Genomic DNA, 57,671 nt, shown 5'->3' with positions numbered 1-57,671 from the left:
TTTCCTGAAAAGACGGCAGTATTGATTGCCCTTGGCTTGCCGGAACCTCCCGATTCCCTCTTCTCCCTCGGGGAGAAGAAGACATGCCGCACCGTCTCCCTTGCCCGCCATGACGGCTAACGCAAATCCCCTCCGTTTCCGCGCACTGCCCTACACCTTCGCATAGGCCGACAGCGACTGAGGGAGAATGGTTCAAAGCCGCGATCCGGCGCATCCTCCTGCCGATCGGTTCCGGCCGATGAGGCCGCTTCACGCGGTTTTTGCACTTCGAGCAGTTTCTGCTCGCCCTCGTTCAGCAATGGCAAGTCAACAGAGGAAATCCTCGCAAGGAGAAGGAGACCACCCATGAAGATCGTCATTATCGGCGGCACCGGCCTCATCGGCTCGAAGACCGTGGAAAGATTGCGCAAGAAGGGCCACGACGTCCTGCCGGCCTCGCCGAATACGGGCGTCGACACGATCACCGGCAAGGGCGTGGCGGAAGCGCTCGCCGGCGCTGAGGTGGTGATCGACCTCGCCAACTCGCCTTCCTTCGAGGACAAGGCCGTCCTCGAATTCTTCCAGACCTCGGGCCGCAACCTGCTCAAGGCAGCGGCTGCCGCCGGCGTGAAGCATCACATCGCGCTCTCGATCGTCGGCATGGAGCGCCTACAGGGCAGCGGCTATATGCGCGCCAAGATGGCCCAGGAACAGCTGATCAAGGCCTCCGGCATTCCCTACACCATCGTGCACTCCACCCAGTTTCACGAATTCATGGCCGGCATCGCCCAGGCGGGCACATCAGGCCAGACCACGCATCTGTCGCCGGCCTATATTCAGCCGATCGCTTCGGACGACGTCGCCGACGTCATGGCCGAGGTGGCGCTCGCGGCCCCCGTCAACGGCACGATCGAAATCGGCGGGCCGGAGAAGATCCGCCTTACCGACATTGCTACGCGCCTCTTCAAGGCGACCAACGATCCGCGTCAGGTGGTTTCAGATCCGCACGCCCAGTATTTCGGCGTCGAGCTCGAGGACAATTCGCTCGTCACCGGAGCCAATGCGCGGCTCGGCCGAATTCGCTTCGACGACTGGCTGACCCTCCAGCCGCCCCAGAAAAAGACCGCCTGATAGCAGGCGCCTGACGACCCGTTCCCATCAATTGAGGAGACAGACATGCTCAGAAAAATGATCTCGGCGGCCGCGCTCGCCATTACCCTTGCCGCCGGCACGCAGGCCGACGCCGCAGGCGGCGACGCGAAGGTTCGCGTCGTTTTCGACCAGAAGCTTCCCAATGTTCCCGGCAAGAGCATGAAGGGCGTGCTCGTCGAATATGCGCCGGGCGGCTCGTCGCCCGGCCATACCCACCCGGCCTCGGCCTTCATCTATGCCACCGTCCTCGAAGGGGCGATCACCAGCAAGGTGAATGACGGGCCGGAGAAGGTCTATAAGGCAGGCGAAAGCTTCCCGGAATTCCCTGGCGATCATCACGCCGTCAGCAAGAACGCCAGCAAGACAAAGCCGGCGCGCCTGCTCGCCGTCTTCGTGCTCGATACCGACGAGAAGGAACTGACGATCGACGATAAGTGAGGTCACACCCGATGCCCGGCGCCGCCGGGCATCGTTTCCTCCTCCGCCTCAGGCCGCCTGCAGCGCCATCTCCAGGTCGGCGATCAGATCGTCCGGATGCTCGATACCGATCGACAGGCGGATCGTCGATTCCAGCACGCCGATGCGCTGTCTGATATCGGCAGGCACACCGGAATGCGTCATCGCGGCCGGATGGCTCGCCAGCGATTCCGTGCCCCCGAGGCTGACCGCCAGTTTGAAGACCTGCAGCGCGTTCAGGAATTTGAAGGAGGCGGGCTGGCCGCCGCGGATGTCGAAGGAGAAGGTGGAGCCGGCGCCGCTGCATTGTGCGGCGAAAGTCCGGCCCGCCGGCGAATCCGGATCGTGATAGGGCAGGTAGTGAACCTTCTCGACCTTCGGGTGATCGCGCAGAAAATCGGCGACGGCCCGCGCATTGCTGTTGGCCCGCTCCATGCGCAGCTGCAGCGTTTCCAGCGAGCGGCCGAGCATCCAGCAGGAATGCGGATCGAGCTGCGTGCCGATCGCACCACGCAGCGCCTTGACCTGCTTGATGACAGCCTTGCGGCCGAGAACGGCGCCGGCGATCAGATCGGAATGGCCGCCGACATATTTGGTCAGCGAATAGAGCGAGATATCGGCGCCGTGCTCGATCGGCCGCTGGAAAACCGGGCCGAGCAGGGTGTTGTCGCAGACGATGATCGGCACATGTCCCTGCTTTGCGCCGATCGCGTCGGCCACGCGCCGGATCATCGCGACATCGACCAGGCTATTGGTCGGATTGGCCGGCGTCTCGATCAGAATGACGGAAACGCGGCCCTTGGCCATCGCCTCTTCCGCCGCCTTCTGCACCGAACCCTCGCTGACGCCGTCGGCAAAACCGATGGCGGCGACGCCGAGATTGAGGAAGGTCTTGGCGAGCAACGTCTCCGTACCCCCGTAGAGCGGCTGCGAATGCAGCACCGCATCGCCCGGTCGGACGAAGGCGAGCAGCGTGGTGGCGATCGCCGCCATGCCGGAGGAAAACAGCGCGCCGCTTTCCGTCCGCTCATAGACGGCGAGCCTGTCCTCGACGATCTCGCTATTGGGATGGTTGAAGCGCGAATAGACGAGGCCCGCGCCTTTGCCCGCCGGCGGCTCGCGCCGGCCCGAGACGTAATCGAAGAAGTCGCGGCCATCCTCGGCGGAATTGAAGACGAAAGTCGAGGTGAGGAATACCGGCGGCTTGACCGCCCCTTCCGAGAGTTCGGGATCGTAGCCGTAATTCAGCATCTGCGTTTCGGGATGCAGTGCATGATTGCCGATATGAGTTTTGGAAGGATGCGGGGCCGTCATGATCGTCTCCTCTGTCGGGATTGCCCAAGGACAACGTAACATCAAAATCGCGCTGGCGGAGCGATGATCGATGCCGCTCGTTAACGGTCAGCTGACGGTCTCGCCCAGAGTGTCGGCAATATAGGCGCCGCGCGCGCCCATCGGCAGCGGCGGTCCCGTCGTCGTATCCTTGGCGGTCTGATGTTCCAGTTCGGCGTTGAGTTCCGCGCCGATGATGAGAATGACGACGGAAAGCCAGATCCAGACGAGGAAGCCGATCAGTGCCCCGAGCGTGCCGTAGGTCGCGTTGTAATTGGCGAAATGATCGAGGTAGAAGGAGAAGCCGAGGGACATGGCGGCCCATGCGACCGTCGTCAGAACCGCGCCCCAGGTCATCCACCGAAACTTGGCAGGCGCCCGGCTGGGACCGAAGCGATAGACCGACGTCACCGCCACCGCGACGACGAGCAGAAGCAGCGGCCAGCGCAGGAGAAGCGCCATGTGCTCCTTGAATTGATCGAGCCAGAGATAGGAAAGCACCACCGGCATCACCCCGACGAGCACCACCATGACAATCGTCAACAGCACGGCGCACAGTGTGAAACAGAGGGCGGTCAGGTTGAGCCGGACCAATCCCCGCTTCTCGGTCTCTTCATAGGCGACGTTCATCGCGTCGAAGATCGCCAGCGTGCCGCTATGGGTGCTCCACAGCGCAATGCCGAGACCGACGAAGAAAGTGATGCCGAGCGTGCTGTTGCGCCGATTGACAAGTTCCTTGATCTGGTCGGCCAGCAGATCGAAGGCTCCGGGCGGCATGAGCACCGCCAGTTCGCGAAGGTGTTCGGATATGGTGACCGGATCGGCAATCAGCCCATAGAGGGCGACTAAGGCGGCCATGGCCGGAAACAGCGCCAGCAGCAGATAAAAGGTCACGCCCGCGGCAATCAGCGTGACCCGGTCGTCCAGCACTTCATGGTAAAGGCGCCAGAACACATCGCGAAGGCCGCGGTAGGGGATCGCCTCGGGCACCGCCGCGTTGCGCCCATGACCGTCCTCCGCGCTGCCGCTCTCCGCCGACAACGCCGGCGAACCGGCCTGCCTTGCCTGCATCAGCACATATGCCCCGACCGCTGCGGCCATCATCGCGGCGGCGATGGAGAACCTCTTGAGCCGGAGCACATCTGCCATTACCCTATCCTCTGATTTGCCATCCTCTGATTTGCTGGTGGATAACGCGGCGTGCCGCAGAAGGATGCAAGCCGTTGCTTTCTCGTATGCTTTCGAGCGCAGGGAAGGGCGATTGCAGCCAACAGCGCCGCGGAAAGCCAAGAGCGCCGCAGATGGCAATCCTCTGATTTTATTGATCTTCCCACGCAATACGGAACAGAATTCGCAGTTTAGTTTCGTTACTGCCGCATGAGGGAAATTTCGACACCCGTCGGCGCTGCCGCGAAGTGACGGCTCCGGAACCGCAAAATGGCGGCTCGGTCGCCTTTCTGACGCCGAAAACGACCGGCCCATCCGACTTTCGCGCCCGCCAGAAACCGGCGTCAGGCATCGAAAGCACGACAAGCGAACCAAACGCCGCCGCCTTCAACAATAGCGCCGGCGGCAACGGCCGGCAATGGCGGCTCTGTTTATCCCCGCCAAATATTGATCGCCGAGCACCGCCGCCCGACCCTCCAATGGTCCGATTGTCCGCGGACAACCGACCGGCCCCGACCCGCCAACAGGGGCGAAGCAATGCCGCACACCCCAAGAGAGCCTTCATCCTGAAGCGCCCCGCCGGGGCCTCGAAGGACGAGACGGGCGCGCCCTCGTCGATGAATGCAAGAAGCAACGCCGGAGCGCGTCCTTCGAGGCTCCGGCCTTCGGCCTACGCACCTCAGGATGAGGAGCCTTGGAGAATGCCGCCCCCAATAAGGAACTTCGGTGGGCGCCGCTCCAACGGAGGATCAGGAATCGGCGCCTCCCTGCGCAGCGCTGCAGACTGCGGCCCGGCCACAGAGGCCGGCGCCAGCCCCCAAGAGAGCCTCATCCTGAGGTGCCCCGCAGGGGCCTCGAAGAACGAGGCAGGCACGCCCTCTCCGAATGAATGTAGGAGCAGCGCTGGAGAATGTCGCCCGCAACGGGGGAACCTCGGAGAGTGCAGCACCCACAGAGGATTGGGAATCTGCACATCGATGCGCAGCGCTGCAGATCATGACTCGGCCGCAGAGGCCGGTGCCCGCGTCCAAGAGAGCCTCATCCTGAGGCGCCCCGCAGGGGCCTCGAAGGGCGAGGCGGGCGCACAAGAGGTTGATCATCCGATTGTCCGCGGACAACTGGCGAAGCCCCTGCCACTCCCAGAGAGAGAGTCTCATTTTGAATGCCCCGCAAGAGGCCGAGGAAGGTGTACCCACGCCCAATTAATGCAAGGAGCAACGCTGGAGCACGTCCTTCGAGGCTCCGGCCTTCGGCCTACACCCCTCAGGACGAGGAGCGCTGGAGAATGCCGCCTTCAACAAGAAGCCTTGGAGAAGACCGCCCCTCGATAGGAGCATCCGGAACCTACGCCTCAATGCGCAGCGCTGCAGATTATGGCCTTGCCACAGAGGCCGAGACCATCCCTCAAGAGAGCCTCATCCTGCGGTGCCCCGCAGAGCCTCGAAGGACGAGGCAAGTGCACCCACACCGAACGAATGCAGGGAGCAGCGCTGCGGCGCGTCCTTGGTGGCTGCGGCCTGCGCACCTCAGCAACTGTTTTGCTTTTTGCGAGCATGCGCAGGCGGAGGGCGGAGGACCATCTCTGTTCGGTTTGCGCACCAAGAAAGACCCCTCCCCAACCCCTCCCCACAAGGGGGAGGGGCTTAACCTGCCGCACCCGTTTTCCATGTCTTCGACGTTTCGAGTGGAACGAGGCGGACGCTCCGGGTTAGTCCCTCCCCCTTGTGGGGAGGGGTTGGGGAGGGGTCTTTCGCAAAAGTGGAGGGGGAACGGAGAGGTCGTGGCATGGCCCCCTCGCCCCGGTTACGGGGAGGTGCCGGCAGGCGGATGAGGGGCCGGTATCGGCAATCTGCCGGGCGAGACGAAAGCCAAGCCGCGGCACCCCCAACCTCCCTCATCCTTGCTGAGGCGTGGAGGCCAAAGGCCGGAGCCTCGAAGGACACGCCGCAAGGCTGCTCCTTGCATACATCGTCGGGGCACCTCAGGATGAGGAGCGCTGCAGATTATGGCTCAATCACAGACGCCGGAACCAGCCCTCAAGAGAGCCTCATCCTGAGGCGCCCCGCAGGGGCCTCGAAGGACGAGGCAGACGCACAAGAGGCCGAACACACCCAGATTGGGCGGCCGCCCAGCGTCAGTTGTCCGCGGACAACGCCACGCCGAATCCGGCCCGCACCATAATCAGCGGCGCGCCCAATTCCACCTTCCGCAAGCGTCGCCCGTCACGCCGCCCAACCACCAAGCTTGAATTTGCCGCAATGCGGCACTACCTCATGGCGGTCCGAGGCGCTTACCCCCCTCCGAGCTCCTCGGTCCGACGGACAGCATCCCTCCTCCCAGGCTGTCGGTCACTCTCGAAGCCCGGCGCCGCTCTCCCGCGCCGGGCTTTCCTTATTCTGCGAGCCGCCGTCATCGCGAAACAGGCGCGGCCCAGTTTCTCCATTCCTGTCGACCAGGCCTTCACATGAAATGACCGGACAGCCGGCGATCCGACAAATTACCCGCATCGCCAATCTGCGCCGCCGTCAGCCCGTCGGCTGTGAATGCTCAGGCGCCGTCATAGCAGAGCGCCCATTGGTCGCCGACATACCAGCAGCGTCCGATCGGCGGCTCCGTCTTCCAGAGCAGGCTTTTGATGAACTCGATGCCGCCGCGCTTGAACGCGGCCGTCAGCTTGTCCACCTCGTTCTCGTCGGTCGTCAATCCACCTTCGGCGCAGACGAAATACGCATTGCCGATCCAGCGCGCCGCAAATCCGGTCGCGCCGCGCTCGATACGAAGTGCGGCACCATGGGCCGCATGACGGCCGCCAGGTGCTGGACGGCCCTGGCGCGGCACGCCGAGCGGCAATACCAGGCGACCTCCGGGCCGCAGCCGTTCGATCCAGGGCGCGGCGGGACGCCCGACGCCGAAGTTGACGTAGATCGCATCCACCTCCTGTTGCGGCCATTGATTGCCGTCGGCGGCGATGACGCTGACATTGGCCCGATCGACAAGCGCCGCTTGAGCCTGGCCGGCCAGATTGGGATCCATCTCGACGGCATGGACATGACCGGTGGCGCCGACCAACTCCGCGAGAATGGCGCTGTAGTAACCGGTGCCGGCACCGATATGGGCGACACGATCGCCGATCTGCACGTCCAGTTCCGTCAGCAGACGGGCATGCAGCGACGGACTGCCATTGTTGACCCCCCTGTCGGGCTGCAGGGCGAACAGCGCATCCTGGTAGGCCAGCACCGGATCGGAGGAGAGCAGAGGGCGATAGCCGCCGCCGAGGTTGGCGATCTGCCATGGTGGCGCGCCGAGGAATTTTTCGCGGGGGACGACCGCAAAGGCCGCTTCGATCCGCGGGCTCGCCGTTGCCGCGGTTGCCACCACCTGGTGAGCGTAAGCACGGCGGATCAACGCAAGTTCTTCGGCGGTGAACATCGCAGTCGGCATGACCAATCTCCTGATATGGCTTTGGGCATTGATCCGTTCCGTTTCTTGCGCGTCCGTGCCTGCAGATCGATCCATCGATGCCAGATCATCATCGATAGCGTGGACAGCAGCCGCAAACACCGGGCTATTCGTGACGGAAGTTAAATATGATTTTGCTTCCATTGTAGAAAACTACGCTGCGACGTCATACGCTTAATATAGCGGAGGCTTTAGAATTCGAACCCGTCGACTGAGTAAAAGGGGCTGATTTGGGGGCAGGGTCGCTTTGACGGGCAACCGCGTCGTGGATACAGCCGTCACAGCGAATAATTCGAATAAATCATATTAAGATTTGGATCGTTGGCGATGCTAACCGGAGTCACCAGACTCTGGTTGAGGATGTATTGAGAGCATTGATCGAAGTCGTAACCGCGCTCAGTGCACTCGCTGTCGCGCTGCCATCGCGACTGAATGAGCTTCCTGACGGTCATGTTGTCGATATTTAGCGCCGATATTTTCTGCGTCTGACCGATATCGAGGCCCACAGCCTTGTAAGCGAGATAGGGCAGCTCGCTGCAGTAAATTGCATCGTTGTTGAAGGAGAAAAAGAGATCGTAGGGTTTGCCGTAAAGCGTGCGCGAATAGGATAAGAGCTGCCGCGCTTTTTCAGGCGTAAGGCGTGGATCGCGATAAATCGCTACCCGCCTCAATAAGCCGCGATTGACCCATTCTTTCAACGGCGTTTCCTTAACCTTTGCTGCGGCCTCTACGACCGTGATTGCACCGTTGTCGTTCTTGATGATGCCCATATGCGAAAAGGCGGAGCCGGTGGCAAAAATAATGGCGCTCGATTGGCTGCTGGTCGATGTTTGAAAAATCAGATCGCCATCTTTGAGCGGTGGATAATCGCCGCCTGCCGTGGCGAAGACCGTTCCAACGATAAGACAACCAAACAGCGCCGCTATGACCATCAACTTCTTCATGCCATCTCCAGAACCACTTAGAGCCTTCGATCACGTCGTCTTGATCTAGCGTCTCTTGCTCTGAAAAATGGCACACAGAAGGCCGATCATAAAACTCTAGGTAAGGATCGCTATTCCCCTGCGACGACGGTCGACCTTTGTGAGTTGACCATTCCTTCGCTGGACGGGTCGAATTTGTGCTGCCGCCTATTTTTCCCTACTTACGTCGCCTGACATCACTGGCCTGCGAGCAGGCCGCGCCGGCCCACCGCGTCGACATCGTCCTATAACGCCGCCGCCTCAGGCGTGAGGCACCGTATGATGCCCGCCGCCCAAGCTGAAACGTTTCTTGATCCGGTCGACCGGCGTTCCATCCTGCAGCGGAACCTGGAGCAGCCTGTCATAGGTCTCGAAGCCCATCTTGGCGTAATAGCCAAGTCCGCTGACATTGTCGGCGCGGATGGTCGCATTGATGAATTCGAGCCCGAGCTCTTTCGCCGCCGCCCTTGTCGCGGGAAAAAGCGCGCTGCCGACGCCCGCCGTCTTCGGGTGCATGCGAGCAAAAGTCGCAATGTCGGCGACGCCTTTGGGCGGATCGCCGTATAGGCTCAGCGATTGAAAGCCGACCAGCGACCGGCCGTGCTCGGCAACATGGCAGACAAGCGCAAACTCGCCGTCGATAAACCAATCGGCGAATTCGGCGGCCGAAAGCGGGGTCTCGAGAGCGGTCGTGCCGCCGGCTCGGATGATCTCGTTCAAGAGAGCGCTCAATTCCTCGGCGTCGGAGGAGACGGCTTTTCGAATATGCATGTCGTGGCTACCCCTTGGTCAATTGACAACCTATCGGCGAGATTCGGGGATGACAAGCCGCTATTGCGCCGGCCGGGATAAGGCAGCGTCAAGCCCGCCGGACACCATCAATCCCGAATTGGCGGGCGCCGACCTACCCGCCACGATGTCGCGCTACGGCATTGAATTCTCCGCTGCTCCATGTCATACGCACGGGCACTCCGTATTGCCGCGGCTGCTGAACCCAGGCACCCACGGAGAACAACATGAACGCGCCATCATCTATCGGTCGTACCAGCGACATTGCTGGGCATGTCATCAGGTCAGTCGTAGCACGCGACGAGCCGGAACAAAGTTTTACGCATTCACTTACGGATCTGGCTCGCGCTTTGCCGACGCCGGAGGCAATGGCCGAGAAGAACGCGTTGCTTCGGGCTGTCGTTACGACTCCCGACTTTCACCCCGGCAAACCCGTTCCCGTCGGCGTCGTGGCGGATGTGGAAGGCGCAGTGCTTCCGCACATGATCGGGTCTGACATCGGCTGCGGGATGCGCATGGTCGTTCTCGACAATGTCGCCGCAGAGCAGTTGGCGACGCCGCTGCTCGACCGTCATCTTCGCCATATTTTCTTCCAGGGCGGCCGTGACATTGCGCTGACAGGAATGGACCGGCATGCGATTCTGCGCGAGGGGCTGCCTGGTCTCCTTGGCAGTCTACAGCAGAAGAGCATTGGCCTGCTTTCCAAACTGGATCTTTCACGGGCATGGGCCGATCTCGAACGTCATTCGGACAATGGCGTTTTCGCCTGTGAAAACGTCGACGCCGATTTTGCAGATTACGCGGGGATCGACGACGCCCACCGTCGCGACGCGATCCTCGGTACGATCGGTGGCGGAAATCATTTCGTCGAACTCGGCTTTATCGATCACATCGCAGATGGCACCTTCGCGAGAGCCGCGGGCCTGAAGCCGGGCTCCGTCGTCCTTGTCGTCCACTCGGGTTCCCTCGACTTCGGACAGCGGGTGGGCACGGTAACCGGAGACAGGCTGAAGTCCGATTGCAAACCGGGTGAGGATTGGCGGGTGCTCTCCAGGGAAACCCAACCGGATCTCTATAAGAGATACATGAACGGTCATGCGAATGCGGTGAATGCGGCATTTGCCAACCGTTTCTTTATCGGGCTGGCGGCGATCGAGGCTGTCGCAAGAGCACTCGGACAGGAGGTCGAACATCATCTCGTCTATGACGCTCCGCACAACACGGTTTGGGAGAGCGGAAACGTCGTTCGCCACAGAAAAGGCGCCTGTCCGGCGAGAGGTGTCGGAACTCTGGCTGCCAGCCCCTACGAATGGTTCGGCGAACCGGTCATCCTGCCCGGATCGATGGGTGACGGCACATGGCTGCTCGCCGGATGCGGATCGACCGACTTTCTGGAGTCGGCCGCGCACGGGGCGGGGCGTAAGCTCTCGCGGCAGGAGGCACGCTCGCAAAGGGATATCGCCAATGCCCTGCGCGTCATCGGCCCAGTCGATCCGCAAAGTCCCTCATTGCAAGGCCGGCAGGATATCCTGGCCGAGATCCATGCGCGCCTCAAGGAGGAAGCACCGGCGGCCTATAAACCCATCGACAGCGTCGCCGAGCCCATGGTCGACGCGGGCATGGTCACGAAGGTTGCGAAGATCACGCCGCTGGTGACGGTAAAGGGGTGACGGATGCCGCACTACCAGAAAAACCGCAGCCGCTTGGCCCGTCCCTCATACCACCAACATCCCCTGCCGCTCGGCCAGCGTCACCACCGCGCGCGTGCCGGCATTGAACTCCAGAAAATCCGCCTCGATGCCGTCGCTGAAGATCACGCCGTGCTCCGGCATTTCGGAGACGATGGTGAGCGGCTGGTCCTGCGAGACGAGACCGGCGACGATGCTGGCGCCGGTGGTGCGGCTCGGGAAGGGTTCGCGCACGAAGTAGCGGAGATAGTCCGCATCCCAGGCGAAGGACATGTCGATCGCCCGGTCGGCGGGTTCGAGGCCGAGAGCGCTCGCGGCTCCGAGCCAGCCGGAATAGAGGCTCTTCAGCCAGCCGGTCGAGCCCATGCCCGTCGAGACGATGATGCCGCTGGAGGATTGGCGTTCCTCGCGTTCTTCGGCCTGCAGGATATAGCGCGCCGAGACGTGGCTTTGCGGGCCGATGAAGAGGTCGTTGACCGCGTGGATGACGGCGCCGGTGTTCAGCGTCGCCTTGGCCATGCTGACGCGTTTGATCGGCCGCCTGTTTTTCAGCGCCTCGCCGATCACTTTCGGAAGGCTCTTCGGGTTGAAGGGAAGCAGCAGTCCGTCCCAGCGCTTGGGATCGGGGTTGACGCCGAGAACCGGCTGCCCGTCGAGATATTTGAGCGTGTTGGCGACCAGGCCGTCCTGGCCGAGCACGACGACGACATCGTCGGGGCCGAAGACGAAGCTTGCGAGGTAGCGGCGGTCGAGGCGCTGGACGCGGGCGACGGCGCGCAGGCTCGCTTCCACCTCTGATATGGCCGTTTCGTATCGCTTCTTCTCGGCAAGGTAGTCGCTGAAGTCGGCGCCGAGATGCTCGACATAGAACTGCGCCTGCTGCACCGTGTTGTAGCGGGCAATGAGTTCGTCGAGCCGGGTCGGCCTGACGACCAGGATGATCTTGCGTTCGTCAGTGGCCGGCACGATCCTTGCCCTCCTGCGGCTGCAAGATCTCCCTGAGAAGATCGGGCGAGACGTTCAGCTGGCCGATCTTCGTCGCATTGTCGGCAAGGTCGCGGAAGGCGAGCGCCATCAGTTGGCCCGGCTGCATGCCGACCGAGGCAAGCGCCTGCAGCACTTTCGGATCGGCCTCTTCGAAAGATTTCATCATCGCCGTCATCGCATAGGCCTGGGCATCGGCCTCGGCCCGGGCATTGGTCGAGGCCAGGGTCACCAGGTCGCGGTTCTGCTCTTCGAGCGCGATCTTGCCGGCCATTTCTTCGCGGCGGATCTGCAACTGCCGTTCCTGCACAGCGCGCTCGGCCTCCATCTGCGCTTCGCGCACCTGCCGTCTCTTATTCTCCAGCGTGATCTCGGTGGCGATCTCGTTTTCCTTGATCGTCCGCTCCTGTTCGATCGCGGCATTGCGCCTGCTATAGATGGCTTCGTCGGCCTGCCGCAGCAGCGCTTCGCGGGCATGCGCTTCCAGCGCCTTCGCCGTCTCGGCCTTCGGCATCACGGCAAGCAGCGACAGGCCGAGAATTTCGAGGCCGAGCGCTTCAATCGTCGGATGGACCTTGAGCGCCTCCGCGACACCGGCGACGAGCGCCTCGCCTGAGGCCAGAACCTGTTTCAGCGACAGCGTCTGCACCTCGGCCCGCATCGCCACCTGGACGCGGTCGATCACCCGGGTCGAAAGCTTCTGCGGATCTTCCGAGACATAGTGCCCCCTGCGGTCGAGGGTGAAATTCAAGAGTGCCGCCGTGCGGCGCGGCTCGGCGATACGGTAGGTGATCTGCCCCTGCACGGTCACTTCCTGAAAGTCCGATGTCACCAGGGGAAAGATGAAAGGGTCGTTGACGCTGGCCGTCGGAACGAGCACGAGAGAGCTCGACGGCGAAAAATGCCAGAAGGCAAGTCCCGCGCCTTCGCGGACGGCTTTGCCGTTCTGATATTGGATGACGTATTGCGTGGGTTCCGTCTTGATGAAGCGCAGTCCGAACATGTCCGTTTCCCTATCCCTGACGCGAGCCCCTCGCTCGTGTCGAAAGGGAGAAAACACGACTTAGTGATAAATGTCAACTAACTTAGTTGAATATTTACACTAACACTGCTGCGTGTTATCTTCCCACCATGACAACACACGACAACGATGCCTTCAAACCGATCGCGACCGTCGATCTCGCCATTTTCTCGCTGTCGCCGGCGGGGCTTTCCGTGCTTCTCGTGCGGCGGGCCAATGCGCCCTTTGCCGGCGACCGGGCCCTGCCCGGCGGCTGGGTCCACATCGACGAGGATGCGGATCTGGAGGCTGCGGCGCGGCGTGTGCTGAAGGAAAAGACCGGCGTCGAAACACCCTACCTCGAACAGCTGCAGACGACGGGAAGCCGCAGCCGCGACCCGAGGGGCTGGAGCATCAGCATCGTCTATATCGCACTGCTTTCGGCCGACGCTGTCGCCAAACGGCAGGATCTTATGGCCGAGGAGGCCGAATGGCGGCCGATCGAGGGCGAGGGCGTTGGCTTGTCCCTTGCCTTCGACCATGCCTCCCTCCTCAAGGAGGCGCTTGCCCGCATCCGAGGCAAGGTCGAATATTCGAGCCTGCCCGGCCATCTGCTGCCTGTCCGTTTCACATTGAGCGAGCTGCAATCGGTCTATGAGACGCTTCTCGGCCGCAAGCTCGATAAATCGGCTTTTCGCAAGCGCATGGCGGAAGCCGATTTCCTGGAGCCGGTCGAGGGCGAGATGCGCCGGGCGAGCAACCGGCCAGCCCAGATGTTTCGCTTGAAGGACGCCCAGTCGCTAGTGCTTTTCGACCGGAGGATCTAGAGCCTTTCCTGGTCAGATTGAAGCATTCTGCCGGAGCAGGTTTTCGTCAGGGCAGAGGCGATTGGCGACGGGCATACCCCACGGTACGTCCGAGCCGATCGCCTTTGATCCTGGCGGAAAGATGCCCGGCCCTTCGGGTTGGCTGAAACGGGCCGGCTGATCGACCGGCCGGCTTGGCCGTAGAACCGGGCTACGACGCGCGCCGGTCGGTCGATTATCCAACTCCGTTTGAGCCAACAGAATGCTTCAATCTGACCAGGAAAGGCTCTAATCAGGCGCTGAGACGCTGCTGTGTCTGATGATCGAAGAAATGGACCTTCGACGTTTCGAACGACAGCTTCACTCGCTGGTCCGGAACCAGTTCGACACGTTCGCGCACCACCCATGTCAGTTCCCGGCCATCGAGTTCCACCGCGACATGGGTTTCCGATCCGGTGGGTTCGACCACCTTGACCACCGCATCGACGCCGTTCTCGCCGCCGAAGGCGATGTCTTCGGGACGGATTCCGAGCGTCAGCGGCCGGTTGGCGGAATTGGCTGGCGCCCGCGAGAGCGCCACGCGCGAACCGCCCGATAGCGCCAATGCGGGGCTGCCGGCCTCGGCGATCGTGCCTTCGAGAAAATTCATCGCAGGCGAGCCGAGGAAGCCGGCAACGAAGATGTTGCGCGGCTTGTCGTAAAGTTCGAGCGGGCTGCCGATCTGCTCGACGCGGCCGCCATGCAGCACGACGATCTTGTCGGCCATGGTCATGGCTTCGATCTGGTCGTGGGTGACGTAGACGATCGTCGTCTTCAGCCGCTGGTGCAGGGCCTTGATCTCGGCGCGCATCTTCACCCGCAGCTTCGCATCCAGATTGGAGAGCGGCTCGTCGAAGAGAAAGACTTTCGGGTCGCGCACGATGGCGCGGCCCATGGCGACGCGCTGGCGCTGGCCGCCGGAAAGCTGGGCCGGCTTGCGGTCGAGCAGCGGCTGCAGGCCGAGAATGGCCGCGGCCTCGCCCACCTTCCTGTCGATTTCAGGCCGCTTGGCGCCGGCAAGCTCCAGCGCGAAACCCATATTCTGCGAGACCGTCATCTGCGGATAGAGGGCGTAGTTCTGGAAGACCATCGCAATGTCGCGGTCCTTGGGCTGCAGATTGTTCACCACCCGCCCGTCGATGCTGATCTCGCCGCCGCTGATATCTTCGAGCCCGGCGATCATGCGCAGCAAGGTCGACTTGCCGCAGCCGGAAGGGCCGACGAGGATGGTGAATTCGCCATCGGCGATCTCGACGTCGACGCCGTGAATGATATCGACCGGGCCGAAGGATTTCTTGACGTTTCTGATGCTCAAGCCAGACATGACCTTCTCCTTCAGCGCTTCCTGCGGACACGCAGCGCCTGGTGCGGCTTGCGCGGGATCTTGACCCCGAAGGCCGCGTCCGGCTTGCCGCCGCGCACCACCGAGCCGTGGCGCGTCGGATGCGGAACGGGTGCCGCCACCTTCTCGGCCGGCAAAATCGTCATCTCCCAAGTGTCGATGATGTCGACATCGTAATCGTCGCCATCGAGCGGCAGGCCGGTGGACCAGATCACCGGCTGATGCTCGCCGAAATAGATGAGGCGGAAATCGCCGTCGCCGTCCCGCGCGCCTGAGACGCGCGACCAGGGCCATTCGCCGATGATGCCGAGCGGCTCGAGCCCGTGCCTGACGTCGGCCTCCAGGAGATCGCGGAGGAAGCCGATGCGCTTCCAGGCCTCGCCGCGCAGCTCCCCGCCCTTGGCCCACCAGATCAGATCCTCGGGATGGGAATAGGTCTCGCCATGGCCGGCATAACCGCCGCGCGCCATGGTGATCCAGAAACGGTGCACCAGTTCGCGCGCATCGAGATTGCCCCAGGACTGCAGGATGTCGCCCTCATATTCCGGCTCGTCGTTGACGACCGGCTTGCCATAGGCATCGCGCCATTCCTGAGTGCGCTTGACGTCGGGGTTCTGAATGCAGGTGTGGGTGACCCACGGCTTGCGGTGATCGAAATTCGCGGTCACGTCGCCATTATGGATCGAGCGCAGATGCTGGTAGGGGTCGTTTTCCTCCAGGATGTGGAAGTAGCGATCCCACTGCTCCATCGGCTTGGTGTCGATGAGGAAATCATACTCGTTGGCGAGCGACCACCAGACGTTCCGATAGGCGGCAAGGCGAGCGGCGAGATATTCGACATAGCGGAAATCCTGCTCGGCCGACATGTCGGCATAGCCCCAGCGGTCATAGGGATGGAAGATGATGATATCGGCTTCGACGCCGAGATCGCAGAGCGCCGCCACCTGCTTTTCGAAGTGCTGGAATGCGGCGGGGTTCGGCCGGTTGAAATCTTGCTTGCCGTCGGTGCCGCGTTCGAAGCAGGCATGCAGCGGCTCGTTGACATTATAGGGATAATCCTTCGGAAACACGCCCATGCGCATCTTGTTGAAGCGCGCCTTCTCAAGCGTCTCCAGCGTCTGCTTCTGCATTTCGAGCGGCTGGTGCGTCCAGGCGTAGCAGGTCGTTCCGAAGGAGAGGAATGGGGTGCCGTCGGCATAGGCGAAGTGGAATTTGTTGCGCACGCGCACCGGGCCGTGATTGCCGGCCGAAGGTGCGGCCGCCGTCAAGGCGCCGGTCCTGCCGTCGAGGGCTGGCGTCCTGGAGCGCGTCCTGAACGACCACTCGCCTTCGGTATCGGGCATGAAGCGGATGCGGTAGATGCCGTTGCCGTCATAGAAACCCGGCACGCGGACGTCGCGGCTCTTCTGGGTGAAGACGGCATCGAATGCCACGTCGAGATAGGGATTGCCGCCGGCAGGCCCTTCGAAGGCGGCCTCGAACACACCCCATTTTTCGACTGTTGCATCGGACATTCTGTCTCTCCTCGTAGAATGATTTCGCGATCAGCCCTTGACGGCGCCGGAGGTGAGGCCGGAGACGAAGTAGCGCTGGAACATGAGATAGACGAGCGTCGCCGGCAGCACGGTCATGACGATCGCGGCATTGAGCTGGCCGTAATTGCTGGAAAACTGCCCCTGGAAGGACATGAGGCCAAGCGGCAGCGTCCACATGTGCTGATCCTGCAGCAGCACCAGCGCCATGGCGAATTCGTTCCAGGTGGAGACGAAATCGAGGATGAGCAGTGCGGCGAGCACGGGCAGGCACACCGGCAGGAAGATCCGCCGGAAGATGGTGAAGTGGGTGGCGCCGTCGATCAGCGCCGCCTCCGACAGCTCCTTCGGAATGCCCTTGAAGAAGCCGTGCAGGATGAAGACCTGATAGGGAACGCCGAAGGCGATATAGGGCAGGATGACGCCGGGATAGGTATCGATCAGGCCGAAGGAATTGACCAGCGTGAAGAGCGGCGCCAGCATCACCTGAAAGGGGATCATCGTGCCGAAGACGACGAGCAGCAGCAGCGCCTTGGTGACCCTCAGCCTGATCTTGGCAAGCGCATAGGCGGCCATCGCCGACAGGAACAGGCCGAGCGGCACCTTGATGACGGTGATGATGACGCTGTTGAAGAAGGAATTGGCGAAATTGCCGCGGCTCCAGGCAGCGCTGTAATTGTCGTAGGCAAGCTCGGTCGGCGGCATGAAGGCGCCGGTGCTCGTCACCGCCGCCGGCGTCTTCAGCGAGGTGAAGACGATGAAGACGAAGGGTGCTACCCAGATGAGCGCCACAAGGACGAGGGCGATCCAGAGACCGATCAGGACGGGATCGCGCTTCATCGCCGACGGCTGGACTTCGAGATGCACGGCGGTGTGGTCGCTCGATACGGCTGTCACGATTCCACCTCCTCGTGCTTCTGGGTCCATCGGAGATAGGGAATGACGACGGCCATGGTGATCAGCAGCAGCACGACAGAGATGGCAGCACCCCGACCGAAATCGAAGATCTGCATGGCCTGGGTGAAGGCCCAGAGCGCCAGCATCTGGGTGGACTGGGCCGGGCCGCCGCCGGTCAGGCCATAGACGATGTCGAAGGCCTTCAGCGACGAGATGATGGAAAGGACGAGCACGATGGTGATGGTCGGGCGCAGCGCCGGCAGCGTCACGTGCTTGAACACCGCCCAGCGGCTGGCGCCATCGATGCGCGCCGCTTCGACCAGCGTCTGAGACACGTTCTGCAGGCCCGCCAGGAACAGAACCATGGAGAAGCCGACCGTCTGCCAGAGATAGGCGACGAAGACGGAATAGAGCGCGATGTCCTTATTCCCCAGCCAGTCCTTGATCCAGCCCTGCATGCCCCAGGAGGTCAGCAACTGGGCGAAGAGGCCGAAGAAAGGATCGTACATCCACTTCCACATGGTGGCGACAGCGATCGGCGCGATGATGACCGGCAGATAGAAGATGGCGCGCAGGCCGTTGCGGCCGAAGATCTTCTGGTTGAGGCTGAGCGCCAGCAAGAGGCCGACCATCGGCGGGAAGATCAGGCTCATCAGGGTCCAGATCACCGTGTTGCGGAAGGCCACCCAGAAAACCGGGTCTTTGGTGAAGATCGCCGAATAATTGGCAATGCCGACGAATTGCCGGTTGGCATCCAGCCCGTTCCACTTCTGGAAGCTCAGGATCAAGACGTTGAGCATCGGGTAGAGCGCGAAGACCGCATAGATCGCCAGCGCCGGCACGAGCAGGATGAGCGCTTGCATACGCGGATCATGTGTCGATTGTCGAAGTGACATGCTTTCCTCCTGACGGCAAAACAGCCGCCAGCTCATGAAAGACGGTGCCAGCCGATCAACTCAGCGGTCGATCGGCTGGCGCTTAGGAGGAATCAGCTTCTGCCGGCGATGAAGCTCTGCAGTTGCTTGGCCGCCTCGGCCGGCTCGGTATTGCCGGAGGCAACGTCATTGATGACGCGGAAATATTCCGTCGTCACATCGAGCGGGAAGGCCTGGTCGCCGTTCATGTAGACCTTGCCGTATTTCTGGAAGATCCCCAGCCATTCGGCTTCGAGCGGCTTCTGATTGGCGTATTGGACGTTCTTGTTGACGGAGGTCGAGCTCAGCTGACCGAGCAGATCCTGCTGCACCTTCGTCGACAGGAAATAGTCGAGGAATTTAGCGGCTATGTCGGGGTTCTTGCTCTTGGTGCTGATGTAATTGTACTCGGCGAAACCGTAGAGGCGCTCGGTATTGGTGGGGAAGGGGAAGATGCCGTAATCGTCGAGATTGGCGCCGGAGCCGTTGAGCTGGCTGACCAGCCAGTCGCCTTCGAGCATCATCGCTGCGCGGCCGGCGGTGAAGAGGCTGTAGGACTGCTTGTTGTCGATGCCCATGAAGGGCTGCAGCGTATAGTCCTTCGTCCACTTGGCGAATTCGGCGAAGGAATCCGCTGCACAGGGCTCCTTGGTCCAGTCCAGCGTCATCGCCTTCAGCGCATCGTGCTTTTCGGCGCCGCACTTGGTTTCGAGGATGACGTCCATCAGCCGCATGACGTGCCAATTGACCGTGCCGCCGAAGGTGAAGGCGGGGATGCCGGCAGCCTTCAGCTTGTCAGCCGCGGCAAGGAGTTCCTCGTAGGTCTTCGGCTCGTCCTTGATGCCGGCCTGTTCGAAAAGCTTCTTGTTGTAATAGACGGCTTCGCCCTTGAAGGTGAAGGGAACACCGTGTTTGCCGCCGGGATAGAGGTCGGCGAAAGCCGCCGCCGACGGCAGCAACTCGTCGTTCCACTTATATTCGGTGTAATATTTGTCGAGCGGCAGGGAGAGGCCGGCCTTCACATATTCGCCGCCGAGGCCGAGACCCGCCCAGCTGAAATAAATGTCAGGCCCCTTGTCGGAACCGGCGGCGACGCGCAACGCCGTCTTGTGCTCGTCGACGGCGCGCTGAACGATCTCGACATGCGTTCCGGGGTTTGCCGCTTCGAAATCCGTCGCCACCTTCTTCAACGCCGTATTGGCGGCATTGTTGTCGAAGTTCAGGGTCCAGAGCGTGATGTCTTCGGCAAAAACCGGCGTCGCGGCGAAAGACGCCATGGCGATCGCGACGATGCTCGCCGTCTTCAATTTCGCGGAAAGGGTCAGCATTACCGTCCTCCTCTTGATAAGCCGGCCCCTTGTCGCAGATAGTCATTTACATGTCAACTGGTATGATGAGCTAACCATCATGCTGCCGCACGAATTTCGCGATCGAAGCAACGATAATCGCAGCCGAGGCGGCGCCGGGATCCACGTGCCCGATCACCCGCTCCCCCAGCCGCGACGCCCGCCCCTTGGCGGCCGTCATATCCTTTGTCGCTTCGCAGCCTTGGCGCGCTGCCTGCGCGGCCATGTCGAGCGATTGGGAAAGGGGCGTTCCGGACGCCCAGGCAGCGAGAGCCGCATCGGCCGCCGGCCTCCAGGCATCGACCATGGTCTTTTCGCCGGGCTCGGCCTTGCCGCGCTCCTGAACGCCCTGCGCCATCGCCGAAAAAGCGCGCACGAAATCGTCGTCGGAGAGTGCAGGCCTGTCCTTGACGGCGGCTCCGGCGCGCATGAAGGCCGTGGCATAGAGCGGACCGGAGGATGCGCCGACTGCATTGAGGAAGGCTTTTGCCGCCGCATTGAAGGCGGCTGCCGGCGCAGCCTGTGCCGGGTCGAGCGCGGCGACGGCCTTGGCCGCCGCCGCACAGCCCGCATCCATGGCAAGACCGTGGTCGCCGTCGCCGATGGCACCATCGAGTTCGCAAAGATGATCGCGCTGCGCCGCGATATCCCCGGCGATCAGGGCAAACAGGCGCTGCAGATCTTCGGTCGCGATCGTCATCGATCACCTCTTGAACATGGCGCAGTCGCAGGGATGGTCGATCAACCGCTGCAGCTCGTCGTCGAGATGCATCAGCGTGACCGAGGCGCCCGCCATTTCGAGCGAGGTGCAGTAGTTGCCGACGAGCGAGCTATGGATGACGAGCCCGGCATCGTCGAGCCGCGCCTTGACGCGCCGCATCATGATGTAGAGCTCCATCATCGGCGTGGATCCCAGCGAGTTGACGAGCACGGCGACGCGCTCGCCCCGGTCTGCCTTCATCTCGCGGAGAATATTGTCCATGAGCTCGTCCGTCACCGCGTCGGCTGATTTCAGCGGCTCGCGGGCCGTACCGGGCTCGCCATGGATGCCCATGCCGATCTCCATTTCGCCGTCGCCGATCAGGAAATTCGGCTTCAGGGTCTGCGGCAGCGAACAGGGCGAGAGCGCCACACCCATCGTATAGGTGCGCGCATTGGCATGGCGCGCGACGCGCTCGACCTCGTCAAGGGAATAGAGGAGATCGCAGGCCGCACCCGCCGCCTTGAAGATGAAGACATTGCCCGCCACGCCGCGCCGCTTCTCCCTCTGATCGGAAGGAGCAGACGCCACGTCGTCTGTCGTGAGCACGGTGCGCACCTCGATCTCGTCGAGCGCCAGCATTTCCGCGGCCATGTCGAAATTCATCACGTCGCCGGCATAATTGCCGTACATGAAGAGGACGCCGGCACCGCCGTCGACCGCCATTGCGCAGGCGATAATCGGATCGGGCGGCGGCGAGGCGAAGACATTGCCGATCGCGGCGGCATCGGCGAGCCCCTTGCCGACATAGCCGAGAAAGCTCGGCTCGTGGCCGGAGCCGCCGCCGATAACCAGCCCGACCTTGCCCTTGCGCGGTCCGTTTCGGGCGATGATCGCGCGCGGCATGCCTTCCACGGCGTAGAGGTGCTTGGGATGCGCCGCCAGAACCCCCTGCAGCATCTCGTCGACGGCATCCGCCCCTGCATTGATAAGCTTCTTGGTCTTCATGCCGATCCTCCCAGAACGAATTCCGACTGCATAGATGCGGCTGACACGCCGGAGGTCAATCCGCCAGCGGCAAGACCACGGTGGCGAAGGGCGCGAGCAGCGCCTCCCTGCCCAAAGCGACGCCATCGACCCGCCGCTCTTCGCCCGTCAGATTGACGATGTGGAGCTTCGCGCCTGCGGCATCCCGCGTCACGAAAGACAGAACCTCGGAAGGCGAGGAGGAGATGCATTCCTGCCAGGATGCGCCCGCCAACCCGGACAAAGTGCGCACGGTGTTAAAGAGCGGCCGCCGCCCGCCTTGCTCGGTCGGCTCGCCGGGGCCGGCGATCAGACCGAACGGACCTGTGAGAGCCGAGAGCGTCAGGCATTCGAGGCCGGCATCCAGCACGCGGATGGCATAGCCGAGCGCGAAGGCCGCGGCGAAACGGCCATTGTGGCGCGGATCGCGATTGGCCATCGGGATGCGCCCGCCGGACGGGTTGTCCATCGTGCGGCTGCCATAGGGGTTCTGCCGCATCGGGATCGTCGACGGGCCGATCCGGTAGGGCTTACCGCCGTAGATCGCGCGAACGGAGCGGGTGATGAAGGGCAGAGCCTCCAATGTCTGCATGACGCTGAGATCGTCGGCCGCATGCACGATCGGATTGGTGCAATGGCTGACGAAATCGATCTCGCCGGATGGTGCGCGCTTGCGGTTGAGCTCGGTGAAATAGCTCAGCATGCCGCCACCGATACGGATGTCGGGAAAGGCGGCGCGCGCCGCGGCATAGATCGCTTCGAGCGGCGGGCAGTCCGGCCATTGGCTGCCGGGCGGCGTCGATTGCCGGTCGACGGAAGGCGAGATCAGGATCGCATCCGGGCGGAGGCCCGCGATCTGCATCTGGCGGGCGATCCCGGCCGCCTCGTCTGCCGGCGACGATCGGCAGGGAAGCGCGATCTCCAGCGTCGAGCGGCCGCGATCGGCGGCAGCGATTGCGGCAAATTTCTTCAGTGCCTCGATGCCATGCCCCGCGTCCGGATCGAAATGAAAGAGGAGTTGCCGGGGCGCGATCTCCGCCAGCAGGGACGTTGCGGCGAGGGTCGCATCGGCCTCTTCGGGCGCCACGATCACGCCGATACCGGGCATGGTGCCGGTCCGCTCTCCCAACTCGAGCCTGATCGCCGCGCCCGGCGTCGCGGCCGGGGAGCGTTTTTCGCTACCGCCGTTATCCCGGATAATGAGTAACGTCCTCTGCCGAACGGCTTGGCCGGCCGGGATCTGATAAGGCCAGGGCAGAGCGAGCGGCCGGACATAGGTCTTGTAGGAAGCATCGGACCAGTTCCGCTGATCCTCCATTTCGAAGGTGTCGCCTTCCATCCGGCATTCCGCCGTAACCCCTGACATGACCTCATGGGTGATGGCGCGCATGTCCTTGAACGGCTGCCAGGGCTCAATGAGATCGGGGAAACGCGTCGCCACGATCCGGCCGTCGACATGCTCGACCGTCGCCGATGAACCGGCCACGCCAACGATCGGATGCAGGATGCAGAAGCCGCAGCGATTGGTCTCGAAGCCGGTCTCCGAGACGGCCTCCGCTTCGAAGTCGAGCCGGCCCCGATAGCCCGCGATGCGGACGTCGATGACGAGGATCGTTTTGTCCGGTCCCTCGCAACGCGCGCGGTAAGCGACTTCGAAACGGTCATCGCCCTGCTCGATCCTGCGATCTGTGATTTCGGGGCTGTGGGTGCCCCAGTCCCGGTCGCGGACCAGATAGGAAATCGCCCGCAGCACCTCGGTCCCGTCATAGCGGATCGAGCGGAGGTTGCCGTCGGCGAGATCGGCCGTCAGCTTTCCGGCCGTCAGGCGAACCGGCGGCTTTTCCTGAGCCCGGGTGCCGTAGAGCTGGAAGACATCGGCCGTCATCGCAGCATCGCCCCGACATCGATCGTCTTCCCCTGAGCAGCGCTATCATAGGCGGCCTCGACAAGGGCGAAGGTCTTCAGATTATCGGCCCCGGAGGTTGAGTGTTCCGCGCCGCGCCTGAGCTGATCGACCCAATGCTGCTGGATCGCATAGACGCTCTCCTGAATGTTATGCCAGGGGCGCGAGGCCCAGGAGAGCAGCTTCGGAGAGACGTCCGCAATGGTGGTGCCCTGGGCATTGTTGACTTCGAGGCGATAACCCTGGGTCAGGCGGATCGTGCCCTCGGAGCCGTCGAGTTCCATCAGCGTCTCGGGGAATGGCTCTTTCGAGAGCTTCGTGGCGTAGCTGACGTCGACCACAGAGGTGGCGCCGTTTTCGTGATCGAGCAGAATGGTCGCGACATCCTCGCCCCTGATCCTGGGATTGACCCGCCTAGTGCGAGCCGTGAGCGCGCTGACGTCGCCGAGGATATAGCGGGCGATATCGAGCGTATGGATGCCGAGGTCCTCGATGATGAAGCGCTCGCCTTCGGCGAGATAGGGCTGGCCGGAGAAGACATCGTAGCCCGAGCGGAAGGAGAAGCGGCCCCAGAAGGGCGTGCCGATGGCGCCTGTTTCGAGCGCCTTGCGTACCGCTTGGATCGGCGTCTGCCAGCGAAAATTCTCGTGCACCATCAAGGCAACACCGGCCTTGCGGCAGGCCTCGACCATCGCCTTTGCATCCGACAGCGTCTTGGCGAAGGGCTTCTGGCAGATGGCCGGCACCCTGTTGCGGGCGGCCATTTCCACCAGAGCGCGGTGGCTCTCAACGGTTGTGGCGATATCGACGAAATCGAATCCGCCATCGGCAAACATCGCCTCGGCGTCGCTGTAACGGCGCTCGATGCCGAACTGGTCTCCGACGGTCTTCAGCCGCTCGGGATCGCGGTCGCAGATCGCGACGATATAAGCACCTTCGACGTCCCTCCAGGCATGCATCTGGTTGATCGCGAAGAAGCCGCAGCCGATCAGGGCGCCTTTCAGTTCGGTCATATCAACCTGCCTTTGCCATCTGCATGAGGGTGACGCGCTGCTGCAGGCGGCGCTGCGCCTGGTCGACGACCACGGCGATGATGATGACGAGGCCCTTGATGACCATCTGCCAGAAGGAGGAGACGCCCATCATGACCAATCCGTCGGAGAGGATGCCGATGACGAAGGCGCCGATGATCGTGCCCCCGATCGTGCCGCGGCCACCCGACATCGAGGTGCCCCCGAGCACGGCTGCGGCAATCGCATTGAGTTCGAAGCTCTCACCGGTCGCCGGATGGGCAGCCATCAGCTCGGAGGAGATGACGACGCCGACGATCGCCGCGCACAGGCCGGAGAACATGTAGACGAAGATCTTCACGACATCGACGCGGATGCCGGACATGCGCGCCGCACGCTCATTGCCGCCGACGGCGAAGATGTGGCGGCCGATCGGCGTCGAGCGGGCGACATAGGCGGCCGCGAGCGCCAGCACGATCAGGATCCAGATCGAGACCGGCAGGCCGAGAATGCGCCCGGCGCCGAAGAAATCGAAGCCGGTCGTGGCATATTCCGGCCGGCCGACGAGGTTCGGAAAGGTCTGGCCATCGGACGACAGCAGCGCCAGGCCGCGGGCGACATAGAGGGTGCCGAGCGTGGCGATGAAGGGCGCGACGTTGAGCTTGGTGATCAAGAGGCCGTTGATCAGGCCGATGACAAGGCCGATCGACAGCGTGATCAGCACGATCTCGAAGAGGTTGAAATAGATGGTATAGCCGATCGGCAGCTCGATGCCGTAAAGGATCAACCCGCCGGCGACCATGCCGCAGAGCCCGACGATCGATCCGACCGAGAGGTCGATGCCGCCGGTGATGATGACGAAGGTCATGCCCATCGCGAGGAACGCATTCAGGGCCACATGTTTCGACATCAGGATCATGTTCGCCGTCGAGGTGAAGTTCGGCGCGAAGATCGCAAAGAAGATGATGACGGCGAAGAGCGCAATGAAGGTCCGGAGCTTCATCACCGTCAGAAGCGCCGAGCCGTTGGCGCCCTTCGGCGCGAGAGTGGTTGAGGTAGCCGCCATCATGACGCGAGTTTCCCTTGATGTCCGTGTCCCCTGGCCGAAGCCGCGATGATCGCTTCTTCCGTCGCCTCGTGCCGGTCGAAGACGGCGACGAGCTGGCCGTTGCTCAAAACCGCGATGCGATCGGAAAGCGCCATGACCTCCTCGAGGTCGGAGGTTGAAAACAGAATGGCCAGACCGTTTGCCGCCAGCCGGCGCATGGTGCGGAAGACGTCGGCCTTGGCGCCGACATCGATGCCGCGGCTCGGTTCGTCCATCAGCAGCACCTTCGGATTGGTCATCAGCGCCTTACCGATCACCACCTTCTGCTGATTGCCGCCGGACATCGAGGTCACCTCGAAATCCGGATTCGGCGCCTTGATCGACAGATCCCGGATCGCCTCGCGAATGGCATTTTTCTCGGCGCCGCTGTCGATATGGAAGAGCCGGGTGAAGCGGGAAAGGCTCGCCAGCGTCAGGTTGGAAGCGACGGAGAGCACCTGAACCAGGCCTTCGCGCTGCCGATCCTCCGGAATGAGGGCAAGGCCGCGGCGGATGCGCCGCGTGGTGTCGCGGGCACGCACTTCCTTGCCGTCGATGAAGACCCTGCCGGTCGAGTGCGTGTGACGGCCGATCACGCATTCGAAGAATTCGCTGCGCCCGGCGCCCATCAGCCCGTAAATGCCGAGGATCTCGCCAGCTCTGACCGAGAGGGAGACATCGTTGACCGCAAGCCCGCCCGTCGGCCTGGGCAAGCTGATGTTTTCGGCGCGGAAGACCTCGTCGCCGATGGCATGGGTGACGGATTTTGCAAAATCCTTGGCGTCCGAACCGATCATCGAGCGCACGATCCAGCGCGTGTCGATGTCGCGCACCATCGCCTGGCCGGTGACCTGGCCGTCGCGCAGCACGGTGATGGTGTCGCCGATCCGCATCAGCTCTTCCAGCCGGTGCGAGATATAGACGATCGCCACACCTTGAGCCTTCAGCTCGCCGATCACCTTGAACAGGATGTCGACTTCGGCGGCCGAAAGCGCCGATGTCGGCTCGTCCATGATCAGGATACGGGCATTGAGCGACATCGCCTTGGCGATCTCGACGAGCTGCTGCTGGCCGATCGGCAGATCCTCGACCATCGTATCCGCCTCGATCCCGGCATCGAGCCGCCGCAGGAATTCGTTGGCCTTCTCGACCTGCGCCTTGTGATCGATGCCGAGCGGGCCGCGGGTGATCTCGCGTGTGGCGAAGATGTTTTCGGCGACCGACATGTTGGCGAAGAGATTGAGCTCCTGGAAGATCATGCCGATGCCGTGCGCCTGCGCCTGGGCCGGACTGTCGAAGGAGACGGGTTCGCCATCCAGGATGATGCGGCCATGCGTCGGGCGTTCGACGCCGGCGATGATCTTCATCAGCGTCGATTTGCCGGCGCCGTTTTCACCGACGAGCACGTTCACCGCGCCGCGCCGCAGTTCCAGATTGGCGCGCTTGACGGCGACGATGCCCGAATAGACCTTCGACACGTCGTCGAGACGCAGGATGACATCGTCGGTTGGTGCCGCATCCACTGTCATGGGCCTACCTTCAGTTCCGAAGGCGTCACGAGCGGAAGTTCGCCGCTTTTCGGCAGCGGGAAGGCGCCGATCACGGTCACCGTCTTGCCGGTCAGGCCGTCGCGCGGAACGGCGGAGAGAAAGGCCGCATTGGCCTTCTCGTTGAACGCCTTGCCGAACTGCGCCCATTCGATCTGGTTCTTGAACTCGTTGAAATTGACGAAATCGAGCGTGTCGCGCAGGGCGGTGCCGCGCAGCGCCGGCCCAATCTGCACCTTCGCATCGGCCTTGCCGTCGCCATCGGCATCGACGTCGAGCGTTGCCGCGCGCGAGGCCGTATCAGTGGCCACGATCTTGCCGGTGATCTTCACCGCATAGGTCCAGGGCGAACTGCTCTGCTTGCGGGGATTGCCGTATTTTTCGCCCGCGGCATCCGGGCTCGTCGCAACGAGCTGCAGGACATCCTTCAGCTCACCGGCGCGCTTTTCGAAATAGGGCACGGCCTCGGATTGCCAGACCGCCTCGACCTTTGCAGTCGGATCGAAGGCGGTCTTGGCCGCTGCCGCCGCCTTTTCCTCCGCGGTCGGCGTCTTGATGATTTTGCAACCGGGCAGGGCTGCCGCCACGACGGCGGCGAGCAGGGCACCCTTCATTCTCAACATCAGATGAACCTCGACGTCTTGCGAAATGCATTGCCGAGGGCGCAGCAACGCGCCCTCGGCAATTCGCGGCTGATCAGTTCGTCAGGGCGAAGGTCTCGAGATTGCCGGAATTGTCGGCGTTGATGAGAACGCAATCCATCAACTGCTTCTCTTCCTTTGGCGTCGTCTTGTTCTTGATGTAGGCGTCCGCCTGCTCCACCGCGAGCTGAGCCTGGGCATAGGCCGGTTGCAGCACGGTCGCCTTGATGCCGCCCGCCTTGATGGAGTCGCGCACATCGTTGGAACCGTCGAAGCCGACGACGATCACATCCTTGCGGCCGGCCGCCTGCAGCGCCGCAATCGCGCCCATGGCCATCGTGTCGTTGCCGGAGATGACGCCCTTGATGTCGGGATTGGCCTGGAGGATGGTCTCCATCTTCGAATAGGCTTCCGTCTGGCTCCAGTTGGCCGACTGCTTGGCGACCGACTTCAGTTCCGGATAGTCGTCGATGACGTCATGATAGCCCTGCGAGCGGATGCCGGCATTGGTGTCGGACTCCTTGCCGACCAGCTCGACGTAGTTGCCCTTCTCGCCCATCAGCTTGACGAACTCCTGCGCGCCGAGCTGGGCGCCCTGATAGTTGTTCGAGACGATCTGGGCAACGGCAACGCCAGTCGCGTTGATCTCGCGGTCGATCAGGAAGGAGGGGATGCCGGCGTCCTTGGCCTTCTTGACGGCGGCGACGGAAGCATCTGCGCCGGCATTATCGAGAATGATCGCCTTGGCGCCGCGCCCGATCGCCGTGTCGATCATTTCCGACTGCTTGTTGGCGTCGTCGTCATGGGTCATGACCAGGGTCTCGTAGCCGAGTTGCTTCGCCTTGGCTTCGGCGCCGACGGCTTCCGCCTTGAAGAAGGGATTGTCATGCGCCGGCGTGATGATGGCGATGAGATCGGCCGCAAAGGCCGGCATGGCCGTTCCCATCGCCAGCGCGCCGGCAAAAGCTGCAAGTGTCAGTCTGCGCGTCAGTTTCATTTTTTCCTCCCAGTTGTGAATGAAGCCCCGTCTCCCCGGAGCGGCTGAGCCCCGTCTCCCGGAGCGGTAAAGGGGAGGGCTTGCCTCCCCAGGCCGGTTCAGGTGATACGCCGGATGCTTTCGGCGATCTCCTGCGGTTCGAATACTTTCTTCCAGTCGTCGCGCATCAGCGCCGGGATGCCGAACTCGATTGCCTTGTTGCAGGCATCCGAGAACACGCCGTCGACTTCCTTGAAGATAACGGCGCCGAGCACGTTCATATGGCCGAGCAGGAAGTCGCGGGCGGCCTGTTCCGGCACGCCGCGGGCCACGCATTCGTCCATGGCCTGGCGCATGATGACGAGCAGCGATGCACAGACGGTTTCCGACAGGCCCGGTTCGAGCATGGCGAGCTGCTCGACCGTAACCCGGTGCGAGCGCATGACCGGCGCCCAGATGATTTTGGCGATTTCCTCGCCGAGCGCGTAGGCGCTGTCGGGGCCTTGCATCAGTGCCGAGACAATGTGCTGCTTGGCGAAGAGGCCGCCGAAATGATCCTTCTTGGCCTGCATCTCCGTCTCGTCGTTGAAGATCGGCGGATGGCAGGGATGGGTGACGAAATAGGTGAGGTCGTCGCGCCTAGGCAGATGGCCGGCAAAGGGTGCGGCGGCATCGAGCGCCACCACCATGGTGCCGGGCGTAAGCTTGTCGACGATGCCGGCCGCGACCTTGCCGATCGCCGTATCCGGCACGGCGAGGATCACCACATCGGCGCCGTCGAGCGCGGCATCGACCGGCACGCAATCGAGACCGAGATCGTTCTTCAGCCGCGCCTTGCCGGCGTCGCTCACCTCGACATGGCGCACTTGGAAGCGCGAACCTTTGAGATTCTTGGCCAGCCGGTATCCCATTTTGCCGCCGGCGCCGAAGAGAGCAATCTTGGTCATGTTTTCCTCACCTTTTCAGTTCTGGATAGGATCATATACTGGTATGATGAGTCAATCACCATATCATCACTTACGCATTTAGTGCCCATGTTTTTCGGCGCCATGTTTCTCGGCATCGAGCCGGTCGATCGCCTGCACGTTGCCGGCCGAGGGGCCGTCGGGGTCGAATTCGGAGGCAAGCCAGACGTCGACAATCGATTTCGCCAGTTCCGGGCCGATGACACGCGCGCCCATCGTGATGATCTGGGCATTGTTCGATTTCACCGCGCGTTCCGCCGAATAAGTATCATGGGTCAGCGCGGCGCGGATGCCCGGCACCTTGTTTGCGGAGATGCACACACCGATGCCGGTGCCGCAGAACAGGATGCCGCGCTGATGTTCACCGTCGACGATCGTCTGCGCCAGACGCTGGGAAAGATCGGCGTAGAAGCCGGACTGGCTGAGATCGTGAACTTCGAGGTCCGCCTTGCCGGCGAGATGGGCGGCAATCACATCCAGGAGCGGTTTGCCGGCGCTGTCGGCGCCGATTGCGATCTTCATGGCAGTTTCCTTTCACTCGCCGTCTGGCGTGGAGATGAGCGATCGATCGCCGCGCTGACGCGGCGAAGAATGTCGAGATAGCCGTCGACGGACCAGGCGGAGCGGCCGATGAACAGGCCGTCGATATGCGGTTGCGTCACCAGTTCCTCGCAATTGTCGGGATTGACGCTGCCGCCGTAGAGAACCGGCACCGCATGACCGAGAATGGATCTCGCCACCTCGGCGATCCTTCCGTGCCGTTCCGACGCGTAATCGGCCGTGGCAGGGATACCGTTGACGCCGATCGCCCAGATGGGCTCATAGGCAAGCAGGATCGGAACCTCGTCGGCCTCGATGTCGACGCCCCGCAAGGCGGCCTCGACCTGCCGCCGAAGCACGGCATCGGCTTGGCCCGCCTGGCGCTCCTGCAAGGTCTCGCCGATGCAGATCAGCGGCGTCAGCCCGTGGCGGATCGCAGCCGATACCTTGAGGCCGACGGTTTCGTCGGTTTCGCCGAAGTGCTCGCGGCGCTCGGAATGGCCGAGTTCGACGAGATCGAGCCGGCAGTCCTTCAGCATGGGAGGCGAAATCTCGCCGGTCCAGGCGCCGGCATCCTCCCAATGCATGTTCTGGGCGCCGACCTTCACCGAGGTGTCATCGAGCACACGCTTGACCTCCCGCACCGCGGTAAACGAAGGAATGACGAAGCGCTGCACGCGGATATCGCATTCGCGGTCCGCATCGGCGAGGCGGCGCGCGAAGGCGAGCGCTTCCTCCACGGTCTTGTTCATCTTGAAGCTGGTGCCGACCCAGACGACCATCAGTTCTTCCTTCCGTCACGGATCTGCGCGAAATAGCCGTCGGTGCCGACCTGGCCGCCTTTGAGGGCGATCTGCAGACCGTTGGTCGGCGGGTAATCGCCATGGGCGAGGCAGAGCGGCGATCCCGGCGTCTGCGGCAGCGGCAACAGCGTCGTTAACGCGTCGATCTTCAATTGCCGCAGCGCGTGGCTCGAGGTGTCGCCGCCGGCGACGACCGCGCGCGACAGCCCCTCCGCCTCGATCAGCCGGCGCAGAATCGTGCCGAGTGCGCTGCCGAGCCGGTGACGCGCGCCCGGCAACCTGTCGATATCGGCGCCGCGATCGGCCGATGGGCCGAGCGCGGTATAGAGAATGACGCTCTTGCCTTTCCTGAGCGTGCCGATGCCGGCCTGCACGGCCGCCTCCACCGCGCCTTCGCCATTCTCCGAAAGGAGAGCGAGGGGATCGAGCGCGACGGCCTCGAAACCGCTGTCGACGGCGGCGCGGATCTGCCGCTCGGTGGTCGGCGAAACGCTGCCGGAGACGACGGCGAGGCGGTCGACCGGGCCGACATCGGGGAATACGGCACCGCTTTCGCCGATCACGCCGGCCCGCCGCCAAGCGTCGAGCAGGGCGTATTCGACCCCCGACGAACCGGCGACGAAGCTGCCGGACCGCCCGGCGACCCGCAGCATCTGCCGGCCCGCGGCCGCCTGCGTCGCTTCGGAATCGACATCGAGGAGCAGGATGCCTTCCGGGTTCGACGCCAGCGCGTCGATGCGCTGATCGGCATCCTCGGCCGTGATCGCAACGAGATCGGCGAGCAGGACGGGAAGGGCAGTCTGCTTCGACAGATGGACGCCAAGATCCGCCTCGTCCATCGGGGTCACGGGATGGCGGCTCATGACCGGATGGCGGTCGATGCGGAACACGCGGCCCTGATAGCCGGCGAAGAGGTTGCCGAAGACCGTGTAGCGCTTCAGTTGCGGCGCGCCGACAATGATAGGGACGATCGGCTGCCCGAAGATCTTGCCGCCGATTTCGATCGCCTTGCCGATATTGCCGATGCCGGGGCTGGAATCGAAGGTCGAGCAAACCTTGTAATGGCAGATAGCCGCACCGAGCGAGCGCAGCCAGTCGAAGGCTGGCACGAGATGCAGTTCCATCCATGCCGGCGTCTCGCTGCGGCTCGTTCCGGCAATGCCGATCGCGCGGCAGTGTTTGAAGCGGGCGAGCAATTCCGGCTTGGGAAGGCCGAGGAAGAGCGCGGTCTCGACGCCGCGCGAAGCGAGCGCCTCCATGACGTCGGTCGAGCCGGTAAAATCATCGCCGTAATAGCTGACGAGAAGGTCGTTCATGACGGTCACGCGCCCTTGCCGTCGCTGAATTTTGCGATCGAGGCGGCAAGCTCCGGATGATCCTTGGCGTAAGTCTCCAGCGGAATGTCGGCGACTGCGGCCTGCCAGGCCTGCTGAACGGCGCGAACGCCGGCCGCCGGTCCGCCGGGATGGCTGACGATGCCGCCGCCGCAGAGATAGAGGAGATCGACAGTGCGGCCGGTACGCTGATACGTTTCCGGCGCCTGTCCGCCCCACTGGCCGGAGCCGGCGACCGGGAGCGGCCGATCGGCCTCATCGAAGAGCGGCGCGCTGACGGCCTTGAAGGAAGAGACGAAGCTGTCGTCCGGCTCCCAATATTTCACCCTGATGCCGTTGATCTGGAACTGGTCGACGCCGAGCAGCCGCCAGAACTGCTGGTAGACGTTGAAGTCCATGCCGGCGCCCGGATCGCGCGTCAGCACGTCCCAGCCGTTGCGATGGGCGTGCAGCACCAGGCTGGAGCGCTTGCGCAGAAAACTCATGCCGCCGAAGCCGATCGAGTTGATGTTGACGACGGCGCAGTTGCCGCCGGCCGCCGCGACGATGTCGTGGTTGCGCATCATCTCGTCCGGGTCGGCATGCGAGATGCCGAAGGCATACATCACCTTCTTGCCGGTCTTCTGCTCGTGATCGAGAATGCGCGGCATGATCGCTGCGACACGCTCCTTCAGCGGCGAATAGGCCGGGCTCATCAGCTTCTCGTCGTCCTTGATGAAGTCGACGCCCGATTGGATCAGCTCGCCGACCAGTTCCGCCGTCTCGTGCGGTCTCAGGCCCAGCGCCGGCTTGACGATCGTGCCGATGATCGGCCGGCCTTCGACGCCGGTGAGCCTGCGGCTTCCGGCGATGCCGAACTGCGGTCCGGGATGGGCTGACTTGAAAGCCTCGGGCAGCTTCATGTCGACGATGCGGATGCCGGTCATGCCCTTGATCGAATAGACGCCGCCGATCGCGATGGTCATCAACGCCGAAAGATCGGTGCCGATCGCCTCCAGCGGAAAGGCGATATCGACATCGGCGCGGTGGAGCCGGGTGCCGGCAGCAACTTCCGGCCAGGTCGGCTGGCCGGCATCGTCAAGCCGGCGGATCGCCATGACCCGCGCAGCGACTCGCGACTTCAGCTCCTCGGTCTCACCGGGAACCGGCACGAAGGTTCCGGTCGACTGGTCGCTGGCGATCTTATCCGCCATCGCCTCGACGCTGCCGGGCGTTTCGATGCGGTAGGTCATGCTTATCATCATCGGACGGACGGTTGCTCCTCTCGCCAGGCAGATTATCATGGCGTCAACTCGTGATCTGGTATAATGAGTATTCCAATCTTTGAAAAGCGGAATCTTCGGCTGTGCAAATTTCGCCCGCAAGCTTTGTCCTTGGTCCGGAAAACTGTTAGGAGAAGACATTTTGAGCCAGCGAGATCTCATGACCCAGCCCATCGAACAAATCGTCCGCCGGAAACTCTCCGACGAAGTGTTTGATCGACTCGAGCGAATGATCACCTCAGGCGAGCTTCAGCCCGGCGACGAAATGCCCTCCGAGCGGGTGCTGATGGAGCGTTTCGGCGTCGGCCGGCCGGCCATCCGCGAGGCCATGCAGTCGCTCGCCAACAAGGGCCTCGTCAGCATTTCGCATGGCGAACGGGCAAAGGTGCTGCGGCTGACGGCAAAGTCGATCTTCCGCCAGGTCGACCTCACCGCCAAGATCATGCTGTCGCAATCGGCCGACTCGCTGGAACATCTGAAGAGCGCCCGCATCTTTTTCGAGCGCGGCATGGCGCGCGAGGCCGCCCAGCGCGCCTCGGCCAGCGATATTAGCGATCTCCGGGACATCATCGAGCGCCAGCGCCTGTCGCTCGGCCGCGCCGAAGAGTTCATCGACGCCGACATGGAATTCCACACCCGCATCGCCCAGATCTCGGGCAATCCGATCTACGTCGCCGTCAGCGAGGCGATGCTCGCCTGGCTGAAGGAATATCATACCGAGATGCTGATCTGGACCGGCAAGGAAAAGTTCACGCTCGCCGAACACGACGAAATCGTCGACCGCCTCGAAGCCAATGACGCGGACGGTTCGGAAACGGCGCTTCTCAAACACCTCGAACGATCGCGCGCACTTTACGCGAAATAGCCTCACGGCTTGACTCATTGAAAGATGATTGCTACGAGTTGGGTAATCGATAACCCAAGCGAACCCATGACCGCGTCACTCAATGATATAGCCGCCCGCGCAGGCGTTTCCGTCAAGACGGTGTCAGGTGCACTGCATGGCGGCTCGGCACGTATGTCGGAGGAAACCCGGCAGCGGATCAAGGAGATCGCCGAAGAGCTCGGTTATGTCACCAATTTCGCCGCCCGCAGCATGCGCCAGGGCTGGATGCCGCTCGTCGGCCTCGTCGCCGACGACCTCATTACGTCACCATTTGCAACCGAGATCATCAGAGGGCTTGACGGCGCCGTGCGCGCGGCGGACATGGCCGTGTTCGCCATGACGCTCGGCGGCCATCGCAGCGTGGCGTCGATCCTCGACGAGATGCGACGTTTTCGCCCGCGAGCGATCGCCTATGCCGCCATGTATCACAAGAGTATCGATCTGCCGCGTGAATTTGCCGATACGGTCGGGGTCATGATCAATTGCCGGGACGCCAACGATCGCGTGACGTCCCTGGTGCCCGACGAAACGGGCGCAGCGATCGAGATTACCAACTATCTTCTCGACGCGGGCCGTCGCAATATCGCCTTCATCAATCTGCCGAGATTGCTCGCCGGCGAGCTTCGCGAACTCGGCTTTCGCCAAGCGCTCGATCAAGCCGGCATCGACGGGGCAGGGGCCACCGTCTTGCCCGCCGTCAGCAAGGCTGTATACAGCGACCGGGCTCACAGCCTCGTGCCTCAGCATGTGCACGATATCATGACCGGTCCGCGACGCCCCGATGCCATCCTCTGCGGCAATGACCGCGTGGCGATGGAGGTCTATGCCGCCCTGCGCCGCTCGGGCGCGACCATTCCCGATGATGTCGCCGTCGCGAGCTTCGACAACCAGGTCGAGATCGCCTCGCGTCTCGATCCGCCGCTGACCACCATGGCGCTTCCCCATCGCGCCATGGGCCGCCAGGCCGCGCACATCCTGCTTGCCGAAGACCGGGCCCCGGTCGGAGTGCAGAAACTGCCGTTCCAGCTGGTGGAGCGGGCATCCGTATAAATTGAAATAGGCCCATTCAATTGAGGAGGAATTCTAATGGGTAAACGTTTACTTTGGTCTCTGGTCCTGTCTTCAGCGCTGGCCGCCACATGCGCGCATGCCGCCGAAAAGACCGCGATCCAGGTCATGCATCAGGGCGATCCCGGTTTTGTCGCCGCCTATGGCAAGGTGGCCGAACGGTTCGAGGCCGCCAATCCCGATGTCGACATCCAGTTCATCTATGCGCCGCACGATGCCTATAACGAGAAGTTCAGCGCCGCCGTCGTCGCCAAGCAATTGCCTGATGTCATGGAACTCGATGCGCCGTTCCTCGCCAATTACGTCTGGTCGGGATATCTTCAGCCGATCAAGCCGCTGATCGACAAGGATCTCCTCGACGACATGACGGAGTCCAACATCGCCCAGGGCACATATCCGATCGACAAGGACCTCTATGCGATCGGCCTCACGGACTCGTCGGTCGTTCTTTACGGCAACAAGAAATATCTCGAAGCGATCGGCGCCCGCATCCCGAAATCCGTCGACGACGCCTGGACCCGCAAGGAGTTCGAGGGCTACCTCGAGAAGCTTTCGAAGCTCGACGGGGTGAAGTGGCCGATCGACACCTTCCGCGGCTACGGCATCAAGACCGAATGGATCACTTACGCTTATGGCCCAATCCTGCAATCGGCCGGCTGCGATCTGATCGACCGCAAGGCCTGGAAATCCGAAGGCACGCTCGACACCGACGCCTGCGTCGATGCGCTTGCCATGATGCAGAAATGGGTCAAGAACGGCTGGGTCGTGCCGCAGTCGGCCGGAACCAACCAGTTCTTCGCCGAAGGCAATCCGGCCGCGCTGGCGCTTGGCGGACACTGGGTCTATGCCGAGGCTGCCGCGACCATGAAGGACAATATCGTCGTGCTGCCGCTGCCCAAATTCGGCGCGAAGGGGGCAAGCCCTGATGGCACCTGGATCTGGGCGATCACCAAGACGTCGAAACATCCCGATATCGCGGCCAAGTACATCAGCTTCCTGCTGAAGGACAAGGAGTATCGGGCCTATGTCGCAAGCCAGTCCGGCTACCCCGGATTGAAGAGCTTCGCCGCCGAATCTCCGCTCTATGCCGATGGCGGCCCGATGGCCATCGCCTTCGAACAGGCGTCGAAGACGGCTGTCGCGCGCCCGCCGCATCCGGCCTATCCCACGATCACCTCCGCCTTCATGCAGGCGGTCGACGAGGTGTTCAATGGCGGCGATCCCAAGGAGGCGCTCACATCGGCCGCCAAGAAGATCGACGAGGACATCGCTGACAACGACGGATATCCGCCGTTCGGTGATCAGCAGTAACGAGGACCGGCCCCGCCTTGCGAGTGTTTGCCACATCGCAAGGCGGGACCGGCACTTGAAGTCTGGAGAGGAGGAGCGACATGGTCATACAACAATCGACATCGCCGTCGACATCTGTGCGAAAGGCTCCTGCGCGCCGGCATGACACGGGACGCCTGATGCAGGAAGCGGCGATGCTCGCGCCGGCCGTGATCCTGCTGACCGTCTTTCTGATCCTGCCGTTTCTTCTGTCCTTCTGGACGGCGATGACCAACCAGCCGCTGGTGCCGCGGCCGACGCCCGTGCGCTTCGTCTGGTTCAACAATTTCATCCGCATCTTCCAGGATGATCTCTTCTGGACCGCTCTTTGGAACGTCTCGCGCTTCACCTTCTGGATCATTCCGGCGCAGTGCGGCCTCGCTTTCGCAACGGCGCTGCTGCTGCATCAGAAGCTGCCGTTCCGCAACCTGCTGCGCGGCATGTTCTTCCTGCCGGCGATCACCTCGATGGTCGTGGTCTGCGTCATCTGGGGCACCCTGTTTCAATATCCGACGGGACCGTTCAACCAGATCCTCGGCTTCATTTCCGGCGGCGCGATCCAGCCGATCGACTGGCTCGGCGATCCGCAATGGGCGATGTTCTCGCTCGTCCTGCTGTCGGCCTGGCAGGCCTATGGCTTCCAGATGATCGTCTATCTCGCCGGCCTTCAGGGCATTCCGGATGAACTCTATGACGCCGCCAAGATCGACGGGGCGAACGCCTTCCGGCGCTTCTGGCATGTGACGATGCCAGGTCTGCGGCCGACCCATGTCTTCGTCCTGGTGATCACCACCATCCAGGCGTTCAAGCTCTACACCCAGGTCGCGATCCTCACCCAGGGCGGACCGAAAAGCAGCACCGAGACAGTGGTGCATTACATGGTCCGCGCCGGCTTCGAAGAGCAGAAGATGGGTTATGCCTCCGCCGTGTCCGTCATCCTGTTCGTGATCGTTCTCATCATCGCGCTGATCCAGCGCCAACTCCTGAGGCGCTTCGATGTCTGATATCGCTCTCTCGATACCGCGAACCCGCGCGGCGCAGTCTTTCTCGGCCACACGGGTCCTTCGCCTCATCCAGGTGACCTGCATCTTCATCATCGCCCTGGTGATCGTCTCCCCGTTGCTGCTCCTGGTCGTGGCGAGCCTGAAGGACGACCGGTTCCAGATCCTGGCCGATATGGGCAGCTTCCGGGCCTTCTGGGTTTCGAACCCGACGCTCTCCAATTATGCGGAGGTCGGCCACCTCTCGGGCGAACTCGCCTTCGGCCGCTACCTCATCAACTCGCTGATCATCCTGATCACCACGGTCTGTACCGGCCTGATCGTCAATTCGATGGCCGGCTTCGTTCTCGCCTGGGGGTCGCTCCGGGGCCGCGCCGTCATCCTGTCGGTAGTGATCGCCCTCTATGTGATCCCGCAGGAAAGCATCATCATGCCCCTGGTGATGATGGTTTCGCGCGCAGGAATGGCCGATACGTTCGCGGTGCAGATCGTGCCCTGGGTCGCGAGCCCTCTCTATATCTTCCTGTTCTACCAGTTCTTCTCGCAATTGCCGAAGGAGCTGCTGGAAGCCGCCGAGATCGACGGCGCATCCTTCTTTCGGGCCTATCGCTCGATTTTCCTGCCGCTCAGCCTGCCCGCACTGGCGACCGTCTCGATCCTGATGGGCATCGAAACCTGGAACCAGTACCTCTGGCCGATCCTCGTCACCCAGACCGATTATGCCCGCCCGATCGCCGTCGCCATCGCGACCTTCTTCGGACAGGACAGCATCTACTGGGATCGTGCGATGGCCGCCTCCGTATTGATGATGATCCCGATCCTGGGGCTCTACCTCGCCTTCCAGCGCTGGTTCGTGAGTTCCTTTATCGGCTCTGCCGTGAAAGGTTGAATTGATGACAAGCCAAGCGATGTCTCCGTCCGACGAAGGCGGGCTGGAGACGATCAGCGCCGTCCTGCCCACGGGAGCCACGATCCACGCCTGGATCAAGGCATTGCATGGCGGCGCGCCGGGAAAGCTCGCCGCCCATGTCGACGGCGATCTGGCCGGTGCTGTCGAAACATCAAATCCCCATGAATTCGAATTTCGGCTGCTGACGCTGGAAAGCGGCGGAGAAACAGCCTTCTCCTACGACCCCGTGACAACTGAGGTCTCGGTTCTCTATGCCTTCCGTCAGTCCCGCGTTCTCGAAGAAGGCGTCCAGCTGCTGCATGTCAGGCCTTCCAATGCCGCGCCCGAGACTGCCGGCGGCTATCATTTCCGCCCGCCTTTCGGCTGGATGAACGATCCCAACGGGTTCGGACGATTCGGCGGCAGGGCGCACCTTTTCTACCAGCACTATCCCCATAGTCTTCGGTGGAACAACATGCATTGGGGTCACGCGGTCTCGGACGATTATCTTCACTGGACGCATCTTCCGATTTTTCTTCCGCCTTCGCATGAGCTCGCCGCGCGGGCGGATGGGTGCGGCGGCGCATTTTCCGGCTCGGCGGTCCCCCTCGATGGCACCGGCATTCGCATCTTTTTCACCGAGCATATGAAGGACCGGCAACCGGAGGAGCAGGTCCAGTTCACGGCCACCAGCCGCGATCTCGTCAACGTCGAAGCGGCAAGCCTGATCCTGCCGGCGCGGCCCGCGGGGCTCGGCCTGACGACCGACTTCCGCGATCCCTATGTCTTCATGGGTCCGGACGGCAAATGGAAGATGCTGCTGGGCACGCGGGACCGCGAGGGCGGCGTCATCCTGCTTTACGAAACGGACGATCCCGCTGCGGCGACGGGATGGACCTTCCTCGGCATGCTTCATCGCGAGAACCGCTTCGGGATGACGGCGGCGGAGTGCCCCTGCCTGGTGCCTCTCGACGGTCCCGCAAACGATCCGTCAACACGCTGGGCCCTGATCTTCGGTCTCCTCACAAGCCGCGACCCGGCGACGGGCCGTCGCAACATGACGATTGCGACCGTCGGCCGCTTCGATGGCCGCAGCTTCTCCGTGGAATTCGAACAGGAGCTGGATTTCGGCACCGACGCCTACGCCTTCCAGGCCTTCGTCGACGATGACGGCCCGGTCGGCATCGCATGGCTGGCGAATTGGACCGATGTCTCCAAGGAGATCGACATGGCCACAGCGATGACGCTGCCGCGCCGGCTGGCATTGCACGAGGGGGCGCTGATCACACCGCCTATCGCCGGTGTGAAAAGCCTGCGGCAGCGCCGGCTGGATGCACATGGCCTTGTAGATGGCCGGACCGTCGATCTGGCCAACGGCTCCGTCGAAATCGCACTCGCCCTCAAAGAGCCGGGCAACGCGTTCCGCCTGACATTCGAACATCCCGAGGCGGCGGTCGAGGTTTTGTTGAACGACGATGGGCTGAGCATTCCCTTTTCGGTAGCGAATGCCAAGACATCACCTCGCTATATCGCCGCCGGCGCACGCCCATCGACCATCCGGGTATTCCTCGATGCAGGCTCGATCGAGGTCTTCGCCGACAATGGCCGCTGGACCGGAACCAAGCGGCTGCCCGGCTTCACGGGCGTAAGCTCGGTGCGTTTGACCGCGCTCGAGGGCAATGTGCTCGCCGCCGAAATCTGGCAGCTCGGTCTTTAATCTCTGAAAGACGGCGGACGCCACCACCTATGGCCTCCGCCCCGGGCATCTGACGATCCGCCACGGCGTGCCGGGCACCATCGCCGCCGCGCGCCGGCAGTGCTGCCATCTCATTCAGTCAGAGGCAGCATATTCCACGCGATCTTTTTCTAGTGCGGTCGGAGCCTTTTGGTCGCGATCAGCATGACGAGATCTTCGGAGGCATCTGCGAGCTCCAGTGCCAATTCCGCAGCCGACCATCCACGTTTCTGCAAACTGACGAGCATTTCCACCATCGCGACTTCGACCTCTCGTCTGCAGACCGAAATCGGCTTCAATTCGATATGTTTCTCATCACATGCGGTGGTCATCTTAGCCTCCGTTCTGCCATAGAAATGGGCAGGTCAATTCGCCAATGGGTGGATATGGTAAGGGTTGCGTGCAAGTCTCGGCCTTATTACGCATCGACACAGACGGCCTCGGCCTGCGCGCAACCCCTTCGCGTCCTTATTTGCCGATGTCCGGCCTCAGGAGCGTCTCGCACGAAGGTGAGCAGAGGAACCCCGAACGATCGGCGATAGGAATTTTTCCTGACGCCCCAGGGTTATGTAGAGAAGAGTTGCTGTCGTAAGCCGATGCTCGCGCACAGCGCGCACGAATATTGCTCCGATAGTTCACGACCTATCCTCCTCTGCTTGCATATTTTGTTGTGAATTATTGTCGTCTCACTTGAGAGTGCCTTGAAACGGCATTGCACTGGCAAGTGAGTATTTGGGCTTTCCGAACGTCCTTGGAACTAACCCTTGCTCATTTAGATACAGGAACAGGACGCAATTGTCGTTATCGCCGCATCCCGAAAATTATCGGTCCGTCCATTTCTGCTCGCAAAGGAATATGATAAATAGCTTATGCACGTAAGACTTCAGTCGATTCTGTTTTATCGGATGGTGCGCGCGGACGTTTCAGCCGCGAAACTGATTTTTTTGCTGTTTCGACAGCCCGGATCGGCTTATGCGCTGGGGAATTGGATGGTTACGGAGTCTGGAGATGACCCTGCGGCTGGACGGGAATGGCCGGCCCACCTGGAGCGGCGGCGCTGGCCGCGCGAACCGTCCACGCAGAAAGAACATCGGGTGGACGTTCCACCTGCTTTGGTGCCCTTGCGATTTTCGACACGAGACCTGTCGCCGAAAGAACAATTCCAGTCCTGGCGATCACATATGGCGCCGCTTGTGGATGTTCATTTGCCGGACGGACGAACAGAGGACGACGGTTTTCTCGCCGAACAGACCGGCTGGCATCTCGGCGATATCCTCCTCGTCCAGCAGCGCGCGCAGGCATGCAGCTATATTCGCGATCAGGCCATGCTGCGATCGAGCCCAATCGATCACTGGAACGTCGGCGTACTTCGCAGCGGCCGGGCCTGGACCGAGGCCAATCGCCATGTAACGGAGACCGGTCCGGGGGAGATATTTTTCAGGTCTCTAGGTTATCCTTACCGTGGGCGGATGACCGATTCAGCCGAGGTGCTCATCTTCCTGCCCTATGAATTGTTGACCCGTGATGCGAGTCTTCTGCAAAACGCCCACAACATCGCCATCGCCGGCGGCCTCGCCGAATTGCTCGTCAGCTATATCGACGGCCTGGAAGCGAACCTCGGCAATTTGACGGTGGCGGAGGTGCCGCGGATCATACGGACTATTGGCGATATGGTCGTTGCATGCGCTGCATCATCCGCAAGTTCGGATCGCGGTCAGGAACAGACCAATATGGGGCTGATGGAGCGGGCGCATCGCTATATTCACCTCAATCTTCATTCAGATAGCTTGACGGCTGACGTCATGTGCCGTGCGCTGGGCATCTCGCGGACGCGGCTCTACCAATTGTTCGAAACGAGCGGGGGTGTCTTTAACTACATTCGCAAACGTCGATTGCTGCAGGCATATGCGGATCTTACCAACCCGACCGACAACAGGCCGATCTCGGAGATTGCCGAGGCCGCCGGCTTCGATGTTGCAGCCAATTTTACGCGCGCGTTCAGCCATGAATTCGGGCTCAGCCCGCGTGAAGTCAGAAAGACCATAGCAACTGAGCGCCCCGCCATCCCCGCAACACGTTCCCTCCAGCGTTTTGGGACAACGATCGGCGATTGGCTGACGCTCGCACGTTGATGCGGTGTTACTGTCAGCGGCACGCCAAGCGGTTGAACTCGACGCCCTCCCAGAAGCCAGCCCCCCCGAAGTCGTGATACAGGTATCTCTCCGACGAGAGCACAGACTGATATGAGGCAGGATGCAGCGATGCTGAAAACCGATACCCGCCAAGCGAATTGGCGTCGTGCCAATCCCGGCAAATATGATGCTCACCTAGCCGTGCAGCGAGCAGTCAAGGCAGGCGAACTGGAAAAGCAAACCTGCGAAGTTTGCGGGGTCGAAGCGGTCGATGCCCATCATGATCGATATGACGAGCCTTTAAAGGTACGGTGGTTATGCCGAAGGCACCACACGAGGCTTCACCATTACGGCGAAGACATGTTTCCGATCAGGAATGCACTTTAGAGGCCAATCTTGTCGGCGGACACTAGGTCTATGCGGAGGCCGCAGCCGCCGAAATCTGGCAACTCGGTCTTTGATCCCACGGCTTCCGAGCAATGGAGCGCATTTGCAGGCGGCAGCGGAACAATGATCTGCCGGCGAGGTTGTGGATAGGCCAAGCACGCAAAGATCCCAAGGAGGACACCCAGATGCGTATGCAACTCGTAGCAGCTTCGCTTTTCGCTATCGGCATGGCGACGTCAGCTTTCGCTCAATCCAATCCGGCACCGGCCGGCGCCACGATCGACAAGAACCAGGCCGACCAAGGCGGTGGCGCGAGCAGCGACACGAAAGCCAAGAAGCCGATGACCATGGATACCACCACGACCGGCTCGACCAAGAGCGGCACGATGAAAATGGATAAGACCAAGTGCCCCAATCCGGTCGACAATTCCGCCAACCTCCAGACGCAGGGCGGCACGAGCAACGCCACGCCGATGGATGAGGCCTGTGCGGCCCATAACAACTGATCGGCCTTATCAGCAAAACCCCGCTTCGGCGGGGTTTTTTGCCGATCGCATTCTGCGAGGAGAAACTGAACTTCTGCTTCAGGAAGGGTAGCAATTCGCACAATGGTGCGGCCGCGCCCGTCGACTTCACCGCAGCGATTGTACCCGACGGTCCAACCTGCAGAGCCAATCAATGTGGATTACCTGCCTAACAGCGCGACAAGCGATGTCGGCATCTCGACTGCGAATAAATTCATTGCCGTGCCGATAATGATCACCCACACGGCTATGACGAAAACGAGCGCCGCGATCCTGATTTCGACTGGCCCCAGCATATGCGTCCCCCCCGAGACAAACCATTCTTTATCCCTCGCTCGAGTTCGCTATGGCGAGGGATGTTGTGCGGCTGCAGAAAGCGTGGGCGCGTGCAGCGCCGAGGCCTTGGCTCTCTCGAAACCGATGTCGCTTTGACCGATCAAATCGCCTGACACGGCCCTGTTGCTGCGTTCGAGATAGTGCCCATCGAGGAAGGAGCGGTAGGCGTCTGCGATACCCTCGCGCAGACCGACCTTGGGAGACCAGCCGAGAGTGCGAAGCTTATCGACGCTCAAGAGTTTGCGTGGTGTGCCGTCCGGCTTGGTGAGGTCATGCGTGATCTCGCCTTCGAAACCGACTACATCGCAGACAAGGCGTGTCAGTTCGAGGATGGTAATGTCTTCGCCAGACCCTACGTTCACATGACTTTCCGCAGAATAGGTCTTCATGAGATGGAGGCAGGCGTCGGCACAATCGTCAACATGCAGGAATTCGCGCCGCGGCGTGCCGGTACCCCAGATGCATATCTCTTGCTGCCGGTTGATCTTGGCCTCATGCGCCTTGCGGATCAGCGCCGGCATGACATGGCTTGACCCAAGGTCAAAATTGTCCTCGGGACCATAAAGATTGGTGGGCATGGCCGAGATGAAATCCCTGCGATGCTGTTTGCGATAGGCTTGGCAGAGCTTCAATCCGGCAATTTTGGCGATTGCATACCATTCATTCGTGGGCTCGAGCGATCCACTCAGCAGCGAGTCCTCGACGATCGGCTGATCGGCGAATTTCGGATAGATGCAGGACGAGCCCAGAAACATCAGTTTTTCGACGCCAGCCCTATGGGCTGCGTGGATGACGTTCGCTTGGAGAATCAAGTTGTCGTAAAGGAAGTCGGCCGGGTAGGTCGCGTTTGCGAGAATACCGCCGACCCTCGCAGCCGCCAGGAAGACAGCGTCGGGACGATTTCTGCTCATCCAGACTTCCACCTGCTCCTGCCGTCTGAGATCGACCTCGGCGCGGGTGGCCGTCAAAATCTCGCAGCCCTCGGAAGCAAGACGCCGCACGATCGCAGAGCCCACCATGCCGCGGTGGCCCGCAACATAGACCCTTTTTCCGGCAAGGCTGTAGATCATCTCAGGCATCGGCAAATCACCCTCCAACTCGAATACTAATGCAGAAGAAAGTGGTTCTGCATGGTTCGGACAATTTCAAGAACTGAGCGCTTACCATTATTCTTGATGTATTCTTGATCTGAATTGTAGTACTTCATCAGAGATTTCGAAAACATCTCCGAGTCACCGAAGTTGTACAGCGCATGCTTACTGGGATTTACATTGTTGATCGCGACAAGGATTTCCGAATTTCGCGAGCTTTTCATTTGCTGCAGACTGAACTCGACCGCACGGCGGCTCGTCTTTCCCCATCTGACAACTGCCAGTGTTCTTTCCGCCAGCGCAGTCAAATGCACTGTATCTGTTGAGACGAGCACAGGTGCGCTGTCGAAGATGACAATCTGGCCGGCCGCGCCTGCCATCTCGATGATTTCTGCCAGGCCATTCGAGCGGATACGCCGCTGGAAACTGGATTTACCCGATGGAATGAAGTGGATACCGCTGGGGTGGCGGTACACGATGTCGCGGATATCGGCCTGACCATTCAGGAATTCGTTCAATCCGTGCGTTAGCTCCGAGCGGAAAAACGAATCGAGCCTTCCCCGTCTAAGGTCGCCGTCAACCAGCAGCACCGGAATTGCGGCGGCCGCAAGTTCGATGGCCAGCGATCGCGCGACAAGCGACTTGCCGTCTCCGCTGTGAGCGGAGGTAACGACGATACTGTTCGGCAACTTGCCGCCGTTGGACTGCTTGAGTGAAAGCACCACGGTACGGATTGCTTCGTCGAACATCGGAACCGGCATATGCTCGAACATCGTTTTCGAATTTTCCCTCTGCGTCAGACGCGGGATAAGTCCAGCCGGTATCGTGCGTGCCATTCCAGCTATCTGATCGAAGCTGCGGACCGTCCGGTCCCACATTTCGATCACGAAAGCAGCCGTTACGGCGCCGGAGATTGCAGCCAGGAGCGCGCCCACCAGATAGAAAAGCCGTCCACGTCCCTGTGACGCGAGCGGCACCGAAGCCGGCGAGAAAACTTCCAGTTCCGCCCCGGGCAGCATGGCCTTCGCGGCGAGGTCACGTCGCTGGTCCTCAAGCTTGTCGAGTGCCGTTTGTTCCTTGTCGGCGACATGTTGCAGTCGCGTCAATTCGGTTTGCAACAGGGCATCGCGTGTGCGTTTTTCATGAGCATCAGCCAAGCTGGCCTGTATTGCATCGGCTTCATGATCAAGTGCTGCGAGCTTGGCGCGCATTGTTTGGAGATATTGCTTGGTCGCAAGGTTGAGATCGGCACGGGATTGTTCGATTTCCCCACGTAAATCCACCACGGCCTGCGCATTACCGTCATATGTCTCGAGGAGACGGGCGAGATCCTGCTCCTGTCCGCGAAGATCGCGTTGCTTTGTGGCAATGCTGTCGGGGACGACGATATTCTGCACAGCGACCGACGCGTTATCCGTGGCCTCCAGCGTGGAAATCGTCGCTTTTACCTCAACCCGGCTTTCTTCGATTTTCCCTTCGCGGCCCGTGAGTTCCAAGAACGACTTGATCCGTTCATCCTGAGCGTCCTCTTTCGAGACGACGTCCATCGATTCTTGATAGTTGCGGGCAGCGTCGCGCGCAATATCCGTGCGACCCTGCTGTTCGGTGATGCGCTGTCGGATCCATTTTTCCGCCGCATCCAGGCGGCCACGGACACTGTCCTTCCGCTCGTCGAGATAAATGCTGATGACCCGGTTCGGAACCGCGGCTGCGAGCGCAGGATCATTCGCAGTGAAGCTGATCTGGATAACGTCACTCTTGTCTTCGTGCCACACGCCGAGCGCGCTGTAATATTCCGGGATGATGGCGGCGATGCTGCCCCGCTCCGGTGGGGTGGTTTTTTCCTTGTCGAACAGGCCGCGCAACTTCGCGCGGATCGTTTCAACGAATGAAACCTTGCGCAGCGCGGGATTGAATTCGGGCCGCAGGTCAAGCCGCAATTCGCGGACCACGCGCTCTGCGATGCCTCTGGAAAGAAGCCGCTCGGTTTCCGATTTCACGTCAAGCAGATCACTGTGGCTGCTATCGTCCGCACCAAGTGATGTTGCGAGAGGCTGGTGGATAATCAGTCGAGCCCAAGCCTGATAGGCGGGCTTCAACCCCGAGATCATAATCACCGCGGGCACCATCAGCAGCCCGGTTATCGTGATGATCATGATCATTCTTCGCCGGAGGAGACGGAAGGCGGATGCCAGATCGAAATTGTCCGCCTTGGTCTCTACCTGGAAGCGGGGATCATATCGCATCGGCGAGATTGGAAGGTTGCGGTCCGGCGGAAGAGTGGAAATCGTCATCGTGCGCCAACCATTGCTTGAGGTTTCGCGGAAACGGTTTCGTAAAGGCTCTCAAGCGACCGCATATAGGCCCTCATGCTGAAATGGTTGAGATAATGCGCGCGCCCCTGGACCGAGAGGCGGATGCAGATTTCCGGATCGGACACCAGCTTCGCCAGAGCTGCAGCCAGAGCATCCTGGTCTCCGACTGGGACGAAGATCCCGGTTTCACCGTCGGTAATGACTTCGTCATGCGCCCCGACACGCGTGGTGACGACGGCAAGCCCGTGGGACAGCCCTTCGAGCACGGCCATTGCCAGACCTTCGGCATGCGACGGCAAGACCAGTATATCGGCACGCGCACACAGGGCTCGGGCCTCAGCGGCGTCAAGCCAGCCCGGCATCTCGACCAGGCCTGAAAGCGCCATGGCTTCAGCCTGACGGCGATAATCCTCGACGGGTCCGTCGCCTGCCAGCACTGCCCGCCACTGGAGTTCTTTCATGACCGGATGGCTCAGAGCCGATAGAAGCTCCGTGACGCCCTTGCGCTCGCTCAACCGGCCGAGGAATACGATCAACGGCGTCTGGCCGCCGCGAATATCGTGTGCCCCGGGATCGGGGACGCAATTATGGGCAACGACCGTGCGGCGCTCGTCGACACCCAAAAGCGTCGTCAGCGTCGCGCGGTCGCGCTGGCCCAGCGCCACAACGCAATCGGCGTTCTGAAACATCCGGCGAATAAGTCGCTGTTGGCGTGGCGAGCGTTGCGCAAAATCGCCGGCGTAATCGTAGTCGTGCAGGTGCAATATGTGGCAGCAGCCCATCAAGCGGGCAGCCGCCGTCAGGATCAGTTTTCGGGAGGTGCTGCCGCGGCCGGCGATATGGATATGGTGAATGCGGTCCGGCGCAACGATCCGGTCCCTTGCCATCGTCAGGATGGCACCGAGCAGGCGTAGGGGTGAGGTCAGCTTGGACCAGCAAACCCCTCTGGTATCGGTGACGAAATGTTTCGTGCCGGTCTCTTTCGCCGTCTCCGTTATATAGCCGACCAGCCTGCCGATGCCGCCGCCGTTCTCGCAGCCGCCCGGTACATAGTGGCGAACGCTCGCCGCGCTCCGTGCTGCCATTCGACGTCCGTCCGTGAAGGCCTCCATCAGCATGATCCGACCACCTCCCGATAAACGGCTGCTGCCTGGGCGCCGACCCGTTCGGGCGAATTCGGCCCTCTGGCCCATGCGAGCGCATTGGCACCGAAATTGTTTCTAAGCCCGCTATTGTCTGCCAATGTCCTGATCGCTGCCGCGAGCTCTTTGACATTGCCGGGAGGAACCACCATTCCCAACCCGTTGGGCTCAACGGTGCTCCGCAACTCGCCGACATCCGTGACGATGACCGGTTTGCCAAATGCGGCCGCAAGGTTGAGCACACCGCTTTGCGATGCTTCCGTATAGGGAAGCACGACGATATCGGCGTCCAGGAAAAGCTGGGCGACTTCCGCATCCTCGATAAAACGATTGCGAATGTCGTAGCGGCCGGCATCCCCCATAAGCGACTGGAATACCAGCGGATTGTCGCCACGGCCCGCGACCGTGATGCGCAGGTTGGGAAGCACGTCCTTGAGGATCGCCTCGGCCCGGACCAGATGTTCCAGTCCCTTATAGGCAAAAATCCGTCCGAAAAGCAGGACGCGTACAGTTCCATCCGCTTGACGCGCCGCCATCTTCTGTCGCCGGGCGAGTTCCGCATAGCGAAGGATGGAGGGATGCGACAGGACATGGACACAGTCCGGCGTTTTCGAGTATCGATCGAGGACCAGCCGCTTCAGTCCTTCGCCATGGACGACAAGATGTCCGGATTGCTTCACCATCAATTCGGGGGCCCAGACGGGCAGCGTACGCGTATCGGAATCGCCGGGGTGGATTTCCACATCATGAACGGTCGTCACGAGCGGGATCGGGCGCCAGAACGGCACGGCGAGGTTCAGCCAAAGCGTGGAATTGCTGAGGAGGTGAATGAGGTTCGGCCGTTCCCGCCGGATCAGACGCGTAAGCTCGTACAGAAACCAGGGATTGGAAAGAGATCGGTGTCTCGGCCAGTCCAGAAGGTGCAGGTCGACAGCCGGATCGATGGAAGAGGCGAGGTGTGCATAGCGCCGGCGCGGCACGGCAAGCACAACGTCGAGGTGTTGGGCAACGCCGCTGGCGAAGGAGATGGTATAGTCTTCCAGTTCGGAAACCAACAGCAGCGCCTTCATTTCGCCGCCTCCGACAAGCCGACGTCCAGACCGAACCGTGACAGGCCGCGTGCCGAGCGCAAACTATCGCGCGTCCGCCTGAGCAGGTTCGGTTCGCCGGCAAAGAAGAGACCTTCGACGGCGAGCTTGAACCGGGTGCGCACATCGGCTCCCTTGAGCTTTGCCGAGGCGATGCGATAGGGATGATGATCCGTCAGATGTAGTCTTGCCGACATTTCATGGGCTGAGAGAAACAGGTTCGTTGCTTCAACGGTATGCTGCCAGTGCGTCATCCGCCTTCGCAGCGTCGCGGCGTCCTCAGTCGATCGATACCAGTTGTTGTTGTGGATGCGATAGAATCCAAGTGGATCCGGCATGGCAACGACGTCCCCCAGAAACGGATAGATTCCCACGAGCCAGGCGTCGGCCGATATGCGGAATTGTTCGGGAATGTTGCCCGCAAAATTCCATGCGCTGCGTCGTACCGCAACGGCTGACGTCATCGGAAAAGGCCACCAGCCGGCCGACCTGGTGAGGAGCGGCGACAAAGCGCCCGAACACAGGGTTCGGGGGATCGGCTTGGACGTCGGCGTGCCATCGACAAGCGTCGGCTGCAGTCGGTGATAAACCAGCGATGCTTGGGGGTTTGCGCGGAACGCTGCGGCAATCGCCGACAGCTTGCCCGGCGCCCACCAGTCGTCGGCATCCAGAAAACAGAGGATCTCGCCCGTGCTCGATGCCACAGCGGTATTGATTGCAGCCGCCTGTCCTGCGTTCTCCTGAAAGATCACCTTTACTCGACTGTCATACGCTTCCAGAACAGACCGTGACTGGTCGGTAGAACCGTCATCGACGACGATTATCTCGACATTGCCAGCGTCTTGACTCAGCACGCTTTCTATCGCCCGCCCAACGAAGCGAGCGTAGTTGTAATTGTTGATGAGGACACTGACGGCCGGCCGCTCCATGACGCGCTCTCAGGCGGATTGCCGCAATGCACCGCCGTATGGCAGTGCAAAGTTGCTTGAGAGGTCGACCTTCACGAGAAGAGCGCCCGTGGTGTTGCATAGAGAACTAGGATCATGACGCAGAAACATAGCAATCCTAACCTTCCAGGCTTCGACTGCAGAGATCACCTCTGCCAGAATTGTTGCCCCATTCCAGTAGAACCGCGGTTTACCCACCACGCTTCACAAGACATTCATCGGCACGGTACCGGTGAACGGACACGCGCAACATCTGCTCTTAAGGGCAATCCCGCGGAATGAAGGCCCGTCTTTTGGGTAAAGACCGGCCGAAAGCTTAGGCGCAACATCGTCTTTAGGTGGAGCCAGGGTGCATTGGACGTAGCCCGGCCTTCCCTAGGATAGATTGACTGCGGATGTGGCTGAATGATTGCTTGAAAGCAGCGCAACCACAGAGGCCGACACCCTTTTCTGATTGCCGCGATCGACAGCCGCTTGGCTGTTCAATTCAGTCGGGACGGATAATGAGAGTAGATAGCCTCAGAACCGCCAGCGGGCCGACCATCAGTTGGCGGGCCATCGAATGCTGGGGCGCCGGCATATCCCTTTTTCTTCAGGCAGGCGCCCTTCTGCCGCTTCTCCTGGCAGACGCGGACGGAACGCTCAGCGAATCCGCCAAATCTATCCTGCGGCTTCCTTGCTTTCCTATCTATGCATTTACGATCGTGATCCTGATACGCAATTTTCCGCAATTTCTAACGGCGCTCAGGCGAAATCTGATTGTTCCGCTGATCCTTGTGCTGCCATTTTTGTCTACGCTGTGGTCGATAGGACCTTCTACGACATTGAGACGCGCAATCGGCCTCTTGTTCTGCGTGCTTCTTTCCTATGTGCTGGCGATACGTTTCACGCCAAGGCAACTCCTATTCCTGTTATTCGTGACCCTGGGAACCAGCATCGTCCTCAGCGTGGTTATCTCCGTGGTCTCACCAAGCCTTGCCACGATGCCGGATGGCGCTATGCGGGGCGTCTTCATTCACAAGAACGTCCTGGGTTGGTACGCCTCTCTGATGATCCTGGTCGCGACGGCCATGCTGCTCGACGGGACGCTCGGCCTGCGGCGAACCGCGTTCTGCTTGTGGGCTGCGGGCATGGTCTGCCTTGCAAGCTCCGGATCGATGACGGCGATCATTGCAACCTCGGTGGCGTACTGCCTGATCGGCTTTTATACTCTGCTGCAAAGAAGCAGCAGCATCGGCCGCGTCGTCATCGTCCTGTTTTTCGTTCAGCTGTCTCTCGGCATCCTGATTTCGCTTCACGAATTCCTGGTTCCGGCCCTTGAAGCGCTCGGCAAGGACGCGACTTTGACGGGTCGGGTGCCTTTGTGGGAGCTGGTTGATCGCGAGATATCCGATCGTTGGTTGCTTGGCTATGGCTACCAGGCTTTCTGGACAACCATGAACCCGGAAGCGACGCATATGTGGTTGAAGATCGGATGGGCGGCACCCCACGCGCATAATGGATATCGCGATATCTTGTTAAGCTTCGGAGTAGTGGGAATGATCCCCTTTGTTCTGATGCTTCCCCACGCGATCCGCCAGGGCGCGAGCCTTCACTGTCACGATACGCAGTACGGGTGGCTGTGGCTCAATGTCCTGACGATCATGATATTGGTGATGAACCTGACAGAGAGCATTTTTTTCGTTCAGAATGATGCCATCTTCATCCTGTTTACCGCGGCCATCATCATGTTTTCGCTGTACGCGCCCGTCGTTTCTATCAGCCATTCGCAACCTCGGCAGGCCCCCTCGCATGGCTTGACAAGCGGGTTGCAGATATCATGAGCCGGCGTTCTCGACTGATGCTGGTCATTTTGCCTGTCATGCTCTTTCCCCAGTCCGGCGATCCGGCTCCGCTCGGGACGGAGATAGACGCGCCCGAGCGCTTGCAGATGCTCGTCAGGGAGGCGACTTGCGCGGAAGCTTCCGCGACGTCGTCAGCCAAGTTGGATGGGACTTCCTTAAGCGACGTATTGAGCAGCAGCACCGGGGCACGAACGATATTCTACGTTTCTCCCGAAGGCAAAGACAGCTGGAGCGGCCTCCTTCCGAGCGCAAATCCGCCGGGCGGCGACGGCCCTTTCGCCAGCATTGAAAGAGCCCGAGACGCTGCCCGTGAGAAGGGCGGCGCCAACACGATCGCGTTGGGTAAAGGCGATTACTACCTTACACAGCCGATCGTCTTCGACTCCCGCGATGCGGGGCTGATCCTCACGGCGAGATGCAATGAAACGCCGATTTTGCACGGGGGCCTGCGCGTGGCCAACTGGGCGCAGCAGACCGATGGTCGCTGGGCGGCGCCGCTGAAATTGCCGCCGGATAAAGGGGTCGGCGACCTTTTCGTCAACGGGATACGCCAAACTCGGGCTCGATTTCCCAATGCTCCCGCTGATGGCGATCCGCGCAAGGGATGGTTGTTTGCCGCAAAGTGCGAGCCTGCCATCGACATGTCGGAAGGAAACACGCGCTTTTGTTTCCATGCCGGCGACCTTCCAGCGGTGGATGATACAAGTGGACTGGTCGCAGACATCGTTGGAGGGTTTCAACCGGGAAGCCAGTGGGGCAACGATACGCTCCCAGTTGTATCCATCGATGGCGCCGGCCGGACTGTCCATACGCAAGGCACAGGCTATTTCTTTACCGCAGAAGGCAGCCGCTATTTCCTTATCGGAGCCAAAGCCTTTCTCGATGCTCCCGGAGAGTGGTGGTATGACGCTGCCGCGGGTCAGCTTCAGTATATTCCTGTCGATCAGTCGTTGCCCAATTCCGTCGTCGCTGCCGGCATTCTGCCGACATTCCTCAAACTGGATGGGGCCAATGGGATGGTCGTCTCGGGGCTCGAGTTGAGGGATGGAGCGCCTGACGGCAGCGGCAAGTTCTATACGGAAACCAGGGGATTTGGCGCCATACGGATCGAACACGCCGATGGCGTCAAGATCCTCGGCAACAGCATCGAAAATGTCGGTGTCGGCGTCCATGTGACGGAAAGCAAGGATGCGCTGATCGCCGGCAATGTGATTGCGGATGTGGCCGGCAACGGCATTTACGTCGGTACAAATTATGGCACGTTCCTTAAATCGAACGGCGCCAGGATCCTTTCAAACCATATCCACGACGTCGGAAAGGTTTACATTGAAACCGCTGGAATATGGTTCCAGGCGGCTGACAATGTCAGGATTGCCGACAACCTGATCGAAAACACGGCGCAGTTCGGGATATCAGGCGGTTCGCTGTGGGGTTCCAACGACGCCGTCTACAACGCCGTCATCGAGCACAACGTGATCCATAACGCCAATCAGCAGACGGCCGATGGCGGTGCCATCAAGATGATGGGCGAGCAGGGCGACCCGCTGAACAGCACCATCCGCTCCAATCTCGTGACCGGGACCGGTCATCTGATGAACAGGGCGGATGGGACGTTCTGGCCTCCCGGATATGAAAATACCAGCGAATGGCCATCTCCCATCAGCTGGGCGATCTATACGGATGGGAAGGCAAGCGGAGTGCGTATCGAGGGAAATACGCTTTCGGGCAATGTCGCCGCGATCGGTATCAACGGCGGTTGGAGCAACCTGGTGGCGGGAAACGTCATCACCCATGGTTCGGGCGCAGCTTTTCGCGTTGACGATGGCACCGGCAGGGGGTGGCACCCGCCATGGGCGCGCCCTAATCGGATCGAGGAAAATGTCGTATCGGTTGACAGTGACAGCGGCCCTGTCGCCTATGTCAACGCTCCGGACCACGGGCCTGGATACGCTCAGTTCGCGCGCAACCGCTACAGCGGCAACTTGAACGACAAGAGCTTCCGAATAGATCCGAAGATCATGTATTCGGGAGAGTTTGGCAGTCTAGGGGATCTTCAGAAGGCTGGGGCGGACACCGGAAGCGTCGTCGCACCGTCCGAGTAACAAAAGCCGCCGCGACGAGCAACTTTCTCTGCCAACTCCTGCCCAGCTCGCATCCTGTGACAGGCTCGCAGGCATAACCCCATACAGCTATGTGTGGCGCTGTGACGCGGTCGACGCGGTCGACGCGTGCCGATCCGTCGAATGATCGATCGCGTCAAGGTGAACGCCTTTTGAGCGTCAGAAATCTGGCGACGCCCGCTGCGAAAGACGTGGCGTGAAAGCGAATATCCTCTGCAGCTGAGCGAGGTTTAAAACCGCTGTTTCGCGACAGCTGCCATCAAAAAAGAGCAAAGCGGCAGGCCGTGGGGGTACATAGACTTACTTCGAATATTGTACGCCGTCCCGGCATAAGACGTAAATATGAAGTCTCTTCTACGTCCAATAGCTGGAGCCGCAAGTATGGAGGCAACCGGCCTGCCGGGATATTCTGATGACAGTTTCGGTCGCGAAAGCGCAGGTCATGAGAGAACAACCAGCAGACAGCAGCCAAATTTCAGCTCTTCATCCAAAGGGCTCCTTGAAATGGACGAATGTTCTTGGAGTTCGCATATCGGCAGTCAATCTCAAAAGCGCAACCGGATTTATTCAAAAAGCCATAGAAGACGGCAGGAAGGAATATGTCTGCGTACGCGACGCGCACGGCGTCGTCCGCTGTCAAGACGATCCCGAGCTCCGGTCGATCCATAACCGTGCGTTTCTCGTGACCCCCGATGGCATGCCGCTGGTATGGGCATTGAAGCAGGCGGGTCATGTGGAAAGCGACAGGGTCTACGGACCGGATCTCATGTTATCCGTTTTCGATGCCGGCAGCTCCAAGGGCTTGCGCCACTTCCTTTATGGCGCGACAGCCGAAACGCTCGAACAACTGCAGGCGCGCCTTCTGGCAAAATTTCCGCAAGCACGGATCGTCGGCTCCTACGCGCCGCCTTTTCGCAACCTGTCGACGCCGGAGGAAACGGAAATTGCCGCGCTGCTCAATCGGTCGGGCGCCGATATCATCTGGGTCGGGCTGAGCAGTCCCAAACAGGAACTCTGGATGGCGCGCATGCGCGATCGTCTCGACGCATCGATGCTCATCGGCGTCGGAGCCGCATTCGATTTCCACGCCGGCCTTAAGCGGCAGGCTCCAAGGATCATTCAAAGAAGCGGCTTCGAATGGGCGTTTCGTCTTTTGTGCGAACCGCGACGACTGTGGCGGCGCTATGCGCTCGTCGTGCCGACCTTCATCTCACTGACAGCGATCCAGAAACTGGGGCTTCGGAAGTTTCCGATCGAAGACGCCGTTTCCGGATCGGGTGCGTCGGGACAAATGCAGTAAAGGAGTCGAAGCATCATGTTTTCATTTGCGCCGTCTACGATGACACCGGGTCCGTCGAAGGCATCCACGTCAAATGACGTGACGGCGCGAGCGATTCCGGCAGGTTCGGTGCCGCCCATAGCAGCCAAGACCGCCGAACCCTTTGTACGGGCCGGGCTGAACAGACCCGTCGCACTGCGGCGCCGGTTTCCTCGGCTTGCGACCTCGTCCTTCCTGGTCGCCGGCGATATTGCAAGCTATCTGATTGCCTATTTTATCCTCCTGTCCTTCCTTCCCACTGGCTGGGAGGGAACGATCATGGAGCGTGCGTTCGCGATCGCAGCACTGGCTGCGATCGTTCTTTACGCATCGGCCGGCCTCTATCCCGGATATCGGCTGCATAACCACGAACATCTGCGGCGGCGCACTATAGCCGCCGTCAAGGTGGCTGTCCTGGCGGCGTTCGGAGCGATGATCCTGCCGGAAGGCGCACGACTGCTGCTTGCCACTATCGGGTTCCTCGGTCTCGGGCTGATTGTTCAGCCCCTTGTGCATTGGTTTGCACGAGGCCTGTGCCGGACCCTGGGAATCTGGGGGGAGCGCGCGATTGTCATAGGGGGGAAGAATCTTGCTCCCGCGCTCGTGGCTCATTTCAAGGACCACTGGCAGTACGGCATCAGGCCGGAGCCGTTCTCCCCCGATAGTTTGGAGGCATTGCCCGATGGCGGGTCATCCATTGCCGTGATTGCCGGCGATACGGACTCGCTTGTGCCCGACTTGGCAGCGATGCGCCGGAAATTCGCCGAAGTCATTCTGCTGTCCGACACACCGAACCTCAAGGTAAGCGGATTGCGGCCTGCCGATGTCGGCGGAGAGATCGGTATTCGTCTCGCCGCCGGTCGCAGTTCTCTCAACTCGGAACTGGTTGGCCGGATCCTCAATCTGGCAATCGCCATCCCTGCAACGATCGTGGTCGCGCCGTTTATCGCGATTGCAGCGGCGGCAATCTATGTCATCGATCCGGGGCCCGTCTTCTTCCGGCAAGCCAGAGAAGGACTGTCCGGCAAGCCGGTGCGCGTCCTGAAATTGAGAACCATGTACCAGGATGCGGAACAGCGCCTTGAAGCACTGTTCCGCGACAACCCCAGCATGCGTGCCGAGTGGTTGAGCCACTTCAAGCTCAAGGAGGATCCGCGCATCCTTCCAATCGTAGGACATATGCTGCGCTCTTCGAGCATCGACGAACTCCCGCAATTGGTGAACATCATTGCAGGAGAGATGGCCTTCGTCGGACCACGCCCTTTTCCGGAATATCACCTTTCGGCAATGGATGGCGAATTCCGTGCCAAGCGGCGTTCGGTCACGCCGGGACTGACGGGTCTCTGGCAGATATCCGAACGAAGCAATGCGGATATCGAGCTGCAGCAGCAACTCGACGAGTTCTACATCGACAACCGGTCCCTGTGGTTCGACCTGCACATCGTTCTCAGCACAATTCCTGCGGTCTTAAAGGGCAAGGGAGCCTGCTGACCATCCTCACTTCCACGAGGTCACCATCAACAACGGAGCACACCAATGCACGGACAAAAGCGGATTATGGTAACCGGCGGCACCGGATTTCTAGGATCATTCCTGTGCGAAAGGCTTTTACGGGAGGGCAACGACGTCCTCTGCGTCGACAATTACTACACCGGATCGCGCGACAACGTGCTGCATCTTCTTGACGATCCTCGCTTCGAGATCCTCCGCCATGACATCACCTTCCCGCTCTATGTGGAGGTCGACGAGATCTACAACCTCGCCTGTCCCGCATCACCGGTCCACTATCAGCACGACCCCGTGCAGACCGTGAAGACCAATGTGCACGGGGCCATCAATATGCTCGGCCTGGCAAAACGCACCAAGGCGAAGATCTTCCAG

Annotated in this window: 50 protein-coding genes (2 of these 50 cut by a window edge); 19 read left to right on the top strand and 31 right to left on the bottom strand. The window is 61.3% G+C overall.

Translation table 11 applies throughout. From position 1 onward, the window contains the following. From CO666_RS21260 to CO666_RS21250, 3 genes are all read left to right on the top strand, one after another. On the top strand, positions 1-8 hold the 3' end of the coding sequence (locus tag CO666_RS21260; protein WP_097614173.1) for a thiolase family protein. The gene continues 1,192 nt to the left of window position 1, outside the view; the window shows 8 of its 1,200 coding nt (coding positions 1,193-1,200); the start codon falls outside the window, past its left edge; it ends in the stop codon at positions 6-8. Positions 9-345: 337 nt separating this feature from the next. After that, positions 346-1,110 carry an SDR family oxidoreductase gene (locus CO666_RS21255; RefSeq protein ID WP_097614172.1) on the top strand — a complete coding sequence of 255 codons (765 nt, stop codon included), beginning with the start codon at positions 346-348 and terminating at the stop codon, positions 1,108-1,110. A gap of 45 nt (positions 1,111-1,155) precedes the next feature. Further along, positions 1,156-1,569, top strand: a complete 414-nt coding sequence (locus tag CO666_RS21250; RefSeq protein WP_097614171.1) for a cupin domain-containing protein — start codon at positions 1,156-1,158, stop codon at positions 1,567-1,569. 48 nt (positions 1,570-1,617) lie between these two features. Here CO666_RS21250 and CO666_RS21245 read toward each other — a convergent pair whose 3' ends face one another. The 5 genes from CO666_RS21245 to CO666_RS21225 form a co-directional block, all read right to left on the bottom strand. Next, on the bottom strand, positions 1,618-2,901 hold the full coding sequence (locus tag CO666_RS21245) for a cystathionine gamma-synthase family protein (protein ID WP_097614170.1): 1,284 nt from the start codon (positions 2,899-2,901) through the stop codon (positions 1,618-1,620). 87 nt (positions 2,902-2,988) lie between these two features. Continuing rightward, the gene (locus CO666_RS21240; RefSeq protein ID WP_097614169.1) at positions 2,989-4,068 is read right to left on the bottom strand and encodes a YihY/virulence factor BrkB family protein; all 1,080 of its coding nucleotides are present in this window, start codon (positions 4,066-4,068) and stop codon (positions 2,989-2,991) included. A gap of 2,565 nt (positions 4,069-6,633) precedes the next feature. Next, complete coding sequence (locus tag CO666_RS21235) at positions 6,634-7,527, bottom strand: protein-L-isoaspartate O-methyltransferase family protein (protein WP_097614168.1); 894 nt, start codon at positions 7,525-7,527, stop codon at positions 6,634-6,636. Positions 7,528-7,823: 296 nt separating this feature from the next. Further along, entirely contained in the window at positions 7,824-8,489 is a 666-nt protein-coding gene (locus CO666_RS21230) for a YiiX/YebB-like N1pC/P60 family cysteine hydrolase (RefSeq protein ID WP_097614167.1), read from the bottom strand. 279 nt (positions 8,490-8,768) lie between these two features. Further along, positions 8,769-9,278 (bottom strand): GNAT family N-acetyltransferase, encoded by a 510-nt coding sequence (locus CO666_RS21225; protein WP_097614166.1) that lies wholly within the window; start codon positions 9,276-9,278, stop codon positions 8,769-8,771. A 245-nt stretch (positions 9,279-9,523) separates the two neighbouring features. Between CO666_RS21225 and CO666_RS21220 the strand changes: the two genes are divergently transcribed. After that, entirely contained in the window at positions 9,524-10,966 is a 1,443-nt protein-coding gene (locus CO666_RS21220; RefSeq protein WP_097614165.1) for an RtcB family protein, read from the top strand. A 45-nt stretch (positions 10,967-11,011) separates the two neighbouring features. On the opposite strand, the gene CO666_RS21215 is transcribed toward CO666_RS21220, so the two are convergent. Next, positions 11,012-11,950: a diacylglycerol kinase catalytic domain-containing protein gene (locus CO666_RS21215; protein WP_097614164.1), complete on the bottom strand. Its 939-nt coding sequence runs from the start codon at positions 11,948-11,950 to the stop codon at positions 11,012-11,014. Beyond that, complete coding sequence (locus CO666_RS21210) at positions 11,937-12,971, bottom strand: SPFH domain-containing protein (RefSeq protein WP_097614163.1); 1,035 nt, start codon at positions 12,969-12,971, stop codon at positions 11,937-11,939. Before CO666_RS21210 ends, CO666_RS21215 begins: the two co-directional genes overlap by 14 nt. Before the next feature lie 128 nt (positions 12,972-13,099). Here CO666_RS21210 and CO666_RS21205 point away from each other — a divergent pair, with 128 nt between their 5' ends. Beyond that, entirely contained in the window at positions 13,100-13,795 is a 696-nt protein-coding gene (locus CO666_RS21205; protein WP_097614162.1) for an NUDIX hydrolase, read from the top strand. Positions 13,796-14,066: 271 nt separating this feature from the next. On the opposite strand, the gene CO666_RS21190 is transcribed toward CO666_RS21205, so the two are convergent. From CO666_RS21190 to oiaX, 18 genes are all read right to left on the bottom strand, one after another. After that, the gene (locus CO666_RS21190; RefSeq protein ID WP_097614161.1) at positions 14,067-15,137 is read right to left on the bottom strand and encodes an ABC transporter ATP-binding protein; all 1,071 of its coding nucleotides are present in this window, start codon (positions 15,135-15,137) and stop codon (positions 14,067-14,069) included. A gap of 11 nt (positions 15,138-15,148) precedes the next feature. Continuing rightward, positions 15,149-16,669, bottom strand: a complete 1,521-nt coding sequence (locus CO666_RS21185; RefSeq protein WP_097614160.1) for a DUF5060 domain-containing protein — start codon at positions 16,667-16,669, stop codon at positions 15,149-15,151. Between the two features lie 30 nt (positions 16,670-16,699). Continuing rightward, positions 16,700-17,527, bottom strand: a complete 828-nt coding sequence (locus tag CO666_RS21180; protein WP_425352428.1) for a carbohydrate ABC transporter permease — start codon at positions 17,525-17,527, stop codon at positions 16,700-16,702. Between the two features lie 53 nt (positions 17,528-17,580). Next, positions 17,581-18,480, bottom strand: a complete 900-nt coding sequence (locus CO666_RS21175; RefSeq protein WP_097614158.1) for a carbohydrate ABC transporter permease — start codon at positions 18,478-18,480, stop codon at positions 17,581-17,583. 92 nt (positions 18,481-18,572) lie between these two features. Next, a complete protein-coding gene (locus CO666_RS21170) occupies positions 18,573-19,826 on the bottom strand; it encodes an ABC transporter substrate-binding protein (protein WP_097614157.1) in 1,254 nt (417 codons plus the stop codon). Positions 19,827-19,896: 70 nt separating this feature from the next. Continuing rightward, positions 19,897-20,544 (bottom strand): dihydroxyacetone kinase subunit DhaL, encoded by a 648-nt coding sequence (dhaL, locus tag CO666_RS21165; protein WP_097614156.1) that lies wholly within the window; start codon positions 20,542-20,544, stop codon positions 19,897-19,899. A 3-nt stretch (positions 20,545-20,547) separates the two neighbouring features. Then, entirely contained in the window at positions 20,548-21,552 is a 1,005-nt protein-coding gene (locus CO666_RS21160) for a dihydroxyacetone kinase subunit DhaK (RefSeq protein ID WP_097614155.1), read from the bottom strand. 55 nt (positions 21,553-21,607) lie between these two features. Next, entirely contained in the window at positions 21,608-23,455 is a 1,848-nt protein-coding gene (gene apnL / locus CO666_RS21155; RefSeq protein WP_097614154.1) for a D-apionate lactonase, read from the bottom strand. Further along, positions 23,452-24,486, bottom strand: a complete 1,035-nt coding sequence (locus tag CO666_RS21150) for a Gfo/Idh/MocA family protein (protein WP_097614153.1) — start codon at positions 24,484-24,486, stop codon at positions 23,452-23,454. The genes apnL and CO666_RS21150 overlap by 4 nt, the downstream gene beginning before the upstream one ends. Before the next feature lies 1 nt (position 24,487). Next, a complete protein-coding gene (locus CO666_RS21145) occupies positions 24,488-25,552 on the bottom strand; it encodes an ABC transporter permease (RefSeq protein ID WP_097614152.1) in 1,065 nt (354 codons plus the stop codon). Further along, entirely contained in the window at positions 25,549-27,099 is a 1,551-nt protein-coding gene (locus CO666_RS21140) for a sugar ABC transporter ATP-binding protein (protein ID WP_097614151.1), read from the bottom strand. Before CO666_RS21140 ends, CO666_RS21145 begins: the two co-directional genes overlap by 4 nt. Further along, positions 27,096-27,740 (bottom strand): DUF2291 family protein, encoded by a 645-nt coding sequence (locus CO666_RS21135; RefSeq protein WP_097614150.1) that lies wholly within the window; start codon positions 27,738-27,740, stop codon positions 27,096-27,098. The genes CO666_RS21140 and CO666_RS21135 overlap by 4 nt, the downstream gene beginning before the upstream one ends. 73 nt (positions 27,741-27,813) lie before the next feature. Beyond that, complete coding sequence (locus CO666_RS21130) at positions 27,814-28,755, bottom strand: D-ribose ABC transporter substrate-binding protein (protein WP_097614149.1); 942 nt, start codon at positions 28,753-28,755, stop codon at positions 27,814-27,816. A gap of 98 nt (positions 28,756-28,853) precedes the next feature. Further along, on the bottom strand, positions 28,854-29,681 hold the full coding sequence (locus CO666_RS21125) for a phosphogluconate dehydrogenase C-terminal domain-containing protein (RefSeq protein WP_097614148.1): 828 nt from the start codon (positions 29,679-29,681) through the stop codon (positions 28,854-28,856). A gap of 78 nt (positions 29,682-29,759) precedes the next feature. Next, positions 29,760-30,221 carry a D-erythrulose-4-phosphate isomerase gene (derI, locus tag CO666_RS21120; RefSeq protein ID WP_097614147.1) on the bottom strand — a complete coding sequence of 154 codons (462 nt, stop codon included), beginning with the start codon at positions 30,219-30,221 and terminating at the stop codon, positions 29,760-29,762. Further along, positions 30,218-31,021 (bottom strand): triose-phosphate isomerase, encoded by an 804-nt coding sequence (locus tag CO666_RS21115; RefSeq protein WP_097614146.1) that lies wholly within the window; start codon positions 31,019-31,021, stop codon positions 30,218-30,220. The genes derI and CO666_RS21115 overlap by 4 nt, the downstream gene beginning before the upstream one ends. After that, on the bottom strand, positions 31,021-32,358 hold the full coding sequence (locus tag CO666_RS21110) for a four-carbon acid sugar kinase family protein (RefSeq protein ID WP_097614190.1): 1,338 nt from the start codon (positions 32,356-32,358) through the stop codon (positions 31,021-31,023). The genes CO666_RS21115 and CO666_RS21110 overlap by 1 nt, the downstream gene beginning before the upstream one ends. Before the next feature lie 5 nt (positions 32,359-32,363). Next, positions 32,364-33,620 (bottom strand): 3-oxo-isoapionate-4-phosphate decarboxylase OiaX, encoded by a 1,257-nt coding sequence (oiaX, locus tag CO666_RS21105; protein ID WP_097614145.1) that lies wholly within the window; start codon positions 33,618-33,620, stop codon positions 32,364-32,366. A 178-nt stretch (positions 33,621-33,798) separates the two neighbouring features. Here oiaX and CO666_RS21100 point away from each other — a divergent pair, with 178 nt between their 5' ends. From CO666_RS21100 to CO666_RS21075, 6 genes are all read left to right on the top strand, one after another. Then, positions 33,799-34,503 carry a transcriptional regulator NanR gene (locus CO666_RS21100; protein ID WP_097614144.1) on the top strand — a complete coding sequence of 235 codons (705 nt, stop codon included), beginning with the start codon at positions 33,799-33,801 and terminating at the stop codon, positions 34,501-34,503. A gap of 66 nt (positions 34,504-34,569) precedes the next feature. Next, positions 34,570-35,574 (top strand): LacI family DNA-binding transcriptional regulator, encoded by a 1,005-nt coding sequence (locus tag CO666_RS21095; RefSeq protein WP_097614143.1) that lies wholly within the window; start codon positions 34,570-34,572, stop codon positions 35,572-35,574. Positions 35,575-35,610: 36 nt separating this feature from the next. Further along, complete coding sequence (locus CO666_RS21090) at positions 35,611-36,903, top strand: ABC transporter substrate-binding protein (protein WP_097614142.1); 1,293 nt, start codon at positions 35,611-35,613, stop codon at positions 36,901-36,903. 80 nt (positions 36,904-36,983) lie between these two features. Next, positions 36,984-37,925 carry a carbohydrate ABC transporter permease gene (locus CO666_RS21085; protein WP_097614141.1) on the top strand — a complete coding sequence of 314 codons (942 nt, stop codon included), beginning with the start codon at positions 36,984-36,986 and terminating at the stop codon, positions 37,923-37,925. Further along, positions 37,918-38,811 (top strand): carbohydrate ABC transporter permease, encoded by an 894-nt coding sequence (locus tag CO666_RS21080; protein WP_097614140.1) that lies wholly within the window; start codon positions 37,918-37,920, stop codon positions 38,809-38,811. Before CO666_RS21085 ends, CO666_RS21080 begins: the two co-directional genes overlap by 8 nt. Positions 38,812-38,815: 4 nt before the next feature. Further along, positions 38,816-40,528, top strand: coding sequence for a glycoside hydrolase family protein (locus CO666_RS21075; RefSeq protein ID WP_097614189.1), 1,713 nt, complete (start codon positions 38,816-38,818; stop codon positions 40,526-40,528). A 149-nt stretch (positions 40,529-40,677) separates the two neighbouring features. Here CO666_RS21075 and CO666_RS21070 read toward each other — a convergent pair whose 3' ends face one another. Next, positions 40,678-40,878 carry a hypothetical protein gene (locus CO666_RS21070; protein ID WP_097614139.1) on the bottom strand — a complete coding sequence of 67 codons (201 nt, stop codon included), beginning with the start codon at positions 40,876-40,878 and terminating at the stop codon, positions 40,678-40,680. Between the two features lie 657 nt (positions 40,879-41,535). Here CO666_RS21070 and CO666_RS21065 point away from each other — a divergent pair. From CO666_RS21065 to CO666_RS21055, 3 genes are all read left to right on the top strand, one after another. Beyond that, positions 41,536-42,678, top strand: coding sequence for a helix-turn-helix transcriptional regulator (locus tag CO666_RS21065; protein WP_097614188.1), 1,143 nt, complete (start codon positions 41,536-41,538; stop codon positions 42,676-42,678). A 129-nt stretch (positions 42,679-42,807) separates the two neighbouring features. Continuing rightward, entirely contained in the window at positions 42,808-43,065 is a 258-nt protein-coding gene (locus tag CO666_RS21060; RefSeq protein ID WP_085740625.1) for a hypothetical protein, read from the top strand. Positions 43,066-43,250: 185 nt separating this feature from the next. Beyond that, entirely contained in the window at positions 43,251-43,571 is a 321-nt protein-coding gene (locus CO666_RS21055; protein ID WP_097614138.1) for a hypothetical protein, read from the top strand. Between the two features lie 362 nt (positions 43,572-43,933). Here CO666_RS21055 and fcl read toward each other — a convergent pair whose 3' ends face one another. From fcl to CO666_RS21030, 5 genes are read right to left on the bottom strand one after another with little or no spacing between them, the layout of a single operon-like run. Then, positions 43,934-45,004, bottom strand: a complete 1,071-nt coding sequence (gene fcl / locus CO666_RS21050) for a GDP-L-fucose synthase (RefSeq protein WP_097614137.1) — start codon at positions 45,002-45,004, stop codon at positions 43,934-43,936. A 26-nt stretch (positions 45,005-45,030) separates the two neighbouring features. Further along, positions 45,031-47,310 (bottom strand): GumC family protein, encoded by a 2,280-nt coding sequence (locus CO666_RS21045; RefSeq protein WP_097614136.1) that lies wholly within the window; start codon positions 47,308-47,310, stop codon positions 45,031-45,033. Next, on the bottom strand, positions 47,307-48,449 hold the full coding sequence (locus CO666_RS21040) for a glycosyltransferase family 4 protein (RefSeq protein ID WP_097614135.1): 1,143 nt from the start codon (positions 48,447-48,449) through the stop codon (positions 47,307-47,309). The genes CO666_RS21045 and CO666_RS21040 overlap by 4 nt, the downstream gene beginning before the upstream one ends. Beyond that, positions 48,443-49,543, bottom strand: coding sequence for a glycosyltransferase family 4 protein (locus tag CO666_RS21035; RefSeq protein ID WP_097614134.1), 1,101 nt, complete (start codon positions 49,541-49,543; stop codon positions 48,443-48,445). Before CO666_RS21035 ends, CO666_RS21040 begins: the two co-directional genes overlap by 7 nt. Further along, a complete protein-coding gene (locus tag CO666_RS21030; RefSeq protein WP_097614133.1) occupies positions 49,540-50,490 on the bottom strand; it encodes a glycosyltransferase family 2 protein in 951 nt (316 codons plus the stop codon). The genes CO666_RS21035 and CO666_RS21030 overlap by 4 nt, the downstream gene beginning before the upstream one ends. A 521-nt stretch (positions 50,491-51,011) precedes the next feature. On the opposite strand from CO666_RS21030, the gene CO666_RS21025 reads away from it, so the two are divergent. The 5 genes from CO666_RS21025 to CO666_RS21005 form a co-directional block, all read left to right on the top strand. After that, on the top strand, positions 51,012-52,331 hold the full coding sequence (locus tag CO666_RS21025) for an O-antigen ligase family protein (RefSeq protein ID WP_097614132.1): 1,320 nt from the start codon (positions 51,012-51,014) through the stop codon (positions 52,329-52,331). Next, the gene (locus CO666_RS21020) at positions 52,328-54,454 is read left to right on the top strand and encodes a right-handed parallel beta-helix repeat-containing protein (RefSeq protein WP_097614131.1); all 2,127 of its coding nucleotides are present in this window, start codon (positions 52,328-52,330) and stop codon (positions 54,452-54,454) included. The genes CO666_RS21025 and CO666_RS21020 overlap by 4 nt, the downstream gene beginning before the upstream one ends. A gap of 460 nt (positions 54,455-54,914) precedes the next feature. After that, entirely contained in the window at positions 54,915-55,772 is an 858-nt protein-coding gene (locus CO666_RS21015) for a WecB/TagA/CpsF family glycosyltransferase (protein ID WP_097614187.1), read from the top strand. 15 nt (positions 55,773-55,787) lie between these two features. Next, positions 55,788-57,281: a sugar transferase gene (locus tag CO666_RS21010; protein ID WP_097614130.1), complete on the top strand. Its 1,494-nt coding sequence runs from the start codon at positions 55,788-55,790 to the stop codon at positions 57,279-57,281. Positions 57,282-57,326: 45 nt separating this feature from the next. Then, positions 57,327-57,671 carry the 5' end (the start) of a UDP-glucuronic acid decarboxylase family protein gene (locus CO666_RS21005; RefSeq protein WP_097614129.1) on the top strand. It continues 708 nt past the right edge of the window, so the window shows 345 of its 1,053 coding nt (coding positions 1-345); it begins with the start codon at positions 57,327-57,329; its stop codon lies off the right edge, out of view.

The organism is Rhizobium chutanense, from assembly GCF_002531935.1.
Lineage (GTDB): Bacteria > Pseudomonadota > Alphaproteobacteria > Rhizobiales > Rhizobiaceae > Rhizobium > Rhizobium chutanense.
The sequence above is the reverse complement of the archived record's forward strand: the minus strand, read 5'-3'. Positions and strand labels throughout refer to the sequence as shown.

What these genes read in the sequence shown, in the direction of transcription:
- CO666_RS21255 (WP_097614172.1), top strand. Translation starts at nt 346, where the DNA reads ATGAAGATCGTCATTATCGGCGGCACCGGCCTCATCGGCTCGAAGACC.
- CO666_RS21250 (WP_097614171.1), top strand. Translation starts at nt 1,156, where the DNA reads ATGCTCAGAAAAATGATCTCGGCGGCCGCGCTCGCCATTACCCTTGCC.
- CO666_RS21245 (WP_097614170.1), bottom strand. Translation starts at nt 2,901, where the DNA reads ATGACGGCCCCGCATCCTTCCAAAACTCATATCGGCAATCATGCACTG.
- CO666_RS21240 (WP_097614169.1), bottom strand. Translation starts at nt 4,068, where the DNA reads ATGGCAGATGTGCTCCGGCTCAAGAGGTTCTCCATCGCCGCCGCGATG.
- CO666_RS21235 (WP_097614168.1), bottom strand. Translation starts at nt 7,527, where the DNA reads ATGCCGACTGCGATGTTCACCGCCGAAGAACTTGCGTTGATCCGCCGT.
- CO666_RS21230 (WP_097614167.1), bottom strand. Translation starts at nt 8,489, where the DNA reads ATGAAGAAGTTGATGGTCATAGCGGCGCTGTTTGGTTGTCTTATCGTT.
- CO666_RS21225 (WP_097614166.1), bottom strand. Translation starts at nt 9,278, where the DNA reads ATGCATATTCGAAAAGCCGTCTCCTCCGACGCCGAGGAATTGAGCGCT.
- CO666_RS21220 (WP_097614165.1), top strand. Translation starts at nt 9,524, where the DNA reads ATGAACGCGCCATCATCTATCGGTCGTACCAGCGACATTGCTGGGCAT.
- CO666_RS21210 (WP_097614163.1), bottom strand. Translation starts at nt 12,971, where the DNA reads ATGTTCGGACTGCGCTTCATCAAGACGGAACCCACGCAATACGTCATC.
- CO666_RS21205 (WP_097614162.1), top strand. Translation starts at nt 13,100, where the DNA reads ATGACAACACACGACAACGATGCCTTCAAACCGATCGCGACCGTCGAT.
- CO666_RS21190 (WP_097614161.1), bottom strand. Translation starts at nt 15,137, where the DNA reads ATGTCTGGCTTGAGCATCAGAAACGTCAAGAAATCCTTCGGCCCGGTC.
- CO666_RS21185 (WP_097614160.1), bottom strand. Translation starts at nt 16,669, where the DNA reads ATGTCCGATGCAACAGTCGAAAAATGGGGTGTGTTCGAGGCCGCCTTC.
- CO666_RS21180 (WP_425352428.1), bottom strand. Translation starts at nt 17,527, where the DNA reads ATGAAGCGCGATCCCGTCCTGATCGGTCTCTGGATCGCCCTCGTCCTT.
- CO666_RS21175 (WP_097614158.1), bottom strand. Translation starts at nt 18,480, where the DNA reads ATGTCACTTCGACAATCGACACATGATCCGCGTATGCAAGCGCTCATC.
- CO666_RS21170 (WP_097614157.1), bottom strand. Translation starts at nt 19,826, where the DNA reads ATGCTGACCCTTTCCGCGAAATTGAAGACGGCGAGCATCGTCGCGATC.
- dhaL (WP_097614156.1), bottom strand. Translation starts at nt 20,544, where the DNA reads ATGACGATCGCGACCGAAGATCTGCAGCGCCTGTTTGCCCTGATCGCC.
- CO666_RS21160 (WP_097614155.1), bottom strand. Translation starts at nt 21,552, where the DNA reads ATGAAGACCAAGAAGCTTATCAATGCAGGGGCGGATGCCGTCGACGAG.
- apnL (WP_097614154.1), bottom strand. Translation starts at nt 23,455, where the DNA reads ATGACGGCCGATGTCTTCCAGCTCTACGGCACCCGGGCTCAGGAAAAG.
- CO666_RS21150 (WP_097614153.1), bottom strand. Translation starts at nt 24,486, where the DNA reads ATGACCGAACTGAAAGGCGCCCTGATCGGCTGCGGCTTCTTCGCGATC.
- CO666_RS21145 (WP_097614152.1), bottom strand. Translation starts at nt 25,552, where the DNA reads ATGATGGCGGCTACCTCAACCACTCTCGCGCCGAAGGGCGCCAACGGC.
- CO666_RS21140 (WP_097614151.1), bottom strand. Translation starts at nt 27,099, where the DNA reads ATGACAGTGGATGCGGCACCAACCGACGATGTCATCCTGCGTCTCGAC.
- CO666_RS21135 (WP_097614150.1), bottom strand. Translation starts at nt 27,740, where the DNA reads ATGTTGAGAATGAAGGGTGCCCTGCTCGCCGCCGTCGTGGCGGCAGCC.
- CO666_RS21130 (WP_097614149.1), bottom strand. Translation starts at nt 28,755, where the DNA reads ATGAAACTGACGCGCAGACTGACACTTGCAGCTTTTGCCGGCGCGCTG.
- CO666_RS21125 (WP_097614148.1), bottom strand. Translation starts at nt 29,681, where the DNA reads ATGACCAAGATTGCTCTCTTCGGCGCCGGCGGCAAAATGGGATACCGG.
- derI (WP_097614147.1), bottom strand. Translation starts at nt 30,221, where the DNA reads ATGAAGATCGCAATCGGCGCCGACAGCGCCGGCAAACCGCTCCTGGAT.
- CO666_RS21115 (WP_097614146.1), bottom strand. Translation starts at nt 31,021, where the DNA reads ATGGTCGTCTGGGTCGGCACCAGCTTCAAGATGAACAAGACCGTGGAG.
- CO666_RS21110 (WP_097614190.1), bottom strand. Translation starts at nt 32,358, where the DNA reads ATGAACGACCTTCTCGTCAGCTATTACGGCGATGATTTTACCGGCTCG.
- oiaX (WP_097614145.1), bottom strand. Translation starts at nt 33,620, where the DNA reads ATGATGATAAGCATGACCTACCGCATCGAAACGCCCGGCAGCGTCGAG.
- CO666_RS21100 (WP_097614144.1), top strand. Translation starts at nt 33,799, where the DNA reads ATGACCCAGCCCATCGAACAAATCGTCCGCCGGAAACTCTCCGACGAA.
- CO666_RS21095 (WP_097614143.1), top strand. Translation starts at nt 34,570, where the DNA reads ATGACCGCGTCACTCAATGATATAGCCGCCCGCGCAGGCGTTTCCGTC.
- CO666_RS21090 (WP_097614142.1), top strand. Translation starts at nt 35,611, where the DNA reads ATGGGTAAACGTTTACTTTGGTCTCTGGTCCTGTCTTCAGCGCTGGCC.
- CO666_RS21085 (WP_097614141.1), top strand. Translation starts at nt 36,984, where the DNA reads ATGGTCATACAACAATCGACATCGCCGTCGACATCTGTGCGAAAGGCT.
- CO666_RS21080 (WP_097614140.1), top strand. Translation starts at nt 37,918, where the DNA reads ATGTCTGATATCGCTCTCTCGATACCGCGAACCCGCGCGGCGCAGTCT.
- CO666_RS21075 (WP_097614189.1), top strand. Translation starts at nt 38,816, where the DNA reads ATGACAAGCCAAGCGATGTCTCCGTCCGACGAAGGCGGGCTGGAGACG.
- CO666_RS21070 (WP_097614139.1), bottom strand. Translation starts at nt 40,878, where the DNA reads ATGACCACCGCATGTGATGAGAAACATATCGAATTGAAGCCGATTTCG.
- CO666_RS21065 (WP_097614188.1), top strand. Translation starts at nt 41,536, where the DNA reads ATGGTTACGGAGTCTGGAGATGACCCTGCGGCTGGACGGGAATGGCCG.
- CO666_RS21060 (WP_085740625.1), top strand. Translation starts at nt 42,808, where the DNA reads ATGCTGAAAACCGATACCCGCCAAGCGAATTGGCGTCGTGCCAATCCC.
- CO666_RS21055 (WP_097614138.1), top strand. Translation starts at nt 43,251, where the DNA reads ATGCGTATGCAACTCGTAGCAGCTTCGCTTTTCGCTATCGGCATGGCG.
- fcl (WP_097614137.1), bottom strand. Translation starts at nt 45,004, where the DNA reads ATGCCTGAGATGATCTACAGCCTTGCCGGAAAAAGGGTCTATGTTGCG.
- CO666_RS21045 (WP_097614136.1), bottom strand. Translation starts at nt 47,310, where the DNA reads ATGACGATTTCCACTCTTCCGCCGGACCGCAACCTTCCAATCTCGCCG.
- CO666_RS21040 (WP_097614135.1), bottom strand. Translation starts at nt 48,449, where the DNA reads ATGCTGATGGAGGCCTTCACGGACGGACGTCGAATGGCAGCACGGAGC.
- CO666_RS21035 (WP_097614134.1), bottom strand. Translation starts at nt 49,543, where the DNA reads ATGAAGGCGCTGCTGTTGGTTTCCGAACTGGAAGACTATACCATCTCC.
- CO666_RS21030 (WP_097614133.1), bottom strand. Translation starts at nt 50,490, where the DNA reads ATGGAGCGGCCGGCCGTCAGTGTCCTCATCAACAATTACAACTACGCT.
- CO666_RS21025 (WP_097614132.1), top strand. Translation starts at nt 51,012, where the DNA reads ATGAGAGTAGATAGCCTCAGAACCGCCAGCGGGCCGACCATCAGTTGG.
- CO666_RS21020 (WP_097614131.1), top strand. Translation starts at nt 52,328, where the DNA reads ATGAGCCGGCGTTCTCGACTGATGCTGGTCATTTTGCCTGTCATGCTC.
- CO666_RS21015 (WP_097614187.1), top strand. Translation starts at nt 54,915, where the DNA reads ATGAGAGAACAACCAGCAGACAGCAGCCAAATTTCAGCTCTTCATCCA.
- CO666_RS21010 (WP_097614130.1), top strand. Translation starts at nt 55,788, where the DNA reads ATGTTTTCATTTGCGCCGTCTACGATGACACCGGGTCCGTCGAAGGCA.